The organism is Pseudomonas baetica (assembly GCF_051216495.1).
GTDB classification, from domain to species: domain Bacteria; phylum Pseudomonadota; class Gammaproteobacteria; order Pseudomonadales; family Pseudomonadaceae; genus Aquipseudomonas; species Aquipseudomonas baetica_B.
The window spans coordinates 1-57,671 of record NZ_JBPKAM010000028.1 but is presented as its reverse complement, the minus strand read 5'-3'; the positions used below and the strand labels follow the sequence as shown (position 1 = coordinate 57,671).

At 52.1% G+C, this 57,671-nt stretch carries 49 protein-coding genes (1 of these 49 running past the window's edge); 23 read left to right on the top strand and 26 right to left on the bottom strand.

Features of this window, described 5'->3' with window-relative positions; genetic code table 11:
• The 7 genes from ACSFE6_RS12740 to ACSFE6_RS12710 form a co-directional block, all read left to right on the top strand.
• A protein-coding gene (locus ACSFE6_RS12740) for an aconitate hydratase (RefSeq protein WP_435427940.1) crosses the window boundary here: on the top strand, positions 1 to 2,126 show its 3' portion. The gene continues 481 nt to the left of window position 1, outside the view; only the last 2,126 of its 2,607 coding nucleotides appear in the window; its start codon lies off the left edge, out of view; it ends in the stop codon at positions 2,124 to 2,126.
• Between the two features lie 31 nt (positions 2,127 to 2,157).
• A complete protein-coding gene (gene prpF / locus ACSFE6_RS12735; protein ID WP_435427939.1) occupies positions 2,158 to 3,306 on the top strand; it encodes a 2-methylaconitate cis-trans isomerase PrpF in 1,149 nt (382 codons plus the stop codon).
• Positions 3,307 to 3,382: 76 nt separating this feature from the next.
• Complete coding sequence (locus ACSFE6_RS12730; RefSeq protein ID WP_435427938.1) at positions 3,383 to 4,609, top strand: lactonase family protein; 1,227 nt, start codon at positions 3,383 to 3,385, stop codon at positions 4,607 to 4,609.
• Positions 4,610 to 4,642: 33 nt separating this feature from the next.
• Positions 4,643 to 5,356 (top strand): TerC family protein, encoded by a 714-nt coding sequence (locus ACSFE6_RS12725; protein ID WP_435427937.1) that lies wholly within the window; start codon positions 4,643 to 4,645, stop codon positions 5,354 to 5,356.
• Positions 5,353 to 6,102, top strand: a complete 750-nt coding sequence (locus ACSFE6_RS12720) for an ABC transporter substrate-binding protein (protein ID WP_435427936.1) — start codon at positions 5,353 to 5,355, stop codon at positions 6,100 to 6,102. Before ACSFE6_RS12725 ends, ACSFE6_RS12720 begins: the two co-directional genes overlap by 4 nt.
• Positions 6,103 to 6,209: 107 nt before the next feature.
• Entirely contained in the window at positions 6,210 to 7,853 is a 1,644-nt protein-coding gene (locus ACSFE6_RS12715) for an acetolactate synthase large subunit (protein WP_435427935.1), read from the top strand.
• A gap of 66 nt (positions 7,854 to 7,919) precedes the next feature.
• Positions 7,920 to 8,963: an AbrB family transcriptional regulator gene (locus ACSFE6_RS12710; RefSeq protein WP_435427947.1), complete on the top strand. Its 1,044-nt coding sequence runs from the start codon at positions 7,920 to 7,922 to the stop codon at positions 8,961 to 8,963.
• Positions 8,964 to 9,062: 99 nt separating this feature from the next.
• Here ACSFE6_RS12710 and ycaC read toward each other — a convergent pair whose 3' ends face one another.
• The 7 genes from ycaC to ACSFE6_RS12675 form a co-directional block, all read right to left on the bottom strand.
• Positions 9,063 to 9,695, bottom strand: a complete 633-nt coding sequence (ycaC, locus tag ACSFE6_RS12705) for an isochorismate family cysteine hydrolase YcaC (protein ID WP_435427934.1) — start codon at positions 9,693 to 9,695, stop codon at positions 9,063 to 9,065.
• A 655-nt stretch (positions 9,696 to 10,350) separates the two neighbouring features.
• Entirely contained in the window at positions 10,351 to 10,971 is a 621-nt protein-coding gene (locus tag ACSFE6_RS12700; protein ID WP_435427933.1) for a LysE family translocator, read from the bottom strand.
• 161 nt (positions 10,972 to 11,132) lie between these two features.
• The gene (locus ACSFE6_RS12695; protein WP_435427932.1) at positions 11,133 to 11,741 is read right to left on the bottom strand and encodes a trimeric intracellular cation channel family protein; all 609 of its coding nucleotides are present in this window, start codon (positions 11,739 to 11,741) and stop codon (positions 11,133 to 11,135) included.
• 152 nt (positions 11,742 to 11,893) lie between these two features.
• Positions 11,894 to 12,103, bottom strand: a complete 210-nt coding sequence (locus ACSFE6_RS12690; RefSeq protein ID WP_435427931.1) for a hypothetical protein — start codon at positions 12,101 to 12,103, stop codon at positions 11,894 to 11,896.
• Between the two features lie 39 nt (positions 12,104 to 12,142).
• A complete protein-coding gene (locus ACSFE6_RS12685; RefSeq protein ID WP_435427930.1) occupies positions 12,143 to 13,045 on the bottom strand; it encodes a plasmid partitioning protein RepB C-terminal domain-containing protein in 903 nt (300 codons plus the stop codon).
• A 2-nt stretch (positions 13,046 to 13,047) separates the two neighbouring features.
• The gene (locus tag ACSFE6_RS12680) at positions 13,048 to 13,956 is read right to left on the bottom strand and encodes a ParB/RepB/Spo0J family partition protein (RefSeq protein WP_435427929.1); all 909 of its coding nucleotides are present in this window, start codon (positions 13,954 to 13,956) and stop codon (positions 13,048 to 13,050) included.
• Complete coding sequence (locus tag ACSFE6_RS12675) at positions 13,953 to 15,518, bottom strand: recombinase family protein (protein ID WP_435427928.1); 1,566 nt, start codon at positions 15,516 to 15,518, stop codon at positions 13,953 to 13,955. Before ACSFE6_RS12675 ends, ACSFE6_RS12680 begins: the two co-directional genes overlap by 4 nt.
• A 111-nt stretch (positions 15,519 to 15,629) precedes the next feature.
• Between ACSFE6_RS12675 and ACSFE6_RS12670 the strand changes: the two genes are divergently transcribed.
• The 3 genes from ACSFE6_RS12670 (at position 15,630) to ACSFE6_RS12660 (ending at position 17,267) form a co-directional block, all read left to right on the top strand.
• Positions 15,630 to 15,977, top strand: a complete 348-nt coding sequence (locus tag ACSFE6_RS12670) for a hypothetical protein (RefSeq protein WP_435427927.1) — start codon at positions 15,630 to 15,632, stop codon at positions 15,975 to 15,977.
• A 157-nt stretch (positions 15,978 to 16,134) separates the two neighbouring features.
• Positions 16,135 to 16,908, top strand: coding sequence for a ParA family protein (locus ACSFE6_RS12665; RefSeq protein ID WP_435427926.1), 774 nt, complete (start codon positions 16,135 to 16,137; stop codon positions 16,906 to 16,908).
• A 143-nt stretch (positions 16,909 to 17,051) separates the two neighbouring features.
• On the top strand, positions 17,052 to 17,267 hold the full coding sequence (locus ACSFE6_RS12660; protein ID WP_435427925.1) for a hypothetical protein: 216 nt from the start codon (positions 17,052 to 17,054) through the stop codon (positions 17,265 to 17,267).
• Between the two features lie 392 nt (positions 17,268 to 17,659).
• Here the strand turns inward: ACSFE6_RS12660 and ACSFE6_RS12655 are convergent, their stop codons facing one another.
• The 12 genes from ACSFE6_RS12655 to ACSFE6_RS12600 form a co-directional block, all read right to left on the bottom strand.
• Positions 17,660 to 18,949 carry a CitMHS family transporter gene (locus ACSFE6_RS12655; protein WP_435427924.1) on the bottom strand — a complete coding sequence of 430 codons (1,290 nt, stop codon included), beginning with the start codon at positions 18,947 to 18,949 and terminating at the stop codon, positions 17,660 to 17,662.
• An 83-nt stretch (positions 18,950 to 19,032) separates the two neighbouring features.
• Entirely contained in the window at positions 19,033 to 19,731 is a 699-nt protein-coding gene (locus tag ACSFE6_RS12650; protein ID WP_435427923.1) for an RraA family protein, read from the bottom strand.
• A gap of 12 nt (positions 19,732 to 19,743) precedes the next feature.
• On the bottom strand, positions 19,744 to 20,718 hold the full coding sequence (locus ACSFE6_RS12645) for a hydroxyacid dehydrogenase (protein WP_435427922.1): 975 nt from the start codon (positions 20,716 to 20,718) through the stop codon (positions 19,744 to 19,746).
• Between the two features lie 110 nt (positions 20,719 to 20,828).
• Positions 20,829 to 21,734, bottom strand: coding sequence for a LysR family transcriptional regulator (locus ACSFE6_RS12640; protein ID WP_435427921.1), 906 nt, complete (start codon positions 21,732 to 21,734; stop codon positions 20,829 to 20,831).
• A 130-nt stretch (positions 21,735 to 21,864) separates the two neighbouring features.
• The gene (locus ACSFE6_RS12635) at positions 21,865 to 22,152 is read right to left on the bottom strand and encodes a hypothetical protein (protein ID WP_435427920.1); all 288 of its coding nucleotides are present in this window, start codon (positions 22,150 to 22,152) and stop codon (positions 21,865 to 21,867) included.
• A 646-nt stretch (positions 22,153 to 22,798) separates the two neighbouring features.
• Positions 22,799 to 23,992, bottom strand: coding sequence for a pyridoxal phosphate-dependent aminotransferase (locus ACSFE6_RS12630; RefSeq protein ID WP_435427919.1), 1,194 nt, complete (start codon positions 23,990 to 23,992; stop codon positions 22,799 to 22,801).
• Positions 23,993 to 24,005: 13 nt separating this feature from the next.
• A complete protein-coding gene (locus tag ACSFE6_RS12625; protein WP_435427946.1) occupies positions 24,006 to 24,806 on the bottom strand; it encodes an amino acid ABC transporter ATP-binding protein in 801 nt (266 codons plus the stop codon).
• 4 nt (positions 24,807 to 24,810) lie between these two features.
• Positions 24,811 to 25,485, bottom strand: a complete 675-nt coding sequence (locus tag ACSFE6_RS12620) for an amino acid ABC transporter permease (protein ID WP_435427918.1) — start codon at positions 25,483 to 25,485, stop codon at positions 24,811 to 24,813.
• Positions 25,486 to 25,584: 99 nt separating this feature from the next.
• Positions 25,585 to 26,364: an ABC transporter substrate-binding protein gene (locus ACSFE6_RS12615; protein WP_435427917.1), complete on the bottom strand. Its 780-nt coding sequence runs from the start codon at positions 26,362 to 26,364 to the stop codon at positions 25,585 to 25,587.
• Positions 26,365 to 26,561: 197 nt separating this feature from the next.
• Positions 26,562 to 27,491 (bottom strand): sugar kinase, encoded by a 930-nt coding sequence (locus ACSFE6_RS12610; protein ID WP_435427916.1) that lies wholly within the window; start codon positions 27,489 to 27,491, stop codon positions 26,562 to 26,564.
• A 3-nt stretch (positions 27,492 to 27,494) separates the two neighbouring features.
• Positions 27,495 to 28,613 (bottom strand): 3-dehydroquinate synthase, encoded by a 1,119-nt coding sequence (gene aroB / locus ACSFE6_RS12605; protein ID WP_435427915.1) that lies wholly within the window; start codon positions 28,611 to 28,613, stop codon positions 27,495 to 27,497.
• Positions 28,614 to 28,742: 129 nt separating this feature from the next.
• Positions 28,743 to 30,095, bottom strand: coding sequence for an MFS transporter (locus tag ACSFE6_RS12600; protein WP_435427914.1), 1,353 nt, complete (start codon positions 30,093 to 30,095; stop codon positions 28,743 to 28,745).
• Positions 30,096 to 30,373: 278 nt separating this feature from the next.
• On the opposite strand from ACSFE6_RS12600, the gene ACSFE6_RS12595 reads away from it, so the two are divergent.
• Complete coding sequence (locus tag ACSFE6_RS12595) at positions 30,374 to 31,477, top strand: LacI family DNA-binding transcriptional regulator (protein ID WP_435427913.1); 1,104 nt, start codon at positions 30,374 to 30,376, stop codon at positions 31,475 to 31,477.
• Positions 31,478 to 31,710: 233 nt separating this feature from the next.
• On the opposite strand, the gene ACSFE6_RS12590 is transcribed toward ACSFE6_RS12595, so the two are convergent.
• Both ACSFE6_RS12590 and ACSFE6_RS12585 read right to left on the bottom strand, forming a co-directional pair.
• Positions 31,711 to 32,679, bottom strand: coding sequence for an endonuclease (locus tag ACSFE6_RS12590; RefSeq protein WP_435427912.1), 969 nt, complete (start codon positions 32,677 to 32,679; stop codon positions 31,711 to 31,713).
• Positions 32,680 to 32,746: 67 nt separating this feature from the next.
• The gene (locus ACSFE6_RS12585) at positions 32,747 to 33,202 is read right to left on the bottom strand and encodes a VOC family protein (RefSeq protein ID WP_435427911.1); all 456 of its coding nucleotides are present in this window, start codon (positions 33,200 to 33,202) and stop codon (positions 32,747 to 32,749) included.
• A gap of 70 nt (positions 33,203 to 33,272) precedes the next feature.
• Here ACSFE6_RS12585 and ACSFE6_RS12580 point away from each other — a divergent pair, with 70 nt between their 5' ends.
• Both ACSFE6_RS12580 and ACSFE6_RS12575 read left to right on the top strand, forming a co-directional pair.
• Positions 33,273 to 33,788: a hypothetical protein gene (locus tag ACSFE6_RS12580; protein ID WP_435427910.1), complete on the top strand. Its 516-nt coding sequence runs from the start codon at positions 33,273 to 33,275 to the stop codon at positions 33,786 to 33,788.
• A gap of 148 nt (positions 33,789 to 33,936) precedes the next feature.
• Complete coding sequence (locus ACSFE6_RS12575; RefSeq protein WP_435427909.1) at positions 33,937 to 36,720, top strand: UvrD-helicase domain-containing protein; 2,784 nt, start codon at positions 33,937 to 33,939, stop codon at positions 36,718 to 36,720.
• 418 nt (positions 36,721 to 37,138) lie between these two features.
• Here ACSFE6_RS12575 and ACSFE6_RS12570 read toward each other — a convergent pair whose 3' ends face one another.
• The gene (locus tag ACSFE6_RS12570) at positions 37,139 to 37,639 is read right to left on the bottom strand and encodes a hypothetical protein (RefSeq protein ID WP_435427908.1); all 501 of its coding nucleotides are present in this window, start codon (positions 37,637 to 37,639) and stop codon (positions 37,139 to 37,141) included.
• Positions 37,640 to 38,204: 565 nt separating this feature from the next.
• Between ACSFE6_RS12570 and ACSFE6_RS12565 the strand changes: the two genes are divergently transcribed.
• The 6 genes from ACSFE6_RS12565 (at position 38,205) to ACSFE6_RS12540 (ending at position 45,491) form a co-directional block, all read left to right on the top strand.
• The gene (locus ACSFE6_RS12565) at positions 38,205 to 38,855 is read left to right on the top strand and encodes a hypothetical protein (RefSeq protein WP_435427907.1); all 651 of its coding nucleotides are present in this window, start codon (positions 38,205 to 38,207) and stop codon (positions 38,853 to 38,855) included.
• 313 nt (positions 38,856 to 39,168) lie between these two features.
• Positions 39,169 to 40,308, top strand: a complete 1,140-nt coding sequence (locus ACSFE6_RS12560; protein WP_435427906.1) for a CBASS cGAMP synthase — start codon at positions 39,169 to 39,171, stop codon at positions 40,306 to 40,308.
• 4 nt (positions 40,309 to 40,312) lie between these two features.
• Positions 40,313 to 41,929: a ThiF family adenylyltransferase gene (locus ACSFE6_RS12555; protein WP_435427905.1), complete on the top strand. Its 1,617-nt coding sequence runs from the start codon at positions 40,313 to 40,315 to the stop codon at positions 41,927 to 41,929.
• Positions 41,917 to 42,408, top strand: a complete 492-nt coding sequence (locus ACSFE6_RS12550) for a Mov34/MPN/PAD-1 family protein (RefSeq protein WP_435427904.1) — start codon at positions 41,917 to 41,919, stop codon at positions 42,406 to 42,408. Before ACSFE6_RS12555 ends, ACSFE6_RS12550 begins: the two co-directional genes overlap by 13 nt.
• Positions 42,409 to 43,004: 596 nt before the next feature.
• Positions 43,005 to 43,178, top strand: coding sequence for a hypothetical protein (locus tag ACSFE6_RS12545; protein WP_435427903.1), 174 nt, complete (start codon positions 43,005 to 43,007; stop codon positions 43,176 to 43,178).
• Positions 43,179 to 43,334: 156 nt separating this feature from the next.
• Positions 43,335 to 45,491 carry a hypothetical protein gene (locus tag ACSFE6_RS12540; protein WP_435427902.1) on the top strand — a complete coding sequence of 719 codons (2,157 nt, stop codon included), beginning with the start codon at positions 43,335 to 43,337 and terminating at the stop codon, positions 45,489 to 45,491.
• Positions 45,492 to 45,783: 292 nt separating this feature from the next.
• On the opposite strand, the gene ACSFE6_RS12535 is transcribed toward ACSFE6_RS12540, so the two are convergent.
• The 4 genes from ACSFE6_RS12535 to ACSFE6_RS12520 all read right to left on the bottom strand — a co-directional run bounded on the left by ACSFE6_RS12535 (position 45,784) and on the right by ACSFE6_RS12520 (position 49,696).
• Positions 45,784 to 47,265, bottom strand: coding sequence for a hypothetical protein (locus tag ACSFE6_RS12535; RefSeq protein ID WP_435427901.1), 1,482 nt, complete (start codon positions 47,263 to 47,265; stop codon positions 45,784 to 45,786).
• Between the two features lie 14 nt (positions 47,266 to 47,279).
• Complete coding sequence (locus tag ACSFE6_RS12530) at positions 47,280 to 47,579, bottom strand: hypothetical protein (RefSeq protein ID WP_435427900.1); 300 nt, start codon at positions 47,577 to 47,579, stop codon at positions 47,280 to 47,282.
• A gap of 960 nt (positions 47,580 to 48,539) precedes the next feature.
• Positions 48,540 to 49,295 carry a hypothetical protein gene (locus ACSFE6_RS12525; protein ID WP_435427899.1) on the bottom strand — a complete coding sequence of 252 codons (756 nt, stop codon included), beginning with the start codon at positions 49,293 to 49,295 and terminating at the stop codon, positions 48,540 to 48,542.
• Between the two features lie 158 nt (positions 49,296 to 49,453).
• The gene (locus tag ACSFE6_RS12520; RefSeq protein WP_435427898.1) at positions 49,454 to 49,696 is read right to left on the bottom strand and encodes a type II toxin-antitoxin system PrlF family antitoxin; all 243 of its coding nucleotides are present in this window, start codon (positions 49,694 to 49,696) and stop codon (positions 49,454 to 49,456) included.
• A gap of 134 nt (positions 49,697 to 49,830) precedes the next feature.
• On the opposite strand from ACSFE6_RS12520, the gene ACSFE6_RS12515 reads away from it, so the two are divergent.
• The 4 genes from ACSFE6_RS12515 to ACSFE6_RS12500 all read left to right on the top strand — a co-directional run bounded on the left by ACSFE6_RS12515 (position 49,831) and on the right by ACSFE6_RS12500 (position 56,647).
• On the top strand, positions 49,831 to 50,286 hold the full coding sequence (locus ACSFE6_RS12515; protein ID WP_435427897.1) for an antitoxin Xre/MbcA/ParS toxin-binding domain-containing protein: 456 nt from the start codon (positions 49,831 to 49,833) through the stop codon (positions 50,284 to 50,286).
• Positions 50,287 to 51,394: 1,108 nt separating this feature from the next.
• Positions 51,395 to 52,750 (top strand): tyrosine-type recombinase/integrase, encoded by a 1,356-nt coding sequence (locus ACSFE6_RS12510; protein WP_435427896.1) that lies wholly within the window; start codon positions 51,395 to 51,397, stop codon positions 52,748 to 52,750.
• Positions 52,750 to 56,004, top strand: a complete 3,255-nt coding sequence (locus ACSFE6_RS12505) for a hypothetical protein (protein ID WP_435427895.1) — start codon at positions 52,750 to 52,752, stop codon at positions 56,002 to 56,004. The genes ACSFE6_RS12510 and ACSFE6_RS12505 overlap by 1 nt, the downstream gene beginning before the upstream one ends.
• Positions 56,005 to 56,053: 49 nt before the next feature.
• Positions 56,054 to 56,647 (top strand): hypothetical protein, encoded by a 594-nt coding sequence (locus ACSFE6_RS12500; RefSeq protein ID WP_435427894.1) that lies wholly within the window; start codon positions 56,054 to 56,056, stop codon positions 56,645 to 56,647.
• The last annotated feature ends 1,024 nt before the right edge of the window (positions 56,648 to 57,671 follow it).

The window sequence follows — 57,671 nt, the reverse complement described above, 5'->3', positions numbered from 1 at the left end:
CGATTATTCCATCGGGCAAAGGGATCCTTCACCAGATCAACCTGGAGCGCCTGACCACTGTTGTCGGTACTCAGCGTCGCGACGGCGAACTATGGGCATTCCCGGATACACTGGTCGGTACGGATAGCCACACCACCATGATCAATGCCATCGGCGTACTGGGTTGGGGTGTAGGTGGTATCGAGGCTGAAGCGGCAATGCTGGGTAAATCCCTCATGCTGCGTCTGCCGGAAATCGTGGGTGTTCGTCTGGAAGGCACGCTGCCTCAGGGCTACCTGGCGACTGATATCGCGCTGGCTCTGACCGAACTGCTGCGTAAAGCCGGTGTGATTGGTTCGTTCCTGGAGTTCTTCGGCCCAGGCGTTCCGCAACTATCGCTGGCAGACCGAGGAACACTGTCGAACATGGCGCCGGAGTTCGGTGCGACAGCTGCGATGTTTGCCATTGATGATCGCACTCTGCACTACCTGCGCATGACCGGACGTGGCGGCCAGATTTCTGGTCTGACAGAAGCTTATGCTCGGGCACAAGGCTTGTGGCACGACAGCCTGTCTGAAGTTGAATACAACCGCGTCGTAACGCTCGATCTGAGCACTGTTGCCCGTTCGATTGCCGGCCCAAAACAACCGCACCAGCGCATCGTGCTGGGACAGAAGGCGCCTGTGACCAACCTGCCTACCGGTTTGGATAACGGATCGGTCGTTTTGGCGGCCATCACAAGCTGCACCAACACCTCTAACCCACGCGGCGTAATTGCGGCAGGTCTGGTTGCACGCAATGCACGTAAGCGTGGCCTGAAACGCGCGCCATGGGTGAAGACATCCTTCGCTCCAGGTTCGATGGTTGTTGCTGACTACCTGGAACGTTCCGGCCTAAACAATGATCTGGACGCACTGGGCTTCAACCTGGTGGGTTATGGCTGCACTACCTGTAATGGTATGTCCGGCCCGCTGCTCAGCCCTGAGATCGAAGAAGAAATCCGTACCCGCAAGCTGGAAACCGTAGCCGCTACTTCGGGCAACCGTAACTTTGAAGGGCGTGTTCACCCATTGGCGCGCGAAGTCTTCATCATGTCGCCGCCGCTCATCGTTGCCTACGCCATCGCAGGCACCTACCTGATCGATCCAGAAAAGGATGCACTGGGTCTGGACGATAACGGTGTGCCGGTTTATCTGCACGAACTGTGGCCAAGCGACGAAGAACTGACCCGTATCGAGACGGAAAACCTGACCGCTGATCTGTTTGATAAGGCATACGAGGATGTTCCGCGTGAGGCCGGTCTGATCGCCAGCGATCTGCGCGCAGGCGTCAGCGACCAATATGCGTGGCAGCCAAGCAGTACCTACATCCGCAAACCTCCGTACTGGAGCGACGCGGTGACCGCAACCGATAGACGTACAGATCTCAGCAACATGCGCGTCCTCGCCATGCTGTCCGACAACATCACCACCGACCATATCTCTCCGTCTGGTGCGATTCTTCCGGAAAGTGATGCCGGCCAGTACTTGCAGTCTCACGGCATCGCAGTGCCGGATTTCAACTCCTACGGCACCCGTCGTGGTAACCACGAGGCCGCGCAGCGAGCAACGTTCGCAAGCCCGCGCCTGAAAAACGAACTGCTTGAAGACGGTCGTGAAGGCCCGTGGACATTGTTGCTCCCGGAAAAAGAAGTAACCACCATCTTCCAGGCCGCTGAGATCTACGCCGAGCGCAAGCAGTCGCTGATCGTTGTCGCTGGCAAGGAGTACGGCAGTGGCTCTTCCCGCGACTGGGCTGCTAAAGGCCCTCGTCTGTTGGGCGTCCGGGTCGTGGTGGCGGAAAGCTTTGAGCGCATCCACCGCACCAACCTGGCAGGCCTGGGCATCCTTCCTCTGCAGTTCGAGCAAGGTGTTTCGCGCCAGAGCCTGGGACTGAATGGACGTGAAACCTTCAGTGTTGAAGGCATCGCCGATGACTTCCAACCAGGAGCGAAGGTCACTCTGTTGATCGAGCGCGAGAACGGTGAAACCGAGCGCGTCACAGTCGTGAGCCGTCTGGATACCTTCGAAGACGTTCGCTACTTCCGCAGTGGCGGTCTGCTGCCACAGCTGCTTATCGAAAGCATGAAGAACGCATCCGCTAATTGATGTAGCGCTGATCTGCTCTAGGAGAATTTTGATGACTCAAAGACGTATTCCGGCTGTGTACATGCGCGGCGGATCCAGCAAGGGTGTGTTTTTTCTCGACCAGCATCTGCCACCGGCAGGTGCCGAGCGCGACGCCATTCTGCTTCGTGTAATTGGCAGCCCAGATGTTTATGGCAAGCAGATCGACGGTATGGGTGGCGCAACTTCCAGCACCAGCAAGGTGGTGGTTATCGGCAAATCCACTCGGGAAGACTGCGATGTGGATTACTTGTTCGGCGCTCCGGCTATCGAGACTCCGGTCATCGACTGGTCGGGTAACTGCGGCAACTTGAGCTCGGCGGTCGGCCCATATGCGATCTTCGAAGGTCTGGTGGATGCACCTCGTGACGGTATTGCAGTCATCCGGATCTGGCAGGCCAATATCCAGAAGCGAATCATTGCCCATGTTCCCATGCGTAACGGCGAGGTTCAGGAGGAAGGTGACTTCATCCTCGACGGAGTAGCCTTTCCCGCAGCTGAAGTCGTCCTGGAGTTTCTGAACCCAGGCGGTTCAGATGGCAGCATTCTGCCGACAGGAAATGCCGTGGATGAGTTAGATATTCCAGGCATCGGCAAACTGCCCGTGACGCTGTTGAATGCCGGCAACCCAACCATTTTTATGGATGCAGAAAAGGTGGGGTTGAATGGAACCGAAACTCAAGACCGAGTGAATAGTGACACTCAACTGCTCGCGCAACTTGAGACCATTCGAGCCCATTGCACGGTTGCAATGGGCTTGGCGGAAAGCGCCGAAGAGGCGACACGTTTGCGTCCTCATACTCCAAAACTCTGCATGGTTGCCAAACCTCAAGCCTACCAGGCTGCTGGTGGCAAACAGGTAGAGCCAGGCAATATCGACGTGATCGCACGCATTCTCTCAATGGGCAAGCTTCATCACGCTATCACTGGCACCGGTGCCGTGGCTGTTGCTGTCGCAGCGGCGCTGGATGGCACGCTCGTCAATCGCATTGTCGGTGATATCGGTGATCGCCAGGTTCGCATGGGCCACACCGCAGGCAGTGTCGCCGTGGGCGCAAAAACAGCCTTGGAGGACGGAGCCTGGGTGGTTGAAAAAGCTGTCATGAGCCGTAGTGCTCGCCGGCTGATGGAAGGCTGGGTACGTATCCCTGAAGTCATCTGATTTGCCACTGTGATGCCGAGCTCAGCTCGGCATCACGCATTTGAATTCGATAATAAAAACAAAAGAGATCCATCTCATGAACTCTTCCGAATTCCCAGGTTACCTCATGCATCGCCGCCGATTCGTTCAGCTATCTGCCATTACGGCAGGTGGGATCGTGGCAGGCCTCTTCAACATTCCTGCAAGCGCAGCTTCTTCGAGTGATGAAAACAAAATGGCGAACAATAAAGCCGCTCAGGCTCCTCGGTTTGCATACGTCGGATCCAGGACAACCAAAGAGCGAAATGCTCGCGGCGTGGGCATAACGGTTTATCGATATGCTCCAGAGACCGGAGCTTGTGCGTTGGTTCAAACGCGGGATGACTTGGTGAACCCGTCGTTCCTCACCTTCGACAATTCCCAGACTCATCTTTACTGCGTTCATGGCGATCAGAGTGAGGTCAGCTCTTTCGCAATTGATTCAAAATCTGGCGTGCTGACTAAGCTCAATACCGTCAGTACACAAGGTAAGAATCCCGTTCATCTAAGCGTTGACCCCAACAATAAATTCCTGGCTGTCGCTAATTACGCGACTGGCAGCTTCGCCTTATTCCCTATCCGGGAGGATGGCAGTCTGGGTGACTTATCCCACGCGGAATCGCTTCCAGGTGAAGCCGGCCCTCACAAGGTCGAACAAGGTGGCAGTCACCCCCACATGATTCCATTCGATCCTTCAGGGCGTTACGTGGTCATTCCTGATAAGGGGCTCGATGGGATCTTCGTTTATCGCGTCCGGAACAATAACGCGAAACTTGAAGCCACTCAGGTCAGCATGATCAAGGCGAGAGAAGGTTCAGGCCCACGCCATATTGTCTTCGCTCCAGACGCCCGTCATGCCTATGTCGTGAATGAACTCGACAGCAGTGTCACGGGTTACGCCTACGAGGCAGATCAAGGGTCGCTCACGCCAAAGGAAATTCTCTCCACCTTGCCATCGTCCTTCACTGGTAACAGTCGAGCTGCGGCCATCGTCCTGGCTCCGTCAGGCAAGCACCTATACGTCTCGAACCGTGGGCACGATAGCGTGGCCACCTTCGAAATAAATGAAGGTGGAGAGTTTGTCGCCCTAGGACACACGCCATCACAAGGCCGTAAGCCGCGCTTCATGAACCTGACGCCAGATGGCAACCGCCTGTTTGTTGCCAACGAGGAGACCGACAACATCGTCGCTTTCGACGTCGACAGAAACACCGGTGGCCTGCGTGCAAATGGCCAGGTGATTAAGACTGGCAGCCCGGTTTGCATGATTTTCAAAACGACCTGACAGGCCAATTAGCCTCGGGCTGGAGTACCTACCGTGATTGAACTCTTAAACTCACCAACGTTTTGGCTGGCCGTGGCGCAAATCATTGCCATCGATATTTTGCTTGGCGGCGACAATGCAGTCGTCATTGCGTTGGCATGCCGCAAGCTTCCGGAGGCTCAACGTAATCGCGCCATTATTGGCGGTGCAGCTGGTGCCATCTTGCTTCGCATTGTGATGATTTTCTTTGCACTGCAATTGTTGGAGTTGCCTTACCTCAAGCTCATCGGCGCGGCGCTGCTGTTTTGGATTGCTATCAAGATGCTGATTCCCGAGAAGGAGGATGCGCATGACAATCTTGTGGCCAGCCCACGGCTGTGGGGAGCAATCAAAACGATCATCGTCGCTGATGCCGTCATGAGCCTAGATAACGTTGTTGCGGTCGCGGGAGCCTCCAACGGAAGCCTGGAGCTGGTGATTTTTGGCATCGTCATCAGCATTCCAATCATCATCTGGGGCAGTAAGCTGGTGCTTCACTTCATGGATCGATTTCCATTGGTCATCACACTCGGTGCGGCATTGCTGGGGTGGATCGCCGGCAGCATGGTTGTCGGTGATATCAGCCTGCCAAGCCTCCCGTCCTGGTCGCATTACGCAGCTGGATGTGCCGGTGCGGTACTGGTCTTGATTGTTGGCTTACTTGTGAAGAGCCGTCAGCAAACCGGCTGCTATCCATCTCCTGAGCCAGGGAGAGGTGAACAGTCATGACTTTCGATATTGCGACTGTACGTGGTGAGTTAGCCCCCAACGGTGAGCTTCGGGTAGCCATCAATTTAGGAAATCCTGTCCTGACCCAACGCGATGAAACCACCGGCAAACTGGGTGGTGTCTCTGTTGCACTCGCGAATGCATTGGCTAACGAGCTGGGCATCGTTGCCACGCTCACTCCATATGATGCTGCCGGAAAAGTTTTTGCTGCCTTGGAAGACGGACTCTGGGACTTGGCGTTTTTGGCTATCGAGCCTGTGCGTGCTGAGAAGATTGCTTTCTCAAGTCCTTATGTGAGTATCGATGGCACCTACCTCGTCCGAGAGGAAAGCCCCTTCCAAAGTGCGTCTGACCTGGATGCGCAGGGGTGCAGGATTTCAGTAGGCCGTGGTGCCGCATATGACCTGTATCTCTCACGCACCCTGCAGCACGCTGAACTTGTCAGAAGAGACACCTCAGCGAGCGCGGTTGATCTCTTTTTGGGGCAGGAGTTAGACGCGGCAGCAGGAGTTCGGCAGCCATTGGAGCGATTTGCAAGGTCAGTTCTAGGTGTAAGAGTACTGGCAGACAATTTCACGGAAATTCGCCAGGCGATGGCTGTCCCAAAGGCACGGAAAATCGCTGCCGAATACATCGAGAATTTTATCAGCCGTCTGGTCAGGAATGGCTTCGTAACCCAAGCGCTGGCAGAGAGCGGTCAAAGTGACGCGCGTGTAGTACTGCCGGCCTCGACCGCGCCCATCTAAGGGCGCTCCTTCGCCCGTATAAGCGGGCTATCCCAAGCAATATTTTTAGTCCGTTATTCGGATATGCAGGGTGACTGTCGCCCTCATTACTTCAAGGTAAGCAGAAAATGGCAAAGGCTTCGGACATCGTTGTTCAGTGTTTGGAAAGTGAAGGCGTCGAGTACGTTTTTGGTATTCCTGGTGAAGAGAATCTGGATCTTCTCGAATCGCTCCGTCGTTCCAAAATCAAGCTCGTGCTGACTCGCCATGAGCAATCAGCGGGCTTCATGGCGGCAACCTACGGGCGTTTGACTGGAAAGACTGGCGTAAGCCTGTCGACCCTCGGCCCTGGCGCAACAAACCTCGTTACCGCCGGCGCCTATGCTTATCTCGGTGGCATGCCGATGCTGATGATTACCGGTCAAAAGCCGATCAAGAAGTCCAAGCAGGGTCGGTTCCAGATCATTGATGTCTGCGACATGATGGCGCCAATCACCAAGTACACCCATCAGTTCGCCTCTGCCGACAACATCCCTTCGCGCATGCGTGAAGCCTTCCGTTTGGCGGAAGAAGAGAAGCCGGGCGCCGTTCATCTGGAGCTGCCGGAAGACATCGCCGCCGAGCAAACCGACAGCATGCCTATCCCACCGAGTCTGCATCGCCGCCCCTTGGCCGAGCACAAGTCGGTTGAAGCCGCCGTCGAAAAAATGCAAAAGGCGCGGAGCCCGATCCTGGTAATCGGCGCCGGTGCCAACCGCAAGATGACCGCCAAGGTCTTGCAGCAACTGATCGACAAGACGGGCATTCCGTTCATCACTACACAGTTGGGCAAAGGCGTGGTTGATGAGCGCCACCCGCGTTTCCTCGGCAACGCAGCGCTGTCGTCCGGTGACTTCGTGCACCGCGCCGTCGAGGCCGCTGACCTGATCATCAATATTGGCCACGACGTGATCGAAAAACCGCCGTTCTTTATGGTGCGTGGCGGAACCGAAGTTGTGCACATCAACTTCCGCTCTGCTGAAGTCGACGCTGTGTATTTCCCGCAAATCGAAGTAATCGGCGACATCGCCAATGCTGTCTGGCAGATCGGTGAAGCGCTGACCGACACCTCGCACTGGGACTTTACTCGCCTGCTGGAGATCCGCGAAGCCAACGAAATCCAGATCGCCGAAGGCGCCGATGACAGCCGCTTCCCGGTGTATCCGCAGCGCCTGGTCGCCGACATCCGTCGCGTGTTGCCGTCCGAAGGTATCGTCGCCCTTGATAACGGTATCTATAAGATCTGGTTCGCTCGCAACTACAAGGCGCACAAGCCGAACACTGTTCTGCTGGATAACGCCTTGGCGACGATGGGGGCCGGCCTTCCATCGGGAATGGCTGCTCACCTGGTCTATCCGGATCGCCCAGTGATTTCTGTGTGTGGCGACGGCGGCTTCATGATGAACAGCCAAGAGCTGGAAACCGCAGTACGGCTGGGTATGCACATCACCGTGGTGATCCTGCGTGACGACGGCTACGGCATGATCCGCTGGAAGCAGGCCAACATGGGGTTCACCGATTTCGGCCTGGATTATGGCAACCCTGACTTCGTCAAATACGCGGAAGCCTACGGTGCTAACGGCCATCGCGTGGAAAGCGCAGAAGGCCTGCTGCCGCTGCTGGAGCACTGCATCAACACTCCGGGCGTACACGTGATCGACTGCCCGGTCGACTACTCCGAAAACGACCGCATCCTGAACATGGAGCTGCGTGAGCGCAGCGCGGCCATCTGATCTTTTGGAGGCATCGGCCCACCCACGTGGGCTGATCGTCTGACGCTTTCCCTCAGTCATTAGGAGATCCCTTTGAGCGGGATAAACCCACAGTGGCGCAGTTTTCTATGCACGCTCGCACTTGGGAGTGTTGGAGGCGTACTTGCGGCTTATGCCCATTGGCCTTTGCCATGGATGATTGGCGCATTGGTTATGGTTTTGTTGGCTCAATGCTTCACTCCTCTGAACCTTCAACCATTGCCAGGTGGTCGTAGGACGGGCCAATGGATCGTTGGCATCGGGATTGGTCTTCACTTCAATGCCTACGTGATGGAGCAGATCGTCCTCAACATTTTTCCCATTCTGGTGGGAGCGCTGATTACATCTGCTGTGAGTGGTGTGGGTGTTTGGTTCATGCGTAAAGGAGGGGAAGACAAGGCGACTGCGTTCTTCTCGTCCATGGCCGGTGGCTCCGCTGAAATGGTCAATCTTGGCCAGCGTAACGGGGCGAAATTGAGCCATGTAGCGGCTGCCCAGACACTCCGAGTCGTGATGGTGGTACTGACTGTGCCGGCGGTATTTAAGATGCTTGTCAGTGACAAGAATCTTGAGCACACAGCTCTGCCAGTCGATTGGTATTGGTTAGGCATCGTGTTCGTCGTAGGTGGAATTGCCGCATGGCTGCTTCAGCGCTTTCGTCAGCCCAATCCTTGGTTGTTCGGGCCGTTGCTGGTCACAGCTGGGGCAAGCACCTGGTTTGATCTGCACGTAGGCCTACCTTTCGGAGCAAGTCAGCTGGGTCAGCTGTTGATCGGAAGCAGCTTGGGGTGTTTTTTCGAGCGTTCATTCTTCCGATATGCCCCGGCGTTCCTTGCTCGGAGCTTTATCTCGACCTGTGTAATGGTCATCACCGCGTCGGTGGCGGCTGCTGGAATAGGGTGGTTTATCGACGGTGACATCAAATCCCTTACGTTGGGGATGATGCCCGGTGGTATCGCGGAAATGAGCCTGACTGCTGAAACACTGCATTTAGCTGTGCCGTTGGTAACGGCAATGCAAACTCTGCGGATACTGCTCGTTCTCTTTCTCGCTGAACCAATTTATCGGAAATGGCTTAAGCGAGGAGGTTAGAAGAAGCATATTAAGGTGATGACGGAACTGCAAAGCAGCTAAGTCGACCACAACAATAAGAAAAGCCCGCGAAGGCGGGCTCTACATTCGGTGACAGATTTACGCTTGGCGCGCAGCCAGCGCCGAGTAGCTGTTCATCAGGTTACGGTAGTTCGGAATGCGTTGTGAAAGTAGGTTACCCAAACCTTCGATGTCGTAGCGCCAATCGCGTTGCAATTCACAGGCTACCGAAAACCAGTTCATCATCTGCGCGCCTGCCTGTGTCATGCGGTTCCATGCCGCCTGTTGCACGGTGGTGTTGAAGGTGCCGGAAGAGTCGGTCACCACGAATACCTCAAACCCCTCAGCCAGTGCCGATAAAGTCGGGAACGCCACACAAACATCAGTAACCACACCAGCGATGATGAGTTGCTTGCGACCGGTCGCCTTGATTGCCTTCACGAAGTCTTCGTTGTCCCAAGCGTTGATCTGTCCAGGTCTTGCGATGTAAGGCGCGTCCGGGAACATCTCCTTGAGTTCTGGAACCAGTGGGCCATTGGGGCCTTGTTCAAAGCTGGTAGTGAGAATGGTCGGCAGTTCGAAGAACTTTGCCACGTCAGCCAGAGCCAGCACGTTGTTTTTGAATTCGTTAGGTGAGAAGTCCTGAACCAGGGAGATCAGACCGGTCTGGTGGTCAACCAGCAGAACTACAGCGTCGTCTTTGTTCAGGCGGTTGTAAGTAGCGTTGCTCATGATGAATTCCTTTCGAGGTAAGTGAGTGGCGTCGTTCAACATGGGCACAGATTAGGGTTTGCGAAGAGGCAGAAAAAGCCGTTGAAAAGCGTTTAACTGTCAATCTGTAAGAGACAATTGTGATTGAGTTCCTGGCTTTAAGCTCACCAGGCAAAATTATCGTGGCGACAAATATCAGACTTCTGAGACTTTAATCTCAAGGCTGGGGCATACCCCATTCCTGTAGACTCGCCGACTTTTTGAGCGAGAGAGGATGATGCGAATTAGAGGTGAGGGCGCCGCCACGGCTTGTGGATTAGTGGCGATTTTTTTGTGGAGCACCGCCTCAGGCCTCATCAGGAGCGTAAGTGAAATCTTCGGCCCTTTGGGCGGCGCAGCGATGATCTACACATTGGGCGCAGTCTTACTGGTGTACCTACTGGGGAAACCTCGACTTCGCTCGACACCTAAACTCTATCTTGTCTTGGGCAGTGCTCTTTTTGTTGCGTACGAGGTTTGCCTTTCACTCGCTCTAGGATTTTCCAGTAGCCGTAATCAAGCAATTGAGCTTGGTGTGGTGAATTACTTATGGCCGTGCCTAACCGTTGTACTAGCCATCATCATGAATGGGCAAAAGGCGCGGTGGATCATCACTGCAAAGTGGGAGATGCCGTTTTCAACGCTTGCTAAAGGCTAGCCGAGCGGCGAACAGGACAAAGATCAAGCCTGTGGTGCAATCCATCCACTTGATCACGTTTTCACGCCGAAGAACGCCAGCAAGTGGTTGAGTAGCGCCAATCAATGTCGAAGTCCAGATCAAACCGAGCACCACGTGAATGCTGACCAAACCGAATGTCCAGGCAATCAGGTTGTGCCCCTGGGGAATAAACTGCGGGAGAAAGGACACGTAGAAAATCCCAATCTTGGGATTGAGGACGTTCCCCATCATGCCTTTCAGGAACCAGTTTGCATGTGGTTTTCCGTCTGCTTCAAGGGGCGACAATGAGCTACGTGGGCGCAGCAACATGTTCAATCCGAGCCACGCCAGGTAAGCGGCACCGCAATACTTCAATAGGTTGTACGCGAGCTCCGATACCGCAATCAAGGCACCCAGACCAAAGGCGACAGCAGCGCCCCACAGTAAGCAGCCAGCATTGATACCCAGGGCAGCGCGAAATGCCTGTTGCTTGCCTTCCACAGTTGCAGTTCTCAAGACCAGGGCGGTATCGAGGCCGGGCGTCAGCGTGAGTAAGGTGGCTGCCAAGGTAAAAGCGAGGAGGTTGTCTGCAATGGACATCGGCGAATGACTTTAAAGTGATGACGCGCGAACGTTAGCACATAGCTGGGCTGCCCTTTCATTGAGGACGATAGAAGACAATGTTCTCGGTCACCAATGGATGCAGAAAGAGAGAAAAACTTAACGGATTGCGATGTCAGCTTGCGGTAGCCATGGGCGAATTATCCCTGCTTTGTAGAGAAAATCGCTGGCATCTGAAGATGTTTGTAAATAGCTAGAAACCTTAGGCCGATGGTGAAAATCAAGGCAATCCAACCGGCGATCCAGATCGACGGGAACAGATCGCGCAACAGCACATAGAGGGTACATCCCAGCAATAATGGCGTGGCATAAATGTCACGGGACATCAGCAGTGAAACTCTCCCGGCCAGGACATCGCGCGCTATGCCACCGCCAATGCTGGTTAGCACGCCCATCATTACTGCCAAAGGCGCGGCGAGGTGTAGTACCAGTACTTTCTCAGTAGCAGCCAATGCGAACAATGCAGCCGCCAGACCATCAAGGTAGAGCAACAGGCGGTAACGTCGTTGCAGTCTTTGGGTCAGAAAAAACGCCACCAGCGCGGCAAACAATGCAGTCCAGATGTAATTGAAGTCAGCTATCCAGAAGATCGGAAGATCCAGCAGCAGATCCCGTATCGTGCCTCCACCAATAGCGGTGATGATGCCCAGCACGACAGCACCAAACAAATCGACATCGGCTTTTTTGATGGCCAATACACCGGTTATGGAAAACACCGCAATGCCAAGCATTTCCTGAAAATAAAGCATGCGGTATTCCTGTCTCGGGTTACCTATGGACGAACTATGTTGAGACAGTAGCTCAAGATGGAGAAATCGCTTTTTCGGGCACCTGGGCCCGGCTATCGCAGTTGGGTGGCTAGATGAGTAGGTTCGGGAAAGTCACCAAAGTCGAGGCTTGGTTATTCCGGTGCCATAAGCACGGCGAGGGTCAAATTGACGAACTCTTCGTTCCTGCTTATGGCTTCAAGTGCTCCTCGAACGTTCTGCGCAACGTCACCTGATCCGCGCTGTTCAACCCAGTTTGTGAGCTCCATGATTGCGGCCTCGAGCGCGAGCTGATTTTCGTTGATCTTGCAAAGCAGGGAAGGGAGCAGGTCTGCATTGGACATCATCATTCCTCCGTGAAAGAACAGCGTAGCAGGCGAGGGTTATTCACGTTCAAGCTGCCTGGCATCTGAGGTCACCGCCTCCATAATAGAAACCAGCTCCTCAAGCAGCTCCGCATAGTAGCGAGTCAGATAACTCGCAATGGCATCATTACGAAGCAGTCGTACGAGATAACCTTTGGCCACAACCAACACCAGCATCGTTTCGCCGAGGGTATCTTCGACCTGCTTGTAATCATGTTGCAGGTTCGCCATTTCTCGCTCCATACGAGCGATGTCGACCGCGCTGACATCACTTGGTTTTTTCTTCTGCTCAACCAGCATCTCCGGTCGGGATGCCGCCAACACCATTTGCGCATAATTTCGCGTAAAGCAGTTGGCTGAAATCATCATTTCAACCGTTTCGATTTGTCGGATGGGTTTCATCAGTCGAAGGGCACGAAACACATCCCGCGATACCATCCGAACCTTGAGCATCTCAGCCACCTCTGGCGCTATGCCCTTAAGCAGATTTTCTCTTTCGCGAACTCTATCGACATTGACTCCGAGCACCGCTGCAATGCGAGAGGCTTCAATACCTTTCTTCAGTGCGGAAAGGATCATTTTATGTTCTTGGATCGGAGTCAGTCGGTTGATTTGCCGATTGTAGGTGAACCCCTCGTCATCAGTAGAGATCAGGCATAGCGCCTCCACTGCCCCCAGTTCCTTGAGCGCTTCAAGGCGAAAGTGACCATCCAAAAGCATGAAGGAAGATACTCCGCCTGCGATGATGGGCTTGGGATGAACAACTAGGGGTTCAACGACACCTAGCTCCCTTATTGAGCTCAAAATGCTGGCGTACTTTTTACTTCCTGGTAGTAGTTGCTCCACCTTGCGCGAGGGGAGAATTCGCTCCAAGGGAATCGCAATGACACGTTGCTCGAATGCCTGTTTGACCTCAGTCATCACTACGTCTCTCCAAGGATCCGATCAGCCAATGGTTTGGGCATGTCTGGAATGTCTTCGCTACGAAGCAGTGTCTTGAAGTAGTCATCGGTCAATAGTTTGCGCATAGCGCTTACGATGATCAGCAGCCGCTGTTCATTGATGTCTGACTTCTTAATCATCACCTTCTGACGCCGTACTTCGATCTGATAGGTGTGTAGAAGCTTTTGAGGTGTGGGCTTGTCCTTACTAGGCACTTGTTGTCCATAGCGTTTGCCGAGCGATTTTCTTTTATCGATGAGCCGGCGTACCCTCATTAACTGATCGCCTTTCAGTACTCCGCCCTCATAGGCGTCGATCATGGCCTGCTGCAATTCTGTGTCCGAAGATCGTGCGATATCCATCGCCAATTTTATGGATAACCAGCCGTTTTCAACTGCGGCGATCAGACGTTCTTCACCCTGGCGCAAGAGCACAAGAATCCCGCAAATGTAGCCTGCATCCAAGCAGGTTTTTTCAGCTATCTGCTGAGATGTATAGCCACGATCCGACAGGAGTTGAATCGAGGCTAAAAGGTCGCGGTTTGAGTGTTTACGGCGGGCCAGGTTTTCAACCAATCCCATTAGATATCGATCCGCTTCGCTCGCAGTTACGACAATGCAGGGTATTTTTCTCTCCCCCAGTGCTTGAAAGGCTTCAAACCGTCCCTGCCCACAGATAATTTCATACGGTTCAATACCTATGGTCGTCGGAGCGACGGTGATCGGGCGCTTGAGACCAAGTGCGGATATGTTTTCCACAAGTCTGGCAAATACTTGTTTATTTCGTGCTCGCGGGTTGAGTACCCGGATGTCTTCAAGCGGAATGAGCTGGACGGTGGTCTCTTCCGCAACATGCAATGGGGCTTTTCGGTGCGTTTGAATCGCCGTCATGCCACCCTCCTGTAGTCGCTGCGGCGCGACAGATCAGAAAGAATATCCAAGGTTTCGAACCGGTAGATTTCTAGGTTGGCGTGATTGTGTTCGGCGAGGCGAAGTCGTGGAGTTTCGATATCGACAGCTGGCAGAATGTAATAGTCCAAAGCAGCCTCTTCTTGCTCTTTCATCCGCACGGCTAGGGTGATGTCCGGGCTTAATCCGAAATCAAAGCGGATATTCCACCGTTTGCTACCCACTGGGGATACCTGGCATCGACTAAGCACTAGAGAGATCGTTACTTCGTCATTGACCAGGATCAGATCAGTGCGAGGGTCGACTGAAACCTTTCCACCGACCTCTGCAATCTTCGACGTGGTTTGCTCAAGAAGCAGCGGATGCATTTGCCTAAGGCGCTTGTTGGCTTCGATGTATTGGTAGTCACGTGCTGGGATGTACCCAATGAGGGAGTAACAGCGAAGCAGGCTTCCGAACCGATGCTGGTAGGCGCTGCTAGAGGGGCAACCTTCCGTCTCATCAATCACCAGGCCCGACAGATAACCGCTCCGTTGGTAGATGGTCTTGAGTACTTGCAGCATTTCCTCATCGGGCATCCGATAGGAGCGCGTTTCAATGATCGATTGAGCGGCCTTGAATAAGATCGAATTCACGATTGGTCGGAATGCGCCATCGGCCCGGATCCACTCTTCGGGCGGATTCTCTACGCGCGTCTGTTTTAGCTTGAAGGAACTATGGTTCCAGACGTTATTGCCGACGTATTTTTCGTTGATCAGCACCTGATGCACAGTGCCCCGAGACCACGATCTCGCGCGGTCGTTTAGTACGCCCTGGGCATTCAGCCAATCGGCAATTTCACGTTCGCTTCTACCTTCCTCGACGAACAATCGATAAATGTGCTGCACCATTTCGACTTCACCCGGGGGGCCCGGCACTAGAATCACTCGGTCTGTCTGGATGCTTTTGTGTTCGCCTATCTGCAGCTCATTTTTGGGTGAGCCGTGACTATCTACCAACTGCCGCCTGAGCCCAAACCCTGCCGGCCCACCCTGGCGATACCCTAATTCAATGAGTCGTGATTGACCCGCAAAAACCTTTACTGACAGTTCCCGACTGTACTCACCGGCCATCATCCGCTTCACGCTTTTAACGATGTTGGAAACCGGCGAACCGTCGTTGGTGAATTGCTCAGCGCAGTATTGAACGGAGACGCCTGCTTGGCGGCAGCGCACCTCATAACTGGCGCTGACGTCGGGATCCTGGAAGCGGCCCCAGCGGCTGACGTCATAGACAAGAACCGTTGAGAAGTCGGCATGACCGTTCTCCACGTCGAAGAACAGTTGTTTCAGCGCATCACGACCCTCCAGGCGAAGGCCGCTTTTTCCTGCGTCCGTGTAAACCCTGATGATTTCGAGCGAGTGAGCAGCGGCATAAATGCGGATGACGTCGAGCTGATTTTCAGTCGAGTACTGTTGGTGCTCAGTAGACATGCGGACATACGCGGCAGCGAAGGTCGTGCTTGATTCATTGAGAGCATCACCTGCGCCAATGAGTGTGTGCATCGACAGCATCCTCAACCTGAACCACGGCCACGAGGACGATATCCAGGCCGCGACCAGTTAATGCGTTTATCGAAATAGTTCTATTGAAGGTAGAAGACCGGGGAGAGAAAAATGTTCACGAAAACGGGCAATTCTTTTCTGGCCCAAAAACAGTATGCGGCAGAGATCGCTAGAGCTCTTCACAAGGAGCTCGGTGAAACGCACCAAGCGACGAAAACTCTGATGCGTTGGACGAACGCAAATGAGCGGACAGTGAAGAATTGGCTGGCTGGAAGTAATGGGCCGCGAGGTGAACATTTGGTGGCATTGATCAAGCACTCTGATCTCGCCTTGGCCGCATTTCTCGGTATGGCCGGGAGGCCTTATGCATTGACTGCGTCAGAACTACCGCCGCTCAGGCAGAAGCTTCAAACCGCAATTGAAGGAATTGATTCGTGTCTGACGATAAGGAATCTATAGGTTGCTGGCGAGCACAAATGAAACTGAAAACCCCTCTAGATCCGGGTTTACGTGGGCGCTGTCGTAAAAGTGAAATATATCGGTCATAGAATTGACACGACTTCTTACATTTTCCTTCAGTCGGCCTTTGGCCATGTTTCATGGATGAGAAAACCCTATGCGTCGCGTTGTGTTCAATCAGAAAGGGGGCGTTGGAAAATCCAGTATCGCCTGCAATCTTGCCGCAGTGAGCGCTGCTGAAGGCTACCGAACGTTGCTGGTTGATCTCGATCCACAAGCAAACTCGACTCAGTATCTAACGGGTCTAATCAACGAGCGCATTCCAACGGGTATCGCTGACTTTTTCAGACAAACATTGTCTGGCAGCTTCCAGGGCAGAAAGAATCGCGTGGTCATCACTGAGACCTCTTACACCAACCTTCACTTGGTGACCGCCTGCTCCGACCTGACTGACCTCCAGTCAAAACTCGAGTCCAAATACAAGATCAATAAGCTGCGCAAGCTACTGGTGGAACTGTCCGAGGATTACGAGCGCATCTATATCGACACACCTCCGTCACTGAACTTCTACACGTTCAGTGCGCTGGTGGCAGCCGACAGTTTGCTGATCCCATTCGATTGCGACAGTTTCTCTCGCCAGGCGCTAAATCGGGTCATCGCGCAGGTAGAGGAGTTACGCCTTGATCACAATGAGTCACTTAAATTGGAAGGAGTGGTAGTCAACCAGTTCACTGGGCATACCAGCTTGCACCAAACGCTGGTGAATGAATTGCTGGCCGAAGGTTTACCTGTGTTGCCGGTGTACCTGAGCAGTTCCGTCAAGATGCGCGAATCGCACCAGGCTTCGATACCCATTGTCCACTTGGCCCCTCGGCATAAGCTTTCGCGGGAGTTTTTTGGTTTGCTGGATGCTCTGGAGCGGGCCGCTTAGCTACGGATCGGCTCCTAATGCCGTCCCTCCTAAGCGCGCCAAATTAGCCAGAACCTTCGACTCAACATCAGATCGTGCTGCTGAAACACTGACGAAACATTCCAGCCATATGATTCGCGCCACCGAAACCCAGAGGACTGGAGATGAATCGACCATCAAGAAGCATGCGCAAGCTGCTCGACTCTGTGGCAACAAATAATGAGGCAGCGGCGCTCGATGTCATGCGTGCAGCAGAGCAGCTCCAAGACGAGGTACTTCGTCAACGGTTGCTCAATATGATTCACCGGCTTAACCAGGACGCCAATGATTTGCGAATGGCGCGTGACGAAATCCAAGGCGGCGCCATAAAACTTGCGTGATCGTCTCGCAGGAGTTCCTTTTGCTCGCGCCTTCGGGCCAACGAGGCCCGGCTAAAACCTTGTTTCGGGCAGTACCAGACCGGTAAAGAATGCGCATATTTCAACCGTCTCTCCGATCCTTCGCTGATCGAACACTTTTATCCAAAGCCGTAGTGAATTATCAAAACGACGCTGGTAATGTCCTGACCACGTTCGTCAAACCATTAAGGGATGGAGGCGAAAATAGAAGCCCTGGAGCCGCGAACCTCCGGGGCTTTGTTTTTTCTCCTCGGCAACCACGTAGGCAATCAACCTATAGCTTCACAGCCTGCTGTCGTGACTGGCCCTTTGAGCTCAGAAGTCCCCGGTCGGGCAGAGTGCGTTTACAGCATTGCTGGATTGGCCTAACGGTCTTATCGAACGTAAAAAGGGAAGATCCCAGTCGCGAGGGAAACAGAGAGGAGGATAAGACAGCTTCCCACAGACCACTTCAGCGTAAAACGCTGATTCTCGGCGTAATCGAGCTTGAGCATGCTTACCACTAGATAAGTCGAGGCCACCAGCGGGCTGAGAATGTGCACCGGCTGCCCGATCAGGGAGGCACGAGCCATCTCAATGGCAGTGATCCCATGATGTTGTGCAGTTTCCGCGAGAATCGGCAAGATGCCGAAATAGAACACATCGTTCGAAACCAACCAGGTCACTGGAATACTGAGCAATGCAGTCAGCACGGCCATAAAAGGGCCAAAACTGTCTGGGATGATTTCTAGTAACCCCGTTGCGACCGCATTCGCCATGCCGGTGCCGGTGAGTACTCCGGTGAAAACACCAGCAGCAAAGATCAAGCTGGATACTGCGAGAATCGGTGGTGCATGAAGAGCCAGCTGATCCTGCTGATCTTTAAGGCTAGGAAAGTTGACGATCAGTGCCAGGCACGCCGCGACCATAAACAGGTAACTGAGGGGAAACAGCTCCAAGCATAACGCTAGGATCAGCAAGCCTGTAAGTGTCCAGTTGAAGTAGAAACGCCAGCCCCCAGCGCCTCGGTGATCACCCAACTCCGAGAAGTCACCATTGACGTCAATGGCTCCCCCTAGACGAACTCTCTCGCGACGTCCAAACATATAGGCGAGAGCGAATGTCCAAACCACGCAAGCCAGCATCGCCGGAATCATTGGGACGAACATTTCGCCCACGTCGACATGCATAGCGGTGGCCGCGCGTGCGGTCGGCCCGCCCCAAGGCACCATGTTTCCTAGACCTGATACTTGCAATAGCAGGCAGCAAACCATGGGCAGCGACAGACCGAGGCGCTTGTAAATGGGCAGGAATGCAGAAAGGACAATCATGTAAATCGTTGCCCCGTCTCCATCGAGTGCGACGATGAAGGCGAGCAACACCGTTCCAATGAATATTTTTACGGGGTCACCACGCACCGCTCTAACGATCTTGGCTACCAGGGGATCAAACATTCCGGCTTCGGTCATTGTCAGGAAGTAGAGCATGGCGAAAATCATCAGCACACCGTTCGGCGCAACCAGACGTAAGCCATCAATTACATATTTGCCCAGTTCAGCGTGGAAACCGCCAATCAGAGCAAATATGGTAGGGATGAGAATCAGCGCTGTGAGCGCGGAGAGTTTTTTACTCATCAAGAAATAGATAAAACTAGCCAGCATGGTGCAGCTGAGAATCATGAGCACGTCGTCGTCCTGTTTTTTATAGTTGTACAGGTAGGCCGCATTCGCCGTTACGACGAATGCGCGAGATCTACGTTAGAAAGGGTTCAGACTGGAAGGCCTTTTGAACGTAGCAACGCGTCGAAACGTTCAGGATCAGCGGTGCCAAGCCTGTTGGTCTCACGAATTGATGCTTCGCGTTCAAGATGCGCCAAAGTCTTTGGCAACAGCTCTTCAGCTTCCAGGAAAGGAATGGCGATCACGCCATCGGCATCACCTAGTACGAGGTCGCCCGGTAGAACGCAGAGTCCAGCGCAGGCGATTGGCACATTGATTTCGCCAGGGCCATCCTTACTCGGGCCCCGATGCGTGTGACCGATCGCGAACACCGGAAGGACTCCCTCTGCGAGTTCTTCAAGATCGCGCACCGCACCATCAATGACAATGCCACCGAGTTTGACTCGAAGTGCAGTGGTGCGGACAAGTCCACCAATGACCGCCTGGCTCACGTCGCCACCGCCATCAATGACCAATACGTCACCCGGTTGAACCATCATCAATGCTTTGTGCACCATCAGATTGTCACCAGGGCGGACGCGTAAGGTGAAGGCCGGCCCGCACATTTTCAACGACAGATCGCCGTGATAAACACGCAGGCCGCGAGAACCAATACTGCGTCCCATGCAGTCGCCGGCCACAGCGACCGGAATTGCACGAAACGCTTCGATAAGAGAGGCATTCAGAGCGTCGACGCGTGGATTGATACGATAGCCTGTCGGCCAGTTTTGAGTCGCGGAAGTAGTCATGTGCACTCCTGATCAGTGATTGAAGACGCTTGGGTTAACGCAGGCGTATGGAGAAACCGGCGTACCGTTGAGGTAACCCAATACGTTGCGTGCAGCACCCAAGGCCATGGCCGAAAGCGCAGCAGGTGTTGAACCGCCGACGTGAGGGGTAAGCACTACGTTTTCGAGCGTCAGCAATGGGCTGTTATCAGGAAGTGGCTCAATGGCCATGGTGTCCAAGCCAGCGGCATACAAACGGCGTTCAGTCAGCGCTTGAATCAGCGCCTGTTCATCAATCACTTCTCCGCGCGCGGTGTTAATCAATACTGCGTTGTCTGGCAGTATCGCTAACTGTGCCGCGCCAATGAAGTTGCGCGTTTGTGGTGTGAGGGGGACATGCAAGCTCAAGACCTGGCTTCGCGGCAGCAGACTCGTTAGCGAATCGACTCGCTCTGCACCTTCCAGATCACTGTCATGGGGGAGGAGAGGGTCGTAAACAACGACGGACATGCCTATTGCCTGACAAGCTCGCGACACTCGCCGTGCCACCTGGCCGAAACCAATAAGGCCCAATGTGCGACCGCTCAGCTCTAGGCCGTCCTGAGATCGTGACCAGCGACCTTCTCGGATTTCCCGATCCATCCAACTGACCCGGCGAGCGGCAGAGAACATTAGAGCGAGCGTCATCTCCGTGACCGATTGCGCGTTGGCACCGGGCGTGACATAGACAGGAATCTGGCGAAGGGTAGCAGCCGCGACATCAATATTACTGACACCGACACCATGCTTGGAAATCACTTTCAAGGTCGGGCAACCGGTGATAGCGGCAGCACTCAAATCCAGTGTGCGGGAGATCACCGCATCGATAGGTTCGCTTGCCATGACTCTTGCAATCTCGACAGGGCCTTGCCCTGAAGGAGTGAAAATAACCCGGCAGTCCTGCGATAACAGTAAATCAAGGCCTGCACGCGCCAGTGTTGGCGCTGTGACAAGGATGGTATGAGGCATGAGGTGCGCCCTTTGTCTTTGTTGGAATGACTTCATCATTCAACGGGCGAACCTATAAATCCATTTCCAGTTTTTTATCTTTGTATGAATAATATTTATATATAGAAGGATCATTGAGCGGAGAACAGTGCTTCACCTTCTCGCTGAAGCAGATCAACGACAAACGCCGCAGGGGGAGAAAGGTATGCCTCGCGCCGCCGCACCAAACCAAAACTGCGTTTCATCGTGGTTTGCTCCAGGACAACCTCTTTCAAATTAACCCCCGTGCGGCCTGGCCCAAGATTGTGCCGGGAAACGAAGCTGAGCAGCTTCGTGTGAGTGATCAGCCGTGGCATGACGTTCAAGGAGTTAGTCTGAATATGGATTTTTGGAAGCTCTAGTTGGTGGTTGAAAAAGGTATTGTCCAGCCACCGCCGTGTTGCCACTGAAGGAGCCGGCAAGACCCAGCGCCAGGTGCAGAGATCAGCTAAGGACACATTCTTCTCGAATAGTGGGTGGTCGGCGCTGGCGACGACCACGACTTCATCCTCAAGCAACGCATAAGTCTCGAAGACGTCTGAATCGATCGCAGATAATGGACTTATCAACAAGTCGAGATGGCCGGTGCGCAGAGAGTTAACCAGCAGATCGTTTTGTCCGGTTACCAAATCTAAAGTCAGCTCAGGAGCCAACTCTAGGAGTATTGCCACAAGGCGCGGTAGTAAAAACTCAGCAGCTGTCGGGCCGCACCCCAAGCGCACAACCCCCGCTGTTCCCTTGGCGAAATCCTGAATTTCACGTTGCGTCTCTTCCACACCTAAACGCAAATGTCGGGCCCGGAGCAGCAACAACTCACCTGCCGGGGTAAGGCACATCCGACGGCCTTCGCGATTGAACAGCGCTGTGCCGAGCGTACCCTCAAGGCGTTGAATACTTTTCGATAGAGCGGGCTGAGTCTTGTGTACTCGCTCTGCGGCGCGCACCAGATTTCCGCAGACGGCAACCATCTCGAAATAGTAAAGATCTCGCAAATCCATAGACCCATCCAACGCGGCAAAGAATTTTAGGATAAATGAATTTGGGGGCAGGCGAGCAATACCAGCAAGCCCTGCATTCAATCAAAAGGGCAGCGTTCAATGGCAGATGCGCGGTATGTTGGCCACCTCGTTACATCTTGTGGTCGTACCGAGCGATTTTCAGCATGAAGTAGACGTAGTCCAACTTCTCCTCAGTCGGCTCATCGTCACGCAACCAACGGATTTTGATTCCGAGGTACTTCGCCCACTCCAGGCCTTTCTTAAAGCTTCGGCGATCATCATTCTTAGCCGCGACTTCGACGTATTGGTTCACTAACTTGTATTGGTTCTTCCCAGCTCGATACTTGGCGTCGTCGAAGGCTTTCTGGAAGTGCTCCATAGCAGCTTCGAGCTCTTCCCTGCGATAGTAATAATCCATGACTGCGCTGTAGGTTAAGCAGTCCTACAACACCCGGCGCTTGGAGTTCCGAAAGGACTGGATCAAAGACTCAGGGACGTACGACCTACAGCATTTCGACGTTGTTGCTCGGCATTCAGAATCGAACAGGCAGTCTCAGCCTCGCCCCTGGTATTGAACACACCGTGCTTGCTAGCAGAGCCTCCCTCGACGAGATCTACAACCCGATATTGCTTGATGCCATCGTCCAGTCTGGTTGTTTCGATGACCCTGAATCTTGAATGCATGGTGCGTTCCCTGCTGAAACTGGTGCATTAGGAGTACCGGCATGACTCCATGATTTCAACAATTATGAAGGACTAAGCTGCGACAATTCATTACGGCGCGTCGTTACTTACATTTTCGAATCACTGACGGCTAAGGGGACGGATGTGTGTGCCGTGCGCAACACTGTGCAGTACCTGGGAGATTTCTCGAGCGGTAGGAAGGGCGATTCCAACAAACGCCCGGTAAAGTGTTTGGGCATCACGGAATTTCTTCGTTACCAAGCAGCGTGCTGAATTAGTCATCTCAACTGATTGCGGGCAAACGTCAAAGAGTATTGCGTCAAGCAAAATCGTTGCCGCTCAACACGGCAACGAATTGACAGTAGAGAAGGTTGGGAGGGTTATTTGCTCTGCAATAGGAACTGACGAAGCTTACCCAAGCCCAATTGAAGGCGCTCAACGTCGAACGCATGGCACCAACGTAGCCATCCGCTACCCTCCGGGCCGAAGGCATATCCGGGCGCCAGACCCAGCCCAACTTCATTTACCAGCTGACTGGCAAGCTTGGTAGTGTCCTCATAGCCCTCGATCCGGAAGAACACATACATCGCACCTCCGGCTTCTGGTACTTCCACCCCAGGTAGTTCTCGCAAACCATTGATCAGGACATTACGTGTTTCCAGTAGGCGTGCGCGCAGCGCAGAAATCTCCGACTCGCCTTCCGTAATTGCCGCGTAAGCGCCGCGTTGAATCGGCTCAAAAAGGCAAGAGCCGTTGTACTCGATGACTTTGGCGAGATCGTCTTCCAGGTCTGCAGGCACCACGAGCCATCCAGCCCGCCAGCCAGTCATAGTCCAAGCCTTTGAACAGCTGTTGACTGAGATGATTCGATCCTCAGGCTCGGCTGTTTTCAGGAACGAAGGCGCCGACCTTTGGCTTGGATCGAAGATCAGGCGCTCGTAGACATCATCACTCAGAATCCAGATACCGTGTTTTCTGCAATGGGCAAGGATGACGTCCACGCTAGGTTGATCGATCACCCAGCCAGTAGGGTTGTTGGGTGAGTTCAGCATAAGCATACGAGTGTCTGGTGTGAGCGCACTCAGCAGCTTGTCCAAGTCAAGTGACCAGCGACCGTCTTTGACATCCAGAGGCACTCGCTCAACCTCGGCGCCGAGAATTTTTGGAATCTCGACGAGATTTGGCCACAGTGGAGTGACGGCAACAATTCGGCTCCGTGGGTCGACGATGAGTTGCGCTGCGAGCATGATCGCCGCCACACCCGACCCGGCCACGCCAATCCGATTTGGCGATATTGGTTTGTCGTGCAGATTTGAGAGATAGTTGCTGATCGCTTCTCGAAGATAGGGCCGGCCCAGGTTCTGCGAGTAGAACGTTTCTCCCTTATCAAGTGAGGCCATTGCTGCGTCGCGAATGAACTGCGGGGTAGGGCGGTCGGACTCGCCGAACCAAAAGGCGAGAATATCTGAACGCCCCATTGCCTGGTTCGCAACTTTGCGAATTTCGGAACCGGCAAGCAGTTTCACTTGGTCGCGGGATGTGAGATGGGTCGGAATATTGCTATTTGGAATCATGGTCATAAACCTGTTAGTTGACTGCAAGTTCGAGAGTGCAATTGAAAGGGCTGTTTTGTTCGCGCAAAACCGAGCTAATGAAGGAGCGAGCTCGGTCTGACTTTGGAGACGTGCCGAAAAAATCTTCTGGAGGGGAGTCTTCGATAATGCGGCCCTGCTCCATGAAGATGACCCGATCTGACACCTGTCGGGCAAATGACATCTCGTGGGTGACGATCAACATCGTCACGCCGGTCTGTGCGACCGCTCGGATGACATCCAAGACCTCGCCCACCATTTCGGGGTCGAGCGCTGATGTCGGCTCGTCAAAGAGAAGCACCTCCGGTTCCATTGCCAACGCTCGAGCAATGGCTACTCGTTGTTGCTGTCCACCAGACAGCTGACTGGGGCGCTTATGGATATGTTCACCTAACCCTACTCGCTCCAAGAGACTCTGTGCCTTCTTCTCGGCCTCTTTCCAGTCGAGCCCGCGTACCCGGACGGGAGCAATCGCCACGTTTCTCAGTGCTGACATATGTGGGAAAAGGTTGAATTGCTGGAAGACCATTCCAACCTCTGCACGTACCTTAGAGAGGTTCTTGCCTTCCTTAACTTCGACGCCGTCCACCACGATCTTGCCCTCCTGGAACTGCTCCAAAAGATTGATGCAACGGACGAGGGTCGATTTACCGGAGCCTGATGGGCCGATCAGTGCGATCACCTCCCCCTTCTCCACAGTGAGGTTAATGTCGTGGAGTGCATGGAAGTGGCCGTAATGCTTGTTCAGACCGGCAATAGTTATGAAAGGGATGGAGTTGCTTTTGTTCACAGTCATGATCTCACCTGCTTCCGGCTTGCTGCTGACGACGTTCAATTGAGCTAACAATCCTGACCAGAGGAAGCAGCACGATCAGGTAAAGGAGTGCCGCGCCGATCAAAGGGGAGGGGTTGGCGTAAAACGCCTGGGCCTGTGTTGCTTGTTTGAGCAGATCAGGCATAGCCACGACTGAAGCGAGCGCAGTGTCCTTGATCAGGCTGATGGCAATGCCCGTGGATGGTGGTACAACCATTCGAAGGGCCTGTGGCAGTACCACGTCTTTCATCATGTCGACCCAACCGAACCCTAGTGCGTTAGCTGCCTCAAATTGGCCTCGCGCCACGGCTTCAATGCCTGCCCGGAAGCACTCGGCGCAGTAAGAGGAAGCTACGAAGGTAAGCGCACAGGTGGCTGCCCAGAAGGGGCTCAAACGGATCCCAACAAATGGAAGGGCGTAATAGATCAAAACCAAAAGGACAAGCAGCGGAATGGCTCGGAAAGTATCAATGAAGAGCACGGCTACAAATCGAACTGGTTTCGGGCCGTACATCCTAAGCAGCACTAGGAATAAACCGCTGACAAAGGATGCTACAAGGCTCGTCAGGCCGAGAAGCATCGTTAGTTGAAGGCCCTTTAACAGCATTGCTGCCGACTTTGTGAGCACGTCAAAGTTAAGAAACGTTTCTAATAATTCCATGAAAATTTACCTCGGCGCTTTAACAAAATGTAGGTCACTACTTGGGCGTCCGCGTATAAGCAGGCAAAAATGTTGCCGGCGCTCAAGAAGTGAATTTAATTAAAGCGTTGGTATTGGCATGGGCTTCACGGTACTGGAGTCCTGCGCAGCAGATACGCCAAACCATTTCTTGTGAATGCGGTCAATCTCACCCTCTTCTTTGAGTTTGGTAATCTCAGAGTTGAATTCATCGATCAACTTGCTGTTTTTGTTAAAGATGGCGCCGAAGCGCTCAGGCGTAGAGACTTGTGTCACAATTTTGAGTTGCGGTTTATCCTTGATGTAATAAGCATCGGTCGGGCAGTCATGGATAATACCTTGGACACGACCTGCCGCCAAATCTAGAAACGCTTCGGGATGTCCGTCGTAATGACGCAAATCCTGGATGCCGTACTTGCTCTGATTTGCGGTAACCCAAATTTCTCCGACACTGCCAGTCATGGTAGCGACGGTCTTTCCTTTGAGCCCATCCAAGGTGTCAATACCGCTGTTGGTTTGGACGCTCAGGCACTGATTTGAATCAATCCAAGGTTGACTGAACGAGACAGACTCTAGCCTTTTTGGGGTGATGGTCACTGTCCCGATCGCGAGGTCAGCTCGACCGGACTGAACCGAGGGGAACATCATTGGGAACGGCATGGAGGCATACTCCACTGTTTTTCCGAGGCGTCGCGCCACCTCGTTTACAATGTCTACCTCATAGCCCTTGGTTGTGCCATCTTGATCTTCATACTCGAAAGGAATATTTCCCAAGTGAGTTGCAACCGTAATATCTGCTGCTAGGGCCGAGGTGGTGATGGCCGCGAAGATTGGGGCAATAAGAAACTTTATCGAACGCATTGTGGTAACTCCAAATCATTGTCGAAAATATAATTTGTTGTTTTTTACTATTAGGCAATGATGGGGCGAATATTCGCCCGCCAGCGTAGTGCAAGACGTGCTGTTGTTTTAGTTGTCTGGAAAATTAAAGTCTGTTTTTAGTGGTTGGGTAGGTGAACCCTCCATTTTATTTATATCTAGTTGGTGTTAGGCATGGATTATGCCAGTACTGATTTTTCTTGATGGATACGCTGAAAAAGTTCTTGGGCGCGCGGTGCCCCAGTCCAGCCACCGAAGTGCTCACACTTCATTGCTGCCGCAACGTTGGCTGAACTTACGGTTCTATTAATATCCCAGTCGTTCGCTACGCCATACGCGTAAGTTCCATGCCAGATATCGCCAGCATTCAATGTGTCGACAGCGCGAATTTTGATGGTTGGGAAGCGGTGAAGAGTTGAGCCGGACTCTTGGTGCCACATAATTGAACCAGCTGCACCTAAAGTGACCCCTACAACTTTCGCATTCAATGTAGAAACAAGATCCAATAGCTGCTCTTCGGGAGATGATGCTGTACTAAGTGATTGCAGGGCAGGCTCGGAAAGCAGCACATGGTCGGCATAAGGCATCAGGTAACGTAGGTCAGAAACCGGTGCTACATCTGCATCCAGAATGGTGGGGACGCCGACTCGGCGAGCTTCGCAAAATAGGGATTGTGCTCCCTCAATCCAACGCATATCGCAGAGGACTGCGGAGGCATGTCTAACTTCAGACAGAGGTAGCCAACCGGTATCTGTATCCAGTGCGCGGTCGAAATAGGGCACCACCAAGCGCTCACCAGTTTTGTCTACCAGGATCGTTGAGAATGGCGTTTTGGCATTCTCAATACGACGAACATTCGCGACGTCGACCCCCTCGGCAGCCAAGCCTTCCAGGAGCATCTTGCCGGTGTCATCGGCGCCAATTCGTGCCCAAAGGCTTACATCACCGCCAAGCCGAGCGATGGATACCGCTGCTGCAGTCGCCATCCCGGAAGGCAATTGAACTGCTTTGGATGGCAATACCTTCCCACCGTGAGACGGTATGTGATCAACGCTGAAAATGGTGTCCCATAGTGCTGAGCCAAGGCACAGAATTCGTTTAGTGGTCATTCCTTAACTCTCCGTGCAGTTCGCGTTAATGACATCGCGAACGATCTTGTCCGGAGCTGGCCGAACGAATGCCTCCCCGCTTTCATTGATCAACACAAATCGGATTTCTCCGTTTTCTGCCTTTTTGTCATGCCGCATTAGAGACATGTACTGATCTGCACCCAAGGCAGGGCCGGTCACGGGAAGTCCGGCCCGTTCGACAATGCACCGTAACCGCTGGAAATAGTGCTCGGAAATAAGCCCTAAGCGAGCAGATAAGTCAGCTGCCATTACCATTCCACAGGCAACCGCTTCTCCGTGCTTCCAGACTCCGTATCCGGCACCTGTTTCGATTGCATGACCGAAGGTGTGGCCAAAATTAAGGACAGCGCGAAGGTCGGCTTCCTCCTCATCGCGCGCGACCACATTTGCCTTCAGTTCACAGCATTTTTGAATGGCATAACCCAGTGCTTCCGGGTCTCTATCAAGTAGTTTCGATAGGTTATCTTCGATCCACCTCAAGAAGTCGGTGTCCAGGATCGGGCCGTATTTGATGACCTCCGCAAGCCCGGAAAGAAACTCGCGTTGGGGTAGGGAGGACAGGAAGTCGAGATCGGCCACCACCAGTTTTGGTTGATTGAATACGCCGATCATGTTCTTGCCTCGCGGATGATTCACTGCGGTTTTTCCGCCAACAGCGGAGTCGACCTGAGCAAGTAGCGTTGTTGGTACCTGAACAAACGGTATGCCGCGCATATAGCAAGCAGCTGCGAAGCCGGTCATGTCGCCAATCACCCCGCCTCCCAGTGCAAACAAAACGGTTTTGCGATCCGCGCACTCCGTCAGTAGTCGATCAAATATCTGATTTAGGGAGGTAAAGTCCTTGTAGCTCTCGCCGTCAGGTAGTCGGATTTCAATTATGCGACGGAAGTTCTTCGCGATGGCGGTGGTGAGACGTTCTGCATACAGAGGTGCGACCGTAATGTTCGTGACAATCGCCGCGCAGTCACCTTCACCTGCCGCCGCCCAGATCGTAGGGTCTTCGAACAACTGACGGCCAATGAAAATTGGATAGCTGCGCTCGCCGAGCTCAATAGTCACTATGCGTTTCGAAGCGTTAAGGGCGGTGTCTAAGTGATTCATCGTTAGTCCTTCAATTGAGGCCGTTGTAGCTACTGGTGATCAGCTCTGTTTGCGGGCCGGACAAGCTTCTCGCTAAATACCATTGGCATGCGTTCAGTATTTGTTGTGGGCAGTTCAAGTGACCCGTGATCATCTACGGCTAAATGCATTGTCGAGCCGAGATGCGGTGCTGGCATTTTCAACGCTATTGGGTTCCGACTCAGGGATCGGCTTGCGCACTAAGAACAGGTAGGACATTGCACCGATGAGTGCCATTGCTGCGCCTGTGAGAATGGCTGGGACGAAGCTCCATGTTTGAGCAATGAATCCGGTCAAGAGGGGGGCCAAAGCGCCACCAATGAAACCACCGAAGTTTTGAATTGCACCCAACGATGCTATCCGGCTGGGTGGTGCGACTACGGATGCAAGCGACCAGGCACAAGCCGAAGATGCGTTAGCCAAGCAAATGACTACGGAAATGCATGCCAGAGCGATGGTGTTGTTTTCAACAAATGTAGCGGGGATCGTGAAGGCGACCATGCCAAGCATTACGACCACCATAGTGTTTCGGCGACCAGTGACTGGCGAGCTGCTCAGACGTGCAATTCGATCCGATGCATAGCCTGCTGCTAGTGCACCCAGGAAGCCACAGAAGAAGGGGATGGCAGATGCAAGACCTGAGTATGCAACGCTCATATGGCGTGCTGACTGTAGGTATCCAGGAAGCCAAGTGAGATAGAGCCAGTTGAGGTACACAGAGCCAAAGAAACCAAGTAGCAATCCCCAGGTGGCGGGGTAGGTGAACAGCTCTCGCCACTCACGAAAACTCACTTTCGCAGGGCGCTTCTTCGCATCTGCCCCGGCGTAATCGAAATAGGCGCGTTCCTTGGTTGTCAGGTCGGATTTGAGAGGGTCGCGATAGAATGCCATCCAGATAACAGCGACCACTAAGCCAGCCGCTCCAGTAATCCAAAATGCCCATTCCCAGCTATAGGCAGCAATCAGTGGAGAAAGCAGCAGTGGGGCGAGTGCAATACCCAAAGGCGAAGCCGCGTTGAAGATGCCGGTGGGTGTGCCCCGCCGAGCTGGCGGGAACCAGTTACCCACCACTCGTGCTGCAGAGGGAAATTGTGGTGCTTCGCCAATACCCAGCGCCAGACGCGCGAGCACAAACCAGCCGAATGTCGAAACAAAACCGCCGGCAGCCTGAGAGATTGACCAGATCACTAGTCCGATGCCCAGGAGCCAACGTGGCCCAATGCGGTCTACCAGAACTCCAACTGGGAGCTGGCAGAGCGCGTATGTCCAAGAAAAGGCAGAGAGCAGAACTCCCATCTCGCCCATCGTCAGCCCGAGATCTGCTCGGACTGAGTCATTAGCTACCGCCAGAGTTCCTCGGTCGAGATAGTTGATCGTAACGCTGATAAACAAGAGCACCATCGTGAGCATTTGGCGTCGCCGAACCTGTGGAGGCGCAGCAAGATGCGAGGTCTGGACGGTCATTGGGTTTTCCTTATTGTCGTTTGTTATCACGGAAACGCATGTAGGGCAGGCGTCCGCTCGAGGGCGGAAGGTGCTTTGGCTGCGTGAATGTAAGCGTAAAGCAATTTTTTCGATTCCACAACATTCTGTGAGGTATTGGTCAATACGAAAGCGCTATATAAAATGATGTGCGCTTACATTTTTTGGTGGATGATTCCATTGAGCTTGGGGGTGTAGCCATGAGTAGCTTGATTCAGCTACCTTCAGCAGTTAGCTTGGGATTGGTGCGGTCTGGGGATATGAATAATTTGAATGGCGAGCGCAGGGTGTATACCGATGAAGGGGCGCTTCAGGAGCAGCAGTCTGAAGCCGCATCGGATCAGCCACTGTTGAGTGATGTGGCACGGTTCGCGGGTGTATCGACTGCCACGGTATCCCGATTCTTAAATGACCCCAAAAAACTTTCCGAGCGCACGCGTGCGAAGGTGCAAGCCGCGATCGAGCAACTCAATTGGGTGCCGAATGCCGCTGCTCGTTCATTGGTATCGCGTAAGTCGTATGCGGTAGGCGCGATCATTCCAACCTTGGAGCATGAGAAATTCCACCAGCAATTGCAGGCGTTCCAGGCCAGGCTTGGCAAGGCTGGCTTTTCCGTTTTCGTTGCCTGTTCATCGTATGACCCCTTGGAAGGTGATCGTCAGGCACGCGCAATGATCTCGCGGGGTGTAGATGCCTTGGCGCTCGTTGGCGACGACTATCCTGATGCGCTTTTTGATCTTCTCAACTCAAAGCATATCCCCTACGTTGTAACCTTCGGGCGACGCGTTGGGAGCGAGCATCCCTGTATCGGTTTCGAGCACGGGTATGCCTACGAGCGAATGACGCAACGACTCGTCGACCTTGGTCATAAGCGATTTGGCGTTATTTTTCAGTCCTCTCATCAGAACAGTCGCGTTCAGGCCCGTCTCCAGGCTATCAATGAAACGCTGGCCAACAATGGACTGGCCGTGAGATCCCAGCACTCCGCTGTTATGGCGGACGACTCGATGAAGGGCATCCCTTTTGCTCGGGCGGAATTTAATCGAATCATGAAGACTAAACCTGCACCGACGGCCTTTATCTGTGGGAACGACATGTTGGCCGTAGGCGCTTTGCTGGAAGCCCAGGCGATGGGTATCGATGTTCCAGGTAAGGTTTCGATCACTGGGTTTGATGACATCCAGCTTGCGTCGCAGCTCAGTCCGATGCTCACAACCATGTCTGTACCTGATCGGCAGATCGGAGAGTTAGCAGCCGAGTATTTGCTCAAGAAGATGGCCGGTGAGAAAGCGCAGTGCCCGCCAATGCTTGAGGTATCGATCGTTGAGCGAGAATCGACTGGAATAGCGCCAACTGAATCCTGAAACGACATCTGCGGAGCGGTTACTGGAGTCTGTTCAGGTTACACCGAGCCATCCACCGCAGCATTCTGGGCAGGGAAAACTCTAGAGCAGTAAGCAAACCGCCACACAGTCACCGCTGCGGATCACGGAGGATCAGAGACGCTCGCAAAGGCCATGACCTCGACGGATTCGGGCCATAGGTACTAATTGGAAACGGCCTCGGTTTCGCGAGACCAGCTTTCAACGAGAAGCAACTATTTGCAGTTGCCTGCTTTTCGATATCCCGCCGCCTGAGCTTCAGATTCTGAGGTGAAGGAAACCTGATTCTTTTCGGATACCTGACCATACCCAGGGCACCCCATCGAGAGGTGGTAGACCTGACTTTTCCGGTTACCAATGATCGAACCTACTCCGGCTGTGCTCGCAAGGGATGGCTGGCCTGGCGCTCGTGGAGGATTGACTGGAACGGCGCTAACCATCCCATCACCAACCGCCTTGTACCCTTGCGACCATCGACGCTCGCCAGTTACGAATGGATTGGAGTGCCCCATGATTGCTGCAATGCGGCGATCCCGTTCTTTCTCCCAAGACGAAACTGGGTACTGCTTGTCCCAGGCCATCAGTAGCTGTTGCTGCTGACGAGACATGCTCAGTTTGTATCTGTCGAACATGTAAAAGGTTGTCCTGGCGACCAGCCCTTTGACCTCGTCACGCGGTTCTGCAGCACGTTGGTCGAAATCAACACGCGTCTTGCATTGCCCATACTGCGGCGCTACCCCGGTGGCCATGCCGTAGTTGAAATTACTACGGTCGCCATTCACTTCACCTACAGATGGGTAGAGGTTGAACAGGTCTGCCTCCATTGCTCGAAACACAGGATCATCGTCCACACAGTGCTCTCGACCACCGTTCTTCCAGCATTGGCGTTGGTTGCCGAATGTCCAGGCAGGAACGATGTGTTCCCATTCAGTCCGTTCAGCACGGCTCTGTTGTTTCCTGGTTTGATAGCCGCAAGACTCAGGATCAATGCGGCCACCCGACTTTCCGACCCATGTCCATTTGCAGCCGCAATACAGCTCGCCCATGGCACTGTTCGCCTGGTCGAGGTAGATCTTTTGCTTGGCGATGACCTTGGCTTCGGAAAAGGTCGATGGAGGGCTTGAGAAGGCGGGGGTGATTACTGAGAAGGTCAGCAGCGCTACTACGGAAAGCAGTTTTTTCATTGGAAAACATTAGCCAATTAAGGGCGCGCATTGTACTCACGACGCCCACGCCCACTACAGTCGTTTCTTAGGAAAACGCATCCTCGATAAATGCCTCCAGCGCCTTGTCTTCCAGTATCTCAATAGAGAAGTGCCCGAAGCGTTTGGGCAACCAAATGATGCGTGCCCCAGACGGGGATTGCAGGTTCGCACGAGTCAATGGCTTTCCATTTTCGTCTTCTGGCTGAACACCTGCGGCCATCAATTCGTCGTAGGCTTTCTCGATGTCCGGAGTCGAGTAGCAGTGGCGGTAAATCATCCCTTCACCCGACGTATCCAATAGCTCTTTCAGGTTCCCCGCCAACGGTTGTACCAACATGAAACGCTCTTGGCCCATCAGCGCAATCGCGTAGCGCACATGCAGACCACCTCGTGCCCAGGCGAGCGTTTTGGAGATCCTGGCATTAAGTATCTGCGCGTAGTAAGTACAGGCTTCGTCGAGATTCTTGACCAGTACGTCTACATGACTGAATTTCAGATCCATTTGCAGTCCTCCTGTTGAAACGACGTCCATGGTAAAGCGTTTTGGACGGCCTAAGCTCACTCGATGAGTATTGCTTCTATTCGAGTCAGCGCTTGTTTTTTCGGGCAGCGCTTTCATCCAGGCAGTAAGGGTCAATGGGTATCCCGAAGTGATTGAACGGAGTTTTAAAATTCGCTTCTCCGAAATCGAAACCACCGTGCCTGTGGCACCAGGGCTTTATGAGATCGTGACAGATGAAGGCGGGCTGCTGAAGGTAGGTATTAGTGGCAACCTGCGCAAACGACTTATTCAGCACAGGCAATCTCGGCAGTCTCGTCTCAAACTCAAGGAAGGTGGGGATTGGAGCAATCCCAGTGATGTCATGAGCAAGCAGTCGATACTCGCGAAGCATTTGTTCTTCTTCTCACCAGACACTGGCTTCGATTTGAAAACTGAAGCTGGCAGGCAGGCCTTTCTGGAGAAGCGGTGCCATGTATTGGTAACCGTAACTTTGACCCGAGATGAGGCCCGCCAGATGGAACTGCTAAAGGAGCGAAGTGGCGAATACCAGTTCGTTGGAGTCACGAAGGCGGATACTCGCGCGTAACGCACATGGCAACTCTGAGCCAGATGGAGATGCTCGTAATGCGGAGACCGCGACCTCTTGATGGGAGCTTTTATACTCGTGCCAAACGACGAATTGGAAGCCTGTCATTGCAAGAGTTTGAGGTCTGATAAGCTGGATTTTTTAGGACGTGATCAACAGCATGACAACGCAATGGGAGCCATCTTGGTTAGGGCGACTGCTCACGCGCTCGAAGCTGTGGCAGCTGACCTTGGACGGCGACCAGCTACAACTTCGTATCGGCGATCAGGTTTATCCTCTCACGGCTGAAAATTTCGCTAGGGGCGGAGTTAAACGTGGTCTGGTCTGGACGAGTGTGACGGTGTTCGTCGGACACAAGCTCCGACTAGGAGGCCTTCCTAACTCTGAACAGCCAACCCTGAGCCAGGCGTTTACCCACCTGGAACATCTCAAGCATCAACGACAGTTCGACGCGTACTACGCGAAAGTGACCCAGTGGCTTGAGCAGGTTACTCGTACGATAGAAACCGTAGATGCCGAGTGTCGTTGGCTGACTCACGACATGCAGCAGGTGTTGTTGGAATCTAGGGCATCGCTGGGCGTTGATGACGTAACTTTGCGTACACTTTTCGGCCTCCCAGAGGTTCAGTCCCTACTAGGGGGTAAAGCCGCCCAGGTAAAGACCCAGCTGGACGACTGGACATCAGATTGGCCAGAGCGGTGGGATGCCCGCAACAAGTTGCATTTGGAGCGCGAGCTCGAAGCGTGCGCGACCTTGTTACAGAAGGTCGAAAGTAGACCGCTCACAGATGAACAATCCCGCGCAGTCCTTTGTTTCGATAATCGTGTTCAGGTTATTGCCTCGGCTGGATCTGGAAAGACCTCGACCATGGTGGCCAAAGCTATCTACGCGGTTCATCGGGAACTGGTGGCTCCTGCTGCGATCATCATGTTGGCGTTTAACAAACACGCAGCCATGGAGCTGAAAGCACGCGCTGCTGAGTCTTTTGTTCGCTTGGGAAAGGAAAACATCGCAATCAACGCGATGACCTTCCACTCTCTGGGTCTGAAAATTATTGGTGACGCAACCGGGAAGAAGCCACACGTACCGGACTGGGCCTGCGAAACGCTTCCTGGACTCGAAAAGCTCGCAGAATTGATTGATGCACTGAAGGATCAATCAGAAGCCTTCCGTACCAATTGGGATCTCTTTCGCCTTGTCTTCGGTCGCGATTATTCTTCAATGTCGATTGAAGACTTGTTTGAGGCCTTTGATAGCGAAGGGAATGCGCGTCTAGTCAGCCTAAATGGCGATCGTGTGGCCAGCCAAGAAGAACGCCTGATCGCCAACTGGCTGTTCTACAACGGCGTGGAGTACGCCTACGAGAGGCCGTACGAGCACGACACGGCCACCGCAGAGCGCAGACAATATTTCCCTGATTTTTACTACCAGAAGATCAATCTCTACCACGAGCACTTTGCCTTCGATGCCAAGGGTCAGGCACCGGCACATTTCGAGGGCTACCTAGAAGACGCCAACTGGAAGCGTGCGCTTCACAAATCTAAAGGCACCCAGCTGATGGAGACCACGTCACACCAGCTGAACTCAGGCCAGGTATTTAATCATCTCAAGTTCGAGCTAACTTCCCGTGGGATTGTTCTAGACCCCAACCCGGATCGACCCCTACCCGAATCAGGATTGGCGCCGATGGAGCACGTGGAGCTCATAAAAGTGCTCCGATCGTTCATCACCCATTTCAAGAGCAACAGTCTCAACGAAAAGACGTTATATGAGCGCCTCGATGCCCTCCCAGTGAATGCTTTCAAGTACCGCTACCAGATGTTTTTAGAGCTTGCGATTCCCGTCATCAGGGCCTGGGATACGGCACTGCAGGCGGAGCGGGGAATCGATTTTGAGGACATGATCAATCTGGCTGCGGAACACCTCGAACGTGGGCACAAATCTCCTTACCAGCTTGTGATGGCCGATGAATACCAGGATGCCTCGCGTGCCCGCGCTCGTTTATGCCGAGCATTGGTCGCAGCGCCACATCGCTTCCTGTTCGCAGTAGGGGATGACTGGCAGTCAATCAATCGCTTCGCCGGCGCTGACGTCTCTGTCATGACGGGTTTTCGTGAGTGGTATGGCCATGGCCAGGTGCTGCATTTGGAAACAACGTTTCGTTGTCCCCAGGCGATTTGCGACGCCTCCAGTCGATTCGTGTCCAAGAATCCAGCACAGCTGAGGAAGACTGTTGTTTCAGTGACACCCGCAATTGGCCCGGCTCTCCAGGCGTACCAGGTGACAAGCCAGGGCGAGATTCGTGACGCAATCAGCCAGTATCTTGAGACCTTGTATGCGGGCCTCGTTGATGGCTCTGTGCCGCAAAATCGCAATGGGAGGATCACTGTTTTTGTTCTTGGTCGCTACAAGAACGACAGGCAATACGTCCCTGAAGGATGGGGTCATCGGTACGGCGATCGGTTGGAGGTGCGCTTCAAATCGATCCATACATCCAAAGGTGATCAAGCGGACTACGTGATCCTCCCGGGAATGGTGGCTAAGGGGTTCCCTAACCTCAAAGGTGACGATCCAGTGTTTGGCTTGGTCATGCCTGAAGGGGATACCTTTAAGCATGGTGAGGAGCGCCGTCTGTTCTATGTGGCACTGACTCGGGCTCGTCGATCAGTCGCTATGTTCACCGTGTCCGGACGGTGCTCGCCTTTCCTGGATGAATTGGTGAAGGATGGCGCAGTGACAATCACCAGTATCAAGGGCGAAGCTGTCCAGGAGGATCGATGCCCGGTGTGTAAGGTCGGAGTCATCGTGGAGCGCAACGGAAAATACGGAGACTTCAAGTCCTGTTCAAATTTTCCACGATGCAAATTTAAGCCAAGACAAAAAGCGTCTCCCCAACCTAACCGGAGTGCCTACCGGCCTCGTAAGTTTTGAGGTTGATAGTCCTTCAAGAGATGGTCGTCACCCCCTTTGTTCTTTCGCCATTGTGTCGCTGGTGACTGGCCAATCCTTGGCCGCGCCGCTCACTAAGCTGATTGAACACCTTTATCCAAAGTCGTAGTGAATTATCCAAAAACCGCAGGTATTGTCCTGGCCACGTTCGCCAACATTAAGGGATGGAGGCGAAAATAGAAGCCCTGGAGTCGCGAACCTCCGGGGCTTTGTTTTTTCTGCTCGGCAAACGCCTAGGTAAGCAGCATATAGCGTAACAGCGGGTTGACGTAACTTGCTCCGTTAGCGCGATGCGACGCGCTACAAGTGCTGAGTGAAGGACATGTTCGATGGCTTGGGCTTCAGCCCTGGGCCAAAGAGGCCCAGGTCTTCGATGCTCATCCGGCGTGGGCCGGACGGTCTATCGAGTACGACCTGTTTCGCCTAGCGCAACGATTGGTTGGTCGAACCGTATCATGACATTGTCAGATTGGCGCAACGTGTGGCCGTCTTTGTCCCGTATCACCTTCACTCCACGGCTTGCAAGATCCCCTACATTCGTGACGAAACCCAAGCGATCATTGCTAGGTGCTTGTAACTCGTAACTGATGCCTCGGTCGTCAACGCAGGAAATGCCCGTAATATCGATGTACCCGTCAGCGGCGTTGTCCGAAAGACCTCGGCCTTTGCCCATAAACCAGCAGGTGTTACCTTGGAAAATGGTGTCCATACCGACGGGTTTCAGGGGACTGACGAGTGTAAACTGAAACATGCTCTCGTCCCCTGGAGTCTGATGATCCAACGACGCGCGCGTCATCACCTTTGCCACCACATTTTCACTACCAGGTACGGAATATTTGACCCCTTCAATTGAAGCAGACTCGGTGACTCCGAGAAGGCCTTGAGACGGAGGAAAAAGCATGCTCCAAAGGTCTGCTGGCGTGGTGGAGCTCAGTGTCACTATCGCAGAGAGAAAACTGATAGCAGCTACGCTGGTAGCCCAGAGATTAAGCGAACGATGTTCCGCACAGAAAAACCACCACGCTCCCACTCGTTTGCATCTACCAGTTGTACGAGTTCGTCTTAAACATTGGCGCATACTTGCTCCTTTTCAATGATCGATCTCTGGACATCCTAATAGTTGGATCATCCAGCCTCCACCCAAAACACCCCTTCGAAATTCTTCTTGATGCGCGCAGCGGAGCAGTTACAACACGGGCAGCTTCGTCAGTGATCGCTCAACATGATTTACCGGCTCAACCAGGAGTCCCAAGATTTGCGAATGGCGCGCGACGACATCCTTGGTGGAGCCATAAAGCTTGTGTGGTCAGTCTCACTTGAGGTGAACCAGTTGAGGTGGTCGAGCTGGCTTGGAATGGGCTGAGGGGGTGTGCTATGCGGCCGATTGCGTCGCAGCTCAACGACGTGTACAGCATCTTCATGAGCGTATAGGGTAGAGTTCCAACATCCGCATCCTGAGGAATGGCATGTATCAAGTCATAGGGATCACCAAGACCCTCGGGTACTTCGCTACCACATGTCTGGTTGTTTTCCTGGCGTTGCACTTCAAGGACATGTCAACTCTGTTGGCTGGGCCGTTAACTGATCTTCGTCGGCCTGTGACATCAGCAGTAGGAATCGGCGCAGCCATTTTCTATGTGCTGGGTCAAACCCCCGTTTTCATATGGCTGTGCAAGTTGCCTTTTGTTTGCAAAATTCTCCCGCCCATCGACGGGGAGTGGAACATGAAGCTGCAGTCCAACTGGGGAGTCATGCAGAAGTGGCTTGGGCAAGGCGACGGTTCGTCGCTCTACGTAGTCGAGGGGAAGGTTAAGATCAAGGCGCGCCTATTCAGCGTCAAGATGGAATTCACTTCGGATAGCAAATACTCAGAATCAAAGACACTCAGTGTCTCCGTCAGGCCCAGCGACCAAGTTGGAATCCTTGAGCTGAACTACATGTACGTCAACTACACCCAGGTTCCAGTGGCCACTGACACGAACACGCATACTGGAGCCGCTAGGGTTTTTGTCAAGGAAGCCGGTGACGGTCTTGTCATGGAAGGTACCTATTTTACCGACCGCAAGTGGACTGAAGGGCTCAATACGGCTGGGCAGGTCACTTTCACTAGGCCCTAAGGCACCTTGGTGGGTGTCCGGCTCAAGTTTTTCGGTTAAATTCCATCGAATAGGGCGAAAAAACAAAAATACACCATATGTGGTGGTTTTTTGGTTCTATTGATCTACATGTTGTGGGGTGGCATTATGTCATCTCGCACGTGTCATCGAGCAAGGTAGCTGACAAATCGGGAAGGACTGCCCCCTCTGGAATACGTGGTTGGCGTAGGGTGGCAGCGAGGAGATTCAGTAACGCAAAAGCGTTCAGTGATCTTGATGTACAGGTCAGCAATTGCTGGAGGCACCGTTCATTTAGCGCTTGAGCGGAGGCTTCATGCCAAATTTTAGTCCCTTGCTATTCACTACTACCGGGGAAGCCTGCTTCCTTGATGAACTCGACCTTGAACCCGATGAGCTGGCTGCAATCGATGGGGCTCGTAAAGATATCAGGGAGGCCCTGAAGGCTGACCTGCCTCGGATGCTCCGTGAAAAAGGTCTTGAGGGTGAAGTCTGTGAGCCACGCTTCTACATCCAGGGCTCGCGAGCCTACAAAACCCTCAATAGCCCCTGCACAACGCCGCCCCAGCAGTCAGATATCGACGATGGCGTTTACCTTCCGCTGAGTGTCATGCGTGAGGAAAACAGTCCCAAGCTTGCGATATCCTTGTTCTTTGACGCCGTCATCGATGTGCTGAAGCCGATGTGCGCTGAAAGAGGGTGGAATACCGAGAGTAAGGACACTTGTGTTCGGGTAACAATTTCCCGCTACGCCCACATCGACCTTCCTTTATACGTAATTCCGGACACCCTTTTCCTGCTGATAAAAGCAGGCATGGAAAGCCGTGGCCATGCCGTATTTGACAGCGCGATGAACTCTGAGCGGGACACTTGGAAGTCCCTGCCGTCGGACAAGATTCTGCTGGCTGACCGCAAGCAAGGTTGGCGTAAGTCCGACCCAATGGCGATGAAAAACTGGTTCAAGCGGGAGTGCCAGGAAAAGGGCGATCAACTCATCCGTGTCGTGCGTTACCTGAAGGCATTCCGCGACAAGCAATGGGAAGATAAGGGCCCAAGCTCGATTCTTCTGATGGCAGTAGCCTGTCCGCTGTATGAATACTTCGACAAGCGCGATGACCTCGCGCTGTTGAACGTCGTTAAGGGAATTCCTGATGCCCTGCACACGGGCGTCATTAGCCCCATTGACCCCGAGGCATCGCTCACTGCTCATATGCCCAAGGAAGCGATTGCTGATGCCGTGGAGCTCTTTCGAGTTTTCGCGAATCACTTGGAAGGTGCAATCAATGCAAGCGATGCACAAACTGCTTATCACTGGCTTCACAGCATGCTGGGCGACCGCTTCCCGAATGCGTCTTATCGAATGAAGTCAAATCCTGAGAGCCTGCCGGCATCCATGGCTGCTATTGCACCTCTCGCGGGCCAGGCAGAGCCTGTGAAGCGTACTAAGGCAGGCTGAGTCCATGGAAGGCATGCCCGAAGTGCTGCGCCACATGAATGGGTGGGGATTTATCAAGGTGGATCCTCAGCCGGACGCAGCTTGGCTTGTAATGGCCGGAGAGTTGACGACGGCCACTCAGGGAACTGTCCAATGTGAAGTCTGGATAGATCGCGCATTTGCGCGGCCCCTGAAGCTATGGCTTACCAGTGTTCCTAAGGCCCTCCCTCGGTTAGTGCCTCACTTGAGTCCAGATGGCTACCTCTGTTATGCCGCCCCCGGCACCGAGGTCATCGATATCTATGATCCGGTAGGACAAACCCGCACGTCCCTGCTCCAAGCCACTGAGGTACTGGAGCAGGCTCTGGCCGGAAAAATGAAGGAGGATTTGCAGGAAGAATTCTTCGTCTATTGGGGCGGCATCTACTGTTTCCATGACATCGAGCGGCGTACATCCGGTGTGGTCGAACTACTCAAGCTATCGGACAATAAGATGTATGTGCTGACAGATGATGCTGCCCGAAGCCGGCTTAAGTTTGCGCGTGAGGGGAGGGCGATCACAGAGTTCCCAGCACGTGTTGCGATGATTACGACCAGTGCCGCTCCAAGGCCGATGCAGGAGAACTGGCCCCCAAAAACAGTTGGGCAGATCCTCGACTGGCAACATGAAATGGATGACGCCTGCAGACGCAAGATCCGCGATAAGGTCACTGCAGCGTACCGCGAGGGGGCGGATGGCATGTTGATTGTTATCGAGTCCGAGAAAACGGGTTACAGCTATGGTTTTTTGGTGCTTGAGCTTCAGCATAATCGCCCTGAAGGTAAGCGCTCCACTGATCAACGATTGCCAATCTTCGACTGCCCTGTCCAGCCTTTGCAGATGTTCCGTCTCGATGACAGATACCTAAGCGAACGCAACATCCCAGGACAGACCACGCTCTCAGATAAGCGCATTGGATTGATCGGATGCGGCACCATCGGCGGTTTTTTGGCCGAGATGCTTGTAAAAGCCGGCGCCGGTGTGGGCGTCGGGGAACTGCTACTGATTGATAACGACATACTGATGCCTCAGAACCTTGGGAGGCATCGACTGGGCTTTAACCATTTGTTCCGAGGCAAGGCAGATGCGCTGGCTGACGAGCTCAAAGCCGCGATGCCAACTGCTAAGACGCGTGCCTATGCCAACGACGCCAAGGACGTAAATCTGGCCGGCCTGGATTTGATTATTGATGCCACGGGGGAGGAGTCGTTCGGGCACTGGCTCGCAAAGACCGCTGTCTGTCCAACCTTACATGTCTGGATTGAGGGGGCAGGCGTCGCAGTGCGTTCGCTGATCAAGCAGTGTACTGAGCAAGGTTGCTACCGATGCCTCACAGAGGCCAATCGCCAAGGTAGTCTGTTGGCGGTCGTTGGGGGTGTGCAGCCCATCTTTGCCGGGCAGGGATGTGAAGGACTCTACGTACCGTTTCCTGCGTCAGTGTCGGTTCAGGCAGCGGCCCTGGCACTGGATACGGCCTTGGCTTGGGTTGCAGGGAAACCTTGGCCTTCGCTATCAACTCGATTGACCGATCACAACTATGAGCCGGCAACCCCGGATTGCTCGCCGTTGCCTAATGCGGAATGTCCAGCATGTCGTTCGTGACGACTTGGGTTGTTCCTGGCACTCAGCAACTGGTGTACCTGCATCAGCAGCCGCTAGAGGTCTTTGGGCGGTATATCCAAGAGGGGGGGGGCTCGAAGGAGGCTGGGGGAATATTGCTCGGTCACGTTCGTGGTGAGCATTTGGAGATTATCGAGGCGACCGAGCCCTCGCTCTTGGACAGGCGCTTTAGGTTTCTCTTTGAGCGCATGCCCTACTTTCATAACCGGCTGGCCATGAAGCGGTGGAAGGAAAGCAAAGGCCTGGTGCGATACATCGGGGAGTGGCATACCCATCCACAGGAACATCCGACGCCGTCCTCGATCGATCTAAACGAGTGGCAGATCCTGGCGGCTGACCGAGTCGACGGTCGGCCGCTGCTGGCACTCATCGTTGGTTGGCGGGACTTGCATGTCGAGTACATGTTTGGCACCGGCAAGCGACACATCCTTGAGCATGCGAAGGTTGGCCCGGTTGGATAGGTCGTGTCGGCTAGTGGGGGGATTCTGCACGGATGAGAGCCCAACGGTAGCATGGAGCACGGTCGAACTTTACCAATGAGAACGAGCGGCCCGTGATACAGGAGGTAAACGTCGAGAGCCATTCTCAAGGTGTCCTGAAGCGGAGTGGCGCATTGTTCGAAGTGAGCGGAGAACTCCGTCAGCAGGTTGGACAGCTCAATGTTTAATTCAAGACAGACGGGCATCGCAGCTAAGCCCAGTTGTGTTTCCCATGACGTGAAACTGAACCCCCTGGTAGCTGACGCTTCAGGACGCGATGGGAATGTTTTTGGGATGAGAACGATGCCTTGGGGCGCAACCAAATCACAGTCAGCGGTGAGTCCAGCAGTTGGGCCTTGTAGCCTTACGTAATGGCATTTCGCACCCGCCGTTCGTAAGGACGGTGCGAAAAGGCTTTCTGATTGGCGCTACCGGCTATAGAATGCGCGACCTTCGTTTTTGGGGCCGGTGTCTTAACTTTGAGCCATTTGCTTGGGTTTGGCCACAAATCGAGTGTTGTGCGCTTGTGTTCACACATGCTAATTTGAATCAGACGTGCATTTTCAGCGAGAGAATCCATGAGCTTACAGGCACTGATTGACCTTTCCCGCATTCGTGACCTTGATCGCGATGGTAGCGCCCGGCTTGAGCTAGCTCGCCAGCGCCAGCGTGAATACGATCACAAAATTGAGAGACAGGTTGCCAACAAGGCAGCCGGACATGCGCTGCTCGCGAAGACCTGCAGCCTTTAATTTTTCAATCCAACGTAGGAAAAAGCAGCCAGGACGGCTGCTTTTTTTATGCCAATGAATTCTTACCTAGTATCCAAATTCGAAAAACAGACTCTCAGCAATCTGGTTACCCAGTGTTTCGGATCTGATTTTCCCGACATTCTCCAGAAACCTCAGGTGAGCTACATCTTCAACTACCTGCAGGTCATGAAGGCTGAATCAGTTCTGCTTGAGCTCAATTACGTCGACAAGGATTACCTGGAAGACTTTTCGCGCTTCTACGTTAGGCGCTTTGGGAATGCGGGGCACCAGTGCGCTAGGATGCATTTCTTTGCCAAGCGTGTGGATCACTCGCACATCAATACGATCCTTAGGGCGCAAACCGGCGCTGGAGATTTGGCTCGTGAACTGAATGAAGCTTATCTCGGGTTCATGGTGATCAAACCATTACCTAAGACATTCATCGGAAAGACATGCCTCAAAGTCATGTCAGATGTGGACTCGAAAGTGGCCGATACGAACCTTGCGGGCGCCGAAAATGGCTCGACAGGTGTACCTATGCCCGAGGCTAAGGCTGAAGCTGAGATCGAGGTTGGCAAGACCGGACAGGTCGGTAAGCGAAAGTGCCGACTCTCGCGAGAGTACAAAGTTGATTTGTTTGGCATCGAACTAAGCGTTAGGTCGATCGCCTTCCAGGAACAAGATAAGGTCGTATCGGCATGTGCCTCTACGGCGATCTGGTCATCTCTGCATTCGCTGAAGTGGCGCGATGTGAGGGGCATCCACTCCTGTAGCGAGATCACTGTTAACGCAATCAACCACATCGATGGCTCATCAAACAGCTTCCCCAATAAGGAGTTGACCAACAAGCAGATTCTGCGCTGCTTGGACGTGGAGGGCCTGCGCCACCATACCGAAGACTTGAAAAAGCAGAACCTGTCTGAAGAGGATTTTCTGGCCACGGTAATGGGGCATATCGACAGCGAATTACCTTTGCTGGTGATGGGATCGGTTTATCAGGTCACTTCTCAAGGTGGTTTGGAGGCATACGACGCTGGCCATGCGGTGAGCATCCTGGGTTACAAGACCGATAGCGATAGCGTTGTGTACGTTCACGACGACAGGTTGGGGCCGTACGCGCGGGCTAAATTGGTAAAACTCAGTCAATACGATGCTGAGGCACGTGCTGATGCTTGGGCGCTGGGGCTGCAGCGGATGGTTGTCGGCACCGACGACTGGATGGATCCTCACGAGTTAATCGTGCCGGAGTGCCTCGTGATGCCGACTGACAAAAAGGCTCGCTTGCCATTTTTCTATGCACACTTCACTGGTAAGAGCATCTCCTCGGCATTTGACGATATGGTCGAAGCGATGACCGGATCGGTGCCATCAGCCGAGACAAAGCTTACCTACTCTGTAAAATTGCGCTCCATCTCTGAGATCCGGCAGGCAATTAGGGAGCATGTGGCTCCTTCCACTCAGCTCGATGCTCTCAGCGGGCAGGTATTCGAAGTCAATGCCGGTGATTTCGACCGCTGGCAAAAGGACAAAATCAATTTCTTGACCTCAAGCTTTGCGCGTCTGCAGTGGGAGATACAATTTATCTACCAATCAGAAAAAGTGTTTCGAGTCTTCATTGACGCTAGCGACATTCCGCAAGGCAACGCTGTTTCAGCTGTGTATGTAGACAACATCATTCTAGGCACGCCAATTCTGAGACTTTTCGCAGTGCATGGATCATTCAAAGAGGAGCGGGCTGCGCCAGTCCACTTCTACCAGTCATTCTTGGTCAAGCTGCGGGATCGGGAAGAGACGCTGGCTGACTATCTGGACAATACATATGGCCAGCTGCGTGCACCTACCAAGCTCAAGGAGCAGGAATTTCTGGGTGGTAAGATCTCCACCAACCCCACTCGCGAAGTGCTGCGCAATCCTCAGCGCAAGCGGCTGGCCGAGCTGAATGATCGGTTCGCGGAGGAGGGGGTGATCTATCTCATTTGGGCAATCGCTGGCGATGGAGCGTTGCTCATTGGCGAAGAGATTTATCTCAGAATTGATGGCAAAGATGAGCCTTGTGGTCATCCGAGTATTACCAAATTCCGACCTGCCCGCATTGCGGGTGAGTTGTGGAAGGTGGAAGGTGGATGGGTTATCAATCAAATGTCCGGGCGCTATAGCGGCGACTACGAAGAAACTGCAAGGCTTTTGGACAATGCACTCGAAAAATTTCAACTGTTCTTCCCTGCCGATACCTTTGGCTTGGAAGAGTTACCCCCGAAGTCGCGCCACTTGGCGCAGGTGGCGTGGGACGCCGGCTCTAAAGTCAATCGATAGTTCGAAGAGTGCGTAGAAGGTTTGTTATAAGCGCGGATTGACCCCGACGTCCCAGTGATTTTTGACCTGGATCGTAAGCGTCCCGTGAACACGCATTGACCGCTCTGACTACTGACCAACGGCACCTATTGGGTGTGGAGAGTAGCCAACATGTCAGCAAAAGTGGCTCTCGGAAATAAATGTTAATGCCTCATCAGCGCGTCTATGCCGTCGGGCTTGTCATAGACGCCGATGCGATCTACGAGCGTGGAGGTCGCCTGATTTCATCCCTATCACGTCTACATGAATGCCTTCACGGCGAAGCTTGAGCGCTACCTTGTATGGCTATCATGAACTCTGAAAGCTCGTCAGTGCTAAATCCTGCACGCAGAACGCTATTCCACTGTTCCAGGGACGCCGTTTTGAATGTTCCCAGGATTTCGTCGATCAAAAATCTTCTTACGTAAACGACATGCTCAATATGCTTTTCTATCCTGTATGCAGATGGGAAGCAAAATACCTGAGTATTCATCAGGGTTGAGATAAGCCGCCTAAGGCTGACCATGTGTTGCCCGGAAATAACCAGTGGAGAACGGCTGGAAATCAACCGGGTGACGGCCGCGTGAATGCCCGGATCATCTTCTGGAAAGCGGCCATTGCACGCATGGCTCCATGCCAACGCTAGGTATCCCAGCGCCTTTGTCAGTTCAGGATATGATGACAAAGCCCAGTTCATCTCCTCATCACCCTTAAACTCTTCCAATTCGCAGCTTTGTAGGATGTGATCGACCTGTGCGCCGATACGCTTATAGAGGTTGGACGTGATGGTGATACCACGCTCTGTCAGCGCGGTACCCAGCAGCGATTGGACAAGCTTTGGATAGTCTATACGGCCATCCAGATTTGCCAGATCGTCTGTCAGTAACTGAATAAATCCCGCAGCTGCAGTTTTTTCAAGCTCCTTGACCAAACTGATTTGGATCTGCCCCGCAGCGTGGACTCGACGGCTATAAGCCCATTGCTCCAGCACGAACCGATTCACCGCTGCGTTCAGGCCAAGACGGACAAATAAGCTGTCGGTATTTTCTGATTTACCATCAACGACTGTTCGCCAAGTGCTAGTCGCTATCAGTCTAGGGAGTTCATCGCGAATCTTGGCGTGAATGGGCTCTATGTATTCAGGTGTCGCGGCCTGCTCAAGTGTTAGCCCCTTTGGTGGGAGGGGACGCGCCTGCCGTTCAGCCCGTAAAATCAGCTGTTGAAACAGCGTCAGGGTGCTCCAGGCCCTTAGCTCCAGAACAGGCATTCCTTCTTTATTGGAGAAGCTGTTATCAAACAGCGTCAGCAGATGAGGGAAGGACGCGAGCTCTTGCTCAGAGAGGCATTTTTTGAGCAACTGGAAAAAATAATTCCGCAGCTCAATTCCCGTTGGAGCGCCGTTCGATTGAGTAGCCGGCTTGTCGCGCTCTTCGATCCCGTACAGCCTGGACTTTAGTTCCGCTTCCCTTGGCCCGTCAGACGAGGTCATCTGAGCGTAGGGGAGGCTTACATGCGATTCAGTCAGCCACTTGCGATTCTTCATGCTCATCAGGCAATACAGTCTATCGAGCAGCCGTAATTCCCCTTCCGTGCCTGGGATCGCTGACTTGGAGTCAAGAGACAGAATATCGACGATGGCTTGCGTTAAAGCGAGCGGCTCCATCGTCTCCAGCATCTTGTTATCGGTGGACTGGCGCGCAACGTGGAGGATCTCCTCGTTGAGCGCACACTCGTTAACACTGAATGTGCGGCTCATGTTCTCTCCTTGGATTAAGTCAGCGCAGCCGGGATGCCAATTTCGTCGTTGCGCGTCTTGAGTCGCGTGCGGGCCTTTTGGATGACCCGTTCACCCGCCTCAGTACTGCGGTATGCATTGACCACGCCGCCAGCGATCATAAGCCCGTCCGAGAAGGTCGGTGTCCTCCCAGCATCAAGGTAACCTTGTGCCATTTCCATTACGACTTCTCGTTCAGAGCGTTCTTTCAATGCTTGATGAAGGTGCCAGAGCTGCTCGCCCTGCCTGATAATCAGCTTGGATTCTGCTAGGTACCCTTGCGATTTTTTGCGCATATTTCACTCCAGATGACTGTGAGATGTGCCACCACGGAAAATGGGCGTCACGATGCCCGAGACTCGGGTGGAGTAACTCTCACAAATTGGCTGAGGCGATGAAACAACGAAACTCCCGCGAAATTTTGTAACATCGCCAAGGCAGGATGGGAGTGGTAGAAAGCGATCGAGCATGCTCCCGGTATTTCCTCGCAGAAATGGCGAATCCTACAATTAGATAGTAAGCGTTCCGGAAATACGTCTTGCATAATTAAACGGGTAGATCGACGGATGCGCGATAGTCGTCTGGCTTACACGTCGTTCATAGCGAAGCTGGACACCACGTTAGCAGTACCATTTCCGCAACGTCACTGACCTCCAGCGTCGCTACCGGTTCACGCCCGACCCTAGCGCCGTTTCACAACGCATAGCCACGCAGCCATCTACTTACGAAGGTGAGCTGCTGAAGGTGGGTATCAGTGGCAATCTGCGTCGGAGGCTTGTTCAGCACAGGCAATCCAAACAGTCTCGCCTCAAGCTCAAGAGTGGTGGCGATTGGAGCAATTCCAATGACGTCATGAGCAAGCAATCGATACTCGCAAAGCACCAGTTCTCTACCCAGAGTGCCAAGGTTACGACTTGTAGATTGAGACGGGTATTTTGTTGAACTCTCTACGGGGGCGAGTGATACAACTAAAATGTTGGCGTTTACACAGTTTATGCATGAAGGTGGAGTAGAGCTTGTATTTGAGTTCATATGCTATTCGTTCAGCATACTTGACGCAGTTTGGTTAGCGAACAGCTTGATGGAGGCCCCGCTGGATGTTTTTGAAACTACTCACGTGCCCCATGTGAGCAGCGTTCCGCCAGCGTTACTAAAACACCTTGGGCCTGTTTGAAGCCCAGCATAACCCTGACAATCCTAGTAAAGGCTATCACCGTTATCGGCCCTCCGGGCTATAGCCCGGCTCAACGTCAAGCTCATGCTAAATGAAAGTCGGGAAGGAGTTCCTGGGCAAACCAGGCCGGTAAGCCTACCCCTAGCCTTTGGGGATTAGATGGTGGGCTCACCACAATGCCGAGATGTATCAGCAGTTTAAGCTGGTCGTTCGCTGCGTCAGACGGAAGACCCGTAAAGGTTACGAACTCACTGCGAGGCAATGCACCCTGGATCAGGAGCGCTAACAACGCTGGCATCGTTTCTGGTCGAATGCCTGACACCTTCAAACGCGAGTTTGTTTTGTACGCAAGAGTGACGGACTCACGAAGCTTGCGACGATTCAGGGCGGTAGTCACGTAATCCACCTCCTCATGACAGGCATCAAGCACAAAGTCGATGAAAGCGAACTGTCCCCCGCCTATGAGTTGTTGAGCACGCTCAAGCCCACCTATCTGCATGGGATCACTCATGCATGTAGCAGACTGATACTCGTCGAGCCTTGGACTCAAGCCTCGCGAAAGCGACCACAGGTGTGGGTGAAGTCCAAGCAATGCGAAATGTTCGAACGTAAGCGCCCGCGCAAAAGCCCCGATGCCATAACGGGGTGTTCGCCTATGAAGAAGATGGTAGTGCAGACACAAGACCGCCACGATACGTCGACGATGCTCCGGGATATCACCGAAGGCGCTCTGATGGTGCTCAAGTACGAAGTCACGCTCCAGCATTTCTGGTTCAGAAGGTATCCCATCAATCACGTTCGAGTAATGAGCGTTGGAGACTTTCAGTAGTTCACTCAAGCATGCAGCGGTCTCTGGGGCGACAAGGCCAGCGAGGAAGGCAGTCTTCCTTACAAGCTCATCTGCGCGGGCCAGAGTCGATGTAGGAATCGAGCTGGGAATGATCGGGTGAGACCAGTGCTCAGTCATCTGCGTGAGTATCTGTAAAGGGCATTGCTTCACTCATCATCCGCTGAAAGCGGAGAGTTGATGTCAACATCGAGCCCACCGATCAAAGAATCGAGGCGAGCCAGCAGCGTTGAGTCGAAGGCGATCAGTTTCTCTGGGTTACTTAGGATGTCGTCTTCCAGCAACGACAGAAACTTGAATAGCACCTGATCGTTCTCTGAGTCATCGATGCATTCTGGCTCACTTCGAGAGTGGCCGGTCGGAGTCGATGGGGTAGGATCTGAATAGTTCATAGCGCTGACAATATCCGTGGGGGGAAGTGCTTGTCATGCGTTCCTTTCGGAAGTCGCAAAGTGATGCCTGCTGCCGGGGCCATGTCGCTGATTCGGGCCCTCGGCCCGGCTAGCTTCAATTGTGTGATGGGGAGATGAAAATGCTGTCATCGATCAAGGAATACCAGCCAGCGCCTCCCGCGACTGATTGCATTTGGTCGGCATTAGGATTGCCTTCACGCGGAACCAGGTTGCATGAACTCATCCACCAGGGCCTACCTTTCGAGCACCTTGATCTGATTGCGAGCCTACTGCAGGTACCACGAGGAGTAATCTCCAAAGCTATTTGCGTTTCGCACACGACGTTGGCGCGTAGGGCGAAAGCAGGGCGATTCACCACGGCAGAAAGTGACCGACTCATCGCATTGGTAGCTATCTTTGAGGGCGCCCTTTCCCTGTTCGAAAACGATGTCGCTGCTGCAACGGGATGGATGAATTCGCCGGTTCAAGGACTCGGATCGAAGCGCCCAATCGACATGCTGGGGACGAGGGTTGCAACAAAAGCTGTTGTCGATCTTATCGGCCAGTTGGAGAGGGGAGTTCTAGTGTGAGATCCGTCATGCCTGGGATTAACGCATCTCCCTATGCGCCGCGAGGTGCTGCATCTCTGCCGTCCATAGCCGTAAAAACCGACGCCAATCTCTCGCATAGCTACCCTGCCGCAAACGGGTAGACCCAGTACTCGCTTCTTCGAAACGAGTCTTCCACGGTTCCGGCATGTGCTCGTCAAGCACGACTACAAAGTGGGATCCACTAGCACCCTCTATCTCGGTTTCTGGGACACATTCTCGTATCTCATCAACCGACATGGCGACTGCATCACCAATGTTGAGTAGATCGAACTAAAAGCGTTCATTGGACAGAAGTATCTAGGCCCGAATGGTGGCTCACCGAGCATCGATAGGTCATGTTAAAAGTATAAAATGAGCTACGTTAAATTATTCGGAGAGGTAGAATCTAGATTGACTCCTGCACTCTTGAGCAAGTTTTATGCAGTCAGCTGAATGTCTCCATTGATAATGAAAGCAATGTTCATTGTACTCATTAAAAGTTATCGGATTTATATTTATAATTGGCAAGCGCACAGTAGTCAGGCTCTTGAAACTAGCGCGATGAAAATTGAAGGGAAGAGGCAGGATGCATCTCATTTCTATGAACGCTGGCCGGGTGAACCATCTACCTTCCACTGACTTAGTAAATTCCGTTCTGGTGGCGTGGTTTGTGCATCCCATCGGAATGTGCAGGCTAAAATCAAAGGAAGGTGCTTCGGAAAAGGAAACTCTAGCTCCATCAATGTATGAGATATATTGACAGGCTTTGTACGCATACTTTTGTTTGAGCTGGCTCTGAAAGCCAGAGAGGGAGCGGCTTCACGCAATTTTTGGTAAGCCAATATCTACATTGATGACTGTCGCAACTTGAAGAGTTATATGGTTTGTATTGACGTAATGCCGCAACTGCTTCGCCAAGATAATCAACAAATTGACACCAGGAATTTAATTGCGTTGTATTGACGAAATTAGATTTTTGACGAAGTCCTTGTGTGTCTTGAAGATCTTGTAGTAGCTTCGAAAAAAGCGTTTTGTACATGCGGCAAAATATTGTCGCACCAGGAAGTACGCTGCTGTTCAATAATCATGGTTGTTAAATGCACTTCAGATGAAAAATTTCAGATATAAAAAGCTCGTGATAGCAGGTCAGTCCATAGATGTCTTGGAATCATTGGAAAGTGAAATTATTGAGTGTGTAGAGGAGTATGTGAGACGGCTGTTCTCCAGTAATGCTCCTGTTGGGACAGTAAAGACTTACACTCCATGCGTATGTAAATATCTAGACTTTACCGTCGAGTGTATGGCCGTTATGGCTACATTGGATGTTGGCGACTTAAGCAAGTATTCAGTTGTAGAGTTGTATTTTCAAGCCTTAAGTTTTGGGCGAGAATCTGAATTGGAAATTGTACGGATTGTAGTTGAGCGTTTAGGCTGGAGTATTTTGTCATCCGCAACAATGAAAATTCACCGAAGTGCATTGACCCTTTTTTTTCAATTGTCTGAGAAGTGGGTGGAATCAAGTTTGGCCAATGTAGGCTTGGACGAATATGGTTGTTTGATCGTGGGGACAACTCCGACGCTCATTTCGCATGTACCAAAGGTATCTGATTTTGATTACAAAAAAAAAGGATGGGGGAGTAGAAGGGTTAATTCATATCTTGCGGAATGTATAGCTGGTGGGGTGGGTGTAAAGGCGCTGAACTTTATACCTCAGTACTTTGTTGGTGGCTCATCGCGAAATGTCGGAGAGCTCAAACTAAAATTAGATGATGTTGTGCGGGTGATAGAGCAGACGCGAAATATCAGGGATAAAGTTTATTATTCTCTGTTAGCCGCTGGAGGTGCACGCGTATCTGAGACCTTACAGGTACTCATTTCCGATATCGATGTGGAGAATAAGATTGTCTATATCGTAGATCCTCGGAATAGGAAAAAGCTTTACCAAAATATGGGGTTGTCGATGTCTCAAATAAACTCCCTTAGATTCAAAGGTAGAGCGAATCAGCGACTTACCCTGATCGAGCCTTTCGCTACTATGTTTTGGGATGGCCTTCAGGCGTTATTGTCCTCACCAAAACTACCCTGCGTAGATAGTAATGGGTTCTATATTACTCATGACTTTCTTTTTTGCGTTAGTAGAGGGGCAACAAAAGGAATGCCCCTCTGTTTAGTCGATCCATCGCCAATTCTTCGGACATTCAAATCAAATCTAAAGAAGATAGGTGTTTTCATTGGAAAGCAGCACGATGTACGGCATATGTACATTTCTTATCTTTGCAATGATATTCCAACAGAAAGTGGATGTGGGTTAGGGGTGGAGAAGACTAGTGGTTACGTAGGGCATATAAATATTGAAAGTACTGAAATCTATAATCATGCTGACTCATCTGGCGCTCTAATGGCGGCGGAAGATTTTTACATTGCAAATGGCTATTACGAAGATATTATTTTGGGGGTGGTCTGATGAATGTTAATTTTTCAGATAAGCCCGTGGTTCTAGTTAGCGATTTGGAGTTAAATGACGCAGTTCGAAGAAATATAAGAATCGTTAGTAATTATTTAGATAAGGTTTATGGCTCCATAATTTCGAGCTATGAGTCTATAAACTCCGGCCCGATCATGAAACGTTATACGTTTAAAAAATTTTTTGTATTTTCAAGAAGTGCGGGAAAGAGGTTTTATGGCACTACATGGGTGATGGCGGCCTACGAGTACGTGTTATTGGGTGATCTAAGTGCATCAGAAAATTTAGTGGTACAGCTTTTGGGCGATGATTCAGTTGATTATCTTCCGGCTACTAAGGTTTCATTGAGGCGGGCACTATGGCTTTTGCTGGTTTTGTTGTTTAAAGATAAGTGTTTGTTATTGACTCCTCTGCTTAAAGCAAACCAATTTAAGAATAACTCGCCAGTGCTTCTTGAGTTCGGTTTTGATCATTACCCCGAGTTGATGGCTTTCACGATCTCTGCAAGAGATAAAGTGAATCTTCCCGTTTTTTGGCAAGGTGTTGATCAAAGGGTTAGAGAACGAGTCGCACAGTATGGCGCGCGGCTATTTTGGATTATTGGGGCCGTCAAACCGGAGGATTTGACTATCGAAAATCTAGTGGCGGTTCACCAAAAATATTACTATGAGAAAGGGCGCCTGACTGCAGAGTTACCTGTTCATACAATTGCTCACTATGCATGCAACTTTTTCGGTGAGCGGATAAATTTTAGCTACGATGAACTATACCATGCTCTTAATGCTTTGAGGCCTATGAAGTATAAGTCGGGAAGTAGGGGGGAGCTAACAGCTATAAATTTTGTTCCAATCATTGACCGATCAGAGTCCGATGGCCAGCTTGTAGATTACTGTCGACTCCTAGTGCGGAGCCAATTTATGCCTGCCAAGGTTATGCGGAATCCAATTTTGAGTCATTCTAGCTTCCATAATACTCCGGCACTCATGCGGTGGATTGCAGTGCAAAAAGCGTATTTGGAGCTTAAGGCGTACGAGAATGAGGCTCATAGTGCTTTTGGTCTAAGTTTTTTAAATATATATTTGTTTGTTTATTTGAATAAGTGGTTTTCTTTGTTTGGGGGCGGTGAGGGTTTTTCTTACCCCGAGCATATATCTCAATTGGATTTAAAGTTCGTCGCACCTATCACCAAACAATCTGGCGCACCTCTGCCTCTCAAGGATTTTATTGAAAGTATCGCAGTGGATTCGCCCAGCATAAAGTCTGCATCTTTGCAACAGCTTAGAGCTATGTTCGAATGGATGGAGGTCAAGAAGTTTAAAGATGACAAAGGAGAGTTTAAGAACTACCTTTTAAAAATTGACATGCCCGAAAGTTCTGGCTTGCCGAATTCAGATAAGCGTCCATTTAGACGGTCTGAATATAGCTTGGCAATTAACTACCTATATTGTATTTTTCTGGCTTTGGAAATTCTTAATGATGATATTCTTAAACAGAACTATACGGATATTATGCATGGTAGCCTGGAGCATCGTGCACTATCGTTAGGGTGGAAGAACGAATTTTATTATTCCGGTCGTAAGTATGTGGTGGAAGTCCTGCCGCAGTGCTTTTTTAAGCGTTGGTGCATTCCGCTGGCTGACAAAGGGCGTAAAACTATTTTCAGTCCTCATCTTATTGTACATACTATCTCGGCAGTTGAAAGTGGTCTTAGGCATCAGTCAATTCAATGGTTGTCAACTGACTTTGATAAATACGTAGTTGGAGAGGTTGAGTTAAATAAAGCATATTGGTTGCATGTGGTGGTGGATAAAGTAAAGAAGCGACCTATTCGGACTATAGTCAGTGGGCAAACTATTATCGTGTTGCGCTACCAGAGAAAGATCCGAGAAATGGTTGCAAGTCCAACGTTTAACAGGCTGAAGAGTTATGAGAATAGGCACGAAAATGTGCGTGAAGACTATTTTCCGCTTTTCTCGAAGTCTATTTCAAGTGGGGATCCATATACAGATACTGTGTATTCAGAAGGGTATCTGTCTTTTTTAGTTGCGTTTCAGTCTTTTCTTAAGCGGCATGGGATTATATCGAGATTTTATGAGTTTAAGCCTAATGGATTCAGTTACGGGGAAATAGTAATCCCGAATAATGTGGTAGTTTTGAACGTGAATTTTCCGTACTGTCCTGTGCGCGTTGTTACTGATATGACCCCTCACCATACACGCAACAGTACCGTCAAGGTCTGGCAGCGAGTTATGAAAGATAGCGAGGTTGGAAAATTTAAAACTGGTCAAGGCATACGCACTGTCCGTTATTATGGGACTCTCATAGACGAAGATTTCAATGAGGTAACGGAGAAAATCAATAATGATATAGTCCAAATATGGAAAGGACAGCGTCTCGATGCATCTCATCCGTCTTCTAATTATCGGAAAGCGCTGAATGCCGATGCGCCACAGGCACTGCGAGACTTTAATTGTATTACTATGTCTCATGCCTCAGTACTTCAAGATAACTCGGCTTTGAAAGATTTGGCGATTAAATATGACGATAAGGTGAGTCATCATTCTACGCATATATGTACTAAAGGGGATGCATGCACCCAAGAAATAATCGATGAGGGTCTCGAAAAACGGTGTGGGTTATGTATTTTTTCTGTTAAAGGAATTGATAACATCCCGGCTATTGATGTGAAAATTTATAATCTTTCTATGGAGGTCGAAGAACTCCATTCTTACGCTGATTCCATTTCTGAGGAAAATGTTTTTGAGTTAGAGCAGGTTGACGTGAGGCTTGAAAGAACTGTGTCAGACCTTCTAGGTTGGACTTGGAGTCGCGACTACTTGGTTGAATGTTATCGACGAGACGTCGGCGCAAGTAATAAACTGGTTTCTATTCAGCCCCAACTTATGAAAAAAAGCATGCGCGAAGTAGAGATGAGCGACTCGTCTATTCAGTATATTTTTTCAAGATTATATGAAAACAGCCTGTATCCCGAGTTGCAGACTGATGTAGTAAGGGCTAGGTATAATTTTTTGAAAATGCGGTTACGAGGCGGTAGTTTGGATATCGCTGAAATTTTCAAGCCGGTGATATCTGATCCTGCTGCTTTGTTGGTGGCTCAGGTTAAGTCGATGTTGCAAGTGAATAATATAGCTATTGATGAGTTCACCACGAGGTTGGAAGTTGGTCAGAGTGTAGCATTGGATGACTATACGCCTTTGATATTAACTACACTCGGAGATGATGATGTTGAGTAACTTTTCGCCCTGGCAGGAAGATAAGGTTAGGTCTAGGAAGGAAATGGTCATGGACGTGTTGAGTTCAATGCGAGCTAGAAAATCGTCAGCGTTAAAAATCACTGAGCTGGCCGAGATTATTTGTCAAACTATTAGGGCTGTAGAGCAGCGGCAGGCTCTCATGCAGGAAAAAAAATATCGGCCAATTAATAGCGCTACCTTATTAAGGTCTGATGGTAAATACCGTCCACTGCTCGATGCATATTTGATTGAAGTAAAAATCCATTCTGGTGGTCTCGAGAGCACGGTTGTGGATCCTGTTGCTAGGAGGATGCTCATATCGAAAAATGTTGAGATTGAAAATCTCACTAGTAAACTTGGTCGTGCTCATAAAAAAATCGAACATCAAAAAAAATCCGTTGATACTAATTCGCGGGCTGTTGCAGTACGTGATTTTGATATTGATGGCATGGGCAGGGCGGCAAGCACTCTATTCGATGTGCTGATCGGTACGGGGCTTTTTAAGTTTGATGACCAGGCAGGTGATGTGCTATTTGTTACAAGGGCTCGCAGAGTCGCTATCTCTCGGCTAGATATTGCCGTTTTCTTAAATTGGCGCAAGGCTAAGCTAGCCAATTTGTTTAGTGTCGACTTCGAGTTCTAGCATCAGGCTTACACTCCCATCAGCAATGACCTCGCAGTGATACTGGGTTGGGGCTTCATCGTATTGTCTGGGTTTTATGATCCGGTTCGACATTCCAGAGCGCTCTGACAACTAGGTCAATCGTTCATCAATGTGACTCCACTGGGGGCTCATTATTGGAGCCTTCTGCGGCTTCCCAGAGAAGGGAAAGCCAAGACAACCCATTCGATTAGTTTTCTCGTTGGGGGGGGGGCAACGACGCTGCACATGCTCATTCGAATTTTAATGAGGTGCGTATTCTCGAATAACCGGTCGATACCGTGGACGCTGTGCCTGATTATTAGCAGATAGGGGTTGCCGTGCCGGTGTTGGCGTATTGTGACCGCTGAAGCGGGCAGGCGGTGAGGCAGGGGGGAAATGCGAAGCGCTAACCAAGCCAAGTCTTGCCGCTGTTTGCTCGACCGAGAATCTAATAAAGGTACAACATCGTGCAGGTCGTTCGTTGGATGAAAAAGGGACGGTGATCGGTACTCGCTATGAAAAGCTGACCAGAGGTGCACCCAATGGCCACGCTGAGATATCAAAGGCTTTACATTTCGTACTGAACCTAGCTGAGTGAACGAAGCGTATTTCTGCGTGATGCCACTGTGGTCGGATTAGAAAGATTTGGTGGGTTTCCCCTTCACCTCAATGTGCAGTGACTGTGAACTGGAACCTATTGATTTTATTGAGTTTTTTGGGGTTGGTGCCAGGGAATGTCGGATAAGGGTTCGAACCTGCCCTGGGACACCACCACTCTGGAATTTCACTCTCGCTTTCTCGTGTCCTTGTCGGCGGCTACTCCGATCTGCTTTTTGTCCACTCTTGAATCCTTCTATATGGAAGGCAGCGGGTATTCTTGCTTTTTTCGTACTATTTATAGAAAAACCAAATCAGGGCTTGACGGCAGATTTCAGGTGTCTATAATTCGCCCCACTTCCGGCGCAGTCGAAACGGAAAACTCCTTGGTAAACAACGAGTTACGCAGTTTTCGGCAGTAGGTTGC

Coding starts and splice junctions, on each gene's coding strand:
- prpF (WP_435427939.1), top strand. CDS start 2,158: ATGACTCAAAGACGTATTCCGGCTGTGTACATGCGCGGCGGATCCAGC.
- ACSFE6_RS12730 (WP_435427938.1), top strand. CDS start 3,383: ATGAACTCTTCCGAATTCCCAGGTTACCTCATGCATCGCCGCCGATTC.
- ACSFE6_RS12720 (WP_435427936.1), top strand. CDS start 5,353: ATGACTTTCGATATTGCGACTGTACGTGGTGAGTTAGCCCCCAACGGT.
- ACSFE6_RS12715 (WP_435427935.1), top strand. CDS start 6,210: ATGGCAAAGGCTTCGGACATCGTTGTTCAGTGTTTGGAAAGTGAAGGC.
- ycaC (WP_435427934.1), bottom strand. CDS start 9,695: ATGAGCAACGCTACTTACAACCGCCTGAACAAAGACGACGCTGTAGTT.
- ACSFE6_RS12700 (WP_435427933.1), bottom strand. CDS start 10,971: ATGTCCATTGCAGACAACCTCCTCGCTTTTACCTTGGCAGCCACCTTA.
- ACSFE6_RS12695 (WP_435427932.1), bottom strand. CDS start 11,741: ATGCTTTATTTTCAGGAAATGCTTGGCATTGCGGTGTTTTCCATAACC.
- ACSFE6_RS12690 (WP_435427931.1), bottom strand. CDS start 12,103: ATGTCCAATGCAGACCTGCTCCCTTCCCTGCTTTGCAAGATCAACGAA.
- ACSFE6_RS12685 (WP_435427930.1), bottom strand. CDS start 13,045: ATGACTGAGGTCAAACAGGCATTCGAGCAACGTGTCATTGCGATTCCC.
- ACSFE6_RS12680 (WP_435427929.1), bottom strand. CDS start 13,956: ATGACGGCGATTCAAACGCACCGAAAAGCCCCATTGCATGTTGCGGAA.
- ACSFE6_RS12675 (WP_435427928.1), bottom strand. CDS start 15,518: ATGCACACACTCATTGGCGCAGGTGATGCTCTCAATGAATCAAGCACG.
- ACSFE6_RS12670 (WP_435427927.1), top strand. CDS start 15,630: ATGTTCACGAAAACGGGCAATTCTTTTCTGGCCCAAAAACAGTATGCG.
- ACSFE6_RS12665 (WP_435427926.1), top strand. CDS start 16,135: ATGCGTCGCGTTGTGTTCAATCAGAAAGGGGGCGTTGGAAAATCCAGT.
- ACSFE6_RS12660 (WP_435427925.1), top strand. CDS start 17,052: ATGAATCGACCATCAAGAAGCATGCGCAAGCTGCTCGACTCTGTGGCA.
- ACSFE6_RS12650 (WP_435427923.1), bottom strand. CDS start 19,731: ATGACTACTTCCGCGACTCAAAACTGGCCGACAGGCTATCGTATCAAT.
- ACSFE6_RS12645 (WP_435427922.1), bottom strand. CDS start 20,718: ATGCCTCATACCATCCTTGTCACAGCGCCAACACTGGCGCGTGCAGGC.
- ACSFE6_RS12640 (WP_435427921.1), bottom strand. CDS start 21,734: ATGGATTTGCGAGATCTTTACTATTTCGAGATGGTTGCCGTCTGCGGA.
- ACSFE6_RS12635 (WP_435427920.1), bottom strand. CDS start 22,152: ATGGATTATTACTATCGCAGGGAAGAGCTCGAAGCTGCTATGGAGCAC.
- ACSFE6_RS12630 (WP_435427919.1), bottom strand. CDS start 23,992: ATGATTCCAAATAGCAATATTCCGACCCATCTCACATCCCGCGACCAA.
- ACSFE6_RS12625 (WP_435427946.1), bottom strand. CDS start 24,806: ATGACTGTGAACAAAAGCAACTCCATCCCTTTCATAACTATTGCCGGT.
- ACSFE6_RS12620 (WP_435427918.1), bottom strand. CDS start 25,485: ATGGAATTATTAGAAACGTTTCTTAACTTTGACGTGCTCACAAAGTCG.
- ACSFE6_RS12615 (WP_435427917.1), bottom strand. CDS start 26,364: ATGCGTTCGATAAAGTTTCTTATTGCCCCAATCTTCGCGGCCATCACC.
- ACSFE6_RS12610 (WP_435427916.1), bottom strand. CDS start 27,491: ATGACCACTAAACGAATTCTGTGCCTTGGCTCAGCACTATGGGACACC.
- aroB (WP_435427915.1), bottom strand. CDS start 28,613: ATGAATCACTTAGACACCGCCCTTAACGCTTCGAAACGCATAGTGACT.
- ACSFE6_RS12600 (WP_435427914.1), bottom strand. CDS start 30,095: ATGACCGTCCAGACCTCGCATCTTGCTGCGCCTCCACAGGTTCGGCGA.
- ACSFE6_RS12595 (WP_435427913.1), top strand. CDS start 30,374: ATGAATAATTTGAATGGCGAGCGCAGGGTGTATACCGATGAAGGGGCG.
- ACSFE6_RS12590 (WP_435427912.1), bottom strand. CDS start 32,679: ATGAAAAAACTGCTTTCCGTAGTAGCGCTGCTGACCTTCTCAGTAATC.
- ACSFE6_RS12585 (WP_435427911.1), bottom strand. CDS start 33,202: ATGGATCTGAAATTCAGTCATGTAGACGTACTGGTCAAGAATCTCGAC.
- ACSFE6_RS12570 (WP_435427908.1), bottom strand. CDS start 37,639: ATGCTTTTTCCTCCGTCTCAAGGCCTTCTCGGAGTCACCGAGTCTGCT.
- ACSFE6_RS12565 (WP_435427907.1), top strand. CDS start 38,205: ATGTATCAAGTCATAGGGATCACCAAGACCCTCGGGTACTTCGCTACC.
- ACSFE6_RS12560 (WP_435427906.1), top strand. CDS start 39,169: ATGCCAAATTTTAGTCCCTTGCTATTCACTACTACCGGGGAAGCCTGC.
- ACSFE6_RS12555 (WP_435427905.1), top strand. CDS start 40,313: ATGGAAGGCATGCCCGAAGTGCTGCGCCACATGAATGGGTGGGGATTT.
- ACSFE6_RS12550 (WP_435427904.1), top strand. CDS start 41,917: ATGTCGTTCGTGACGACTTGGGTTGTTCCTGGCACTCAGCAACTGGTG.
- ACSFE6_RS12545 (WP_435427903.1), top strand. CDS start 43,005: ATGAGCTTACAGGCACTGATTGACCTTTCCCGCATTCGTGACCTTGAT.
- ACSFE6_RS12535 (WP_435427901.1), bottom strand. CDS start 47,265: ATGAGCCGCACATTCAGTGTTAACGAGTGTGCGCTCAACGAGGAGATC.
- ACSFE6_RS12530 (WP_435427900.1), bottom strand. CDS start 47,579: ATGCGCAAAAAATCGCAAGGGTACCTAGCAGAATCCAAGCTGATTATC.
- ACSFE6_RS12520 (WP_435427898.1), bottom strand. CDS start 49,696: ATGAACTATTCAGATCCTACCCCATCGACTCCGACCGGCCACTCTCGA.
- ACSFE6_RS12515 (WP_435427897.1), top strand. CDS start 49,831: ATGAAAATGCTGTCATCGATCAAGGAATACCAGCCAGCGCCTCCCGCG.
- ACSFE6_RS12510 (WP_435427896.1), top strand. CDS start 51,395: ATGAAAAATTTCAGATATAAAAAGCTCGTGATAGCAGGTCAGTCCATA.
- ACSFE6_RS12505 (WP_435427895.1), top strand. CDS start 52,750: ATGAATGTTAATTTTTCAGATAAGCCCGTGGTTCTAGTTAGCGATTTG.
- ACSFE6_RS12500 (WP_435427894.1), top strand. CDS start 56,054: ATGGACGTGTTGAGTTCAATGCGAGCTAGAAAATCGTCAGCGTTAAAA.